At 53.3% G+C, this 57,671-nt stretch carries 45 protein-coding genes (2 of these 45 running past the window's edge); 25 read left to right on the forward strand and 20 right to left on the reverse strand.

What is annotated here, in order from left to right:
* From J2I46_RS27555 to J2I46_RS27575, 5 genes are all read left to right on the forward strand, one after another.
* Positions 1 to 58, forward strand: the final stretch of a protein-coding gene (locus J2I46_RS27555) for a carboxypeptidase regulatory-like domain-containing protein (protein ID WP_207332323.1). It extends 3,497 nt beyond the left edge of the window; the window shows 58 of its 3,555 coding nt (coding positions 3,498-3,555); its start codon lies beyond the left edge, outside the window; the stop codon is at positions 56 to 58.
* 30 nt (positions 59 to 88) lie between these two features.
* Positions 89 to 625: an ABC transporter permease gene (locus tag J2I46_RS27560; protein ID WP_207332324.1), complete on the forward strand. Its 537-nt coding sequence runs from the start codon at positions 89 to 91 to the stop codon at positions 623 to 625.
* 74 nt (positions 626 to 699) lie between these two features.
* Complete coding sequence (locus J2I46_RS27565; RefSeq protein ID WP_207332325.1) at positions 700 to 1,893, forward strand: PQQ-binding-like beta-propeller repeat protein; 1,194 nt, start codon at positions 700 to 702, stop codon at positions 1,891 to 1,893.
* Between the two features lie 106 nt (positions 1,894 to 1,999).
* The gene (locus J2I46_RS27570) at positions 2,000 to 3,175 is read left to right on the forward strand and encodes a DUF4249 domain-containing protein (protein WP_207332326.1); all 1,176 of its coding nucleotides are present in this window, start codon (positions 2,000 to 2,002) and stop codon (positions 3,173 to 3,175) included.
* Positions 3,176 to 3,201: 26 nt separating this feature from the next.
* Positions 3,202 to 6,531 carry a carboxypeptidase regulatory-like domain-containing protein gene (locus J2I46_RS27575; RefSeq protein ID WP_229379981.1) on the forward strand — a complete coding sequence of 1,110 codons (3,330 nt, stop codon included), beginning with the start codon at positions 3,202 to 3,204 and terminating at the stop codon, positions 6,529 to 6,531.
* 31 nt (positions 6,532 to 6,562) lie between these two features.
* On the opposite strand, the gene J2I46_RS27580 is transcribed toward J2I46_RS27575, so the two are convergent.
* From J2I46_RS27580 to J2I46_RS27590, 3 genes are all read right to left on the reverse strand, one after another.
* On the reverse strand, positions 6,563 to 6,997 hold the full coding sequence (locus J2I46_RS27580; RefSeq protein ID WP_207332327.1) for a GNAT family N-acetyltransferase: 435 nt from the start codon (positions 6,995 to 6,997) through the stop codon (positions 6,563 to 6,565).
* 94 nt (positions 6,998 to 7,091) lie between these two features.
* On the reverse strand, positions 7,092 to 8,372 hold the full coding sequence (locus tag J2I46_RS27585; protein ID WP_207332328.1) for an alkaline phosphatase family protein: 1,281 nt from the start codon (positions 8,370 to 8,372) through the stop codon (positions 7,092 to 7,094).
* Between the two features lie 24 nt (positions 8,373 to 8,396).
* The gene (locus J2I46_RS27590; protein ID WP_207332329.1) at positions 8,397 to 10,916 is read right to left on the reverse strand and encodes a phosphocholine-specific phospholipase C; all 2,520 of its coding nucleotides are present in this window, start codon (positions 10,914 to 10,916) and stop codon (positions 8,397 to 8,399) included.
* Positions 10,917 to 11,407: 491 nt separating this feature from the next.
* Here J2I46_RS27590 and J2I46_RS27595 point away from each other — a divergent pair, with 491 nt between their 5' ends.
* The gene (locus J2I46_RS27595) at positions 11,408 to 13,780 is read left to right on the forward strand and encodes a TonB-dependent receptor (RefSeq protein WP_229379982.1); all 2,373 of its coding nucleotides are present in this window, start codon (positions 11,408 to 11,410) and stop codon (positions 13,778 to 13,780) included.
* A gap of 9 nt (positions 13,781 to 13,789) precedes the next feature.
* Positions 13,790 to 14,992, forward strand: coding sequence for a PepSY-associated TM helix domain-containing protein (locus tag J2I46_RS27600; protein WP_207332331.1), 1,203 nt, complete (start codon positions 13,790 to 13,792; stop codon positions 14,990 to 14,992).
* Positions 14,993 to 15,231: 239 nt separating this feature from the next.
* On the opposite strand, the gene J2I46_RS27605 is transcribed toward J2I46_RS27600, so the two are convergent.
* Positions 15,232 to 16,152 (reverse strand): RraA family protein, encoded by a 921-nt coding sequence (locus tag J2I46_RS27605; protein ID WP_207332332.1) that lies wholly within the window; start codon positions 16,150 to 16,152, stop codon positions 15,232 to 15,234.
* Between the two features lie 222 nt (positions 16,153 to 16,374).
* On the opposite strand from J2I46_RS27605, the gene J2I46_RS27610 reads away from it, so the two are divergent.
* Positions 16,375 to 17,754 carry a mandelate racemase/muconate lactonizing enzyme family protein gene (locus J2I46_RS27610; protein ID WP_229379991.1) on the forward strand — a complete coding sequence of 460 codons (1,380 nt, stop codon included), beginning with the start codon at positions 16,375 to 16,377 and terminating at the stop codon, positions 17,752 to 17,754.
* Between the two features lie 104 nt (positions 17,755 to 17,858).
* Here J2I46_RS27610 and J2I46_RS27615 read toward each other — a convergent pair whose 3' ends face one another.
* Positions 17,859 to 20,327, reverse strand: coding sequence for a zinc-dependent metalloprotease (locus tag J2I46_RS27615; RefSeq protein ID WP_207332334.1), 2,469 nt, complete (start codon positions 20,325 to 20,327; stop codon positions 17,859 to 17,861).
* Between the two features lie 255 nt (positions 20,328 to 20,582).
* Here J2I46_RS27615 and J2I46_RS27620 point away from each other — a divergent pair, with 255 nt between their 5' ends.
* Together J2I46_RS27620 and J2I46_RS27625 are read left to right on the forward strand one after the other, a co-directional pair.
* Positions 20,583 to 21,857 carry a glycosyltransferase family 87 protein gene (locus tag J2I46_RS27620; RefSeq protein ID WP_207332335.1) on the forward strand — a complete coding sequence of 425 codons (1,275 nt, stop codon included), beginning with the start codon at positions 20,583 to 20,585 and terminating at the stop codon, positions 21,855 to 21,857.
* Positions 21,858 to 22,015: 158 nt separating this feature from the next.
* Positions 22,016 to 22,885 carry a sugar phosphate isomerase/epimerase family protein gene (locus J2I46_RS27625; RefSeq protein ID WP_207332336.1) on the forward strand — a complete coding sequence of 290 codons (870 nt, stop codon included), beginning with the start codon at positions 22,016 to 22,018 and terminating at the stop codon, positions 22,883 to 22,885.
* Positions 22,886 to 23,023: 138 nt separating this feature from the next.
* On the opposite strand, the gene rny is transcribed toward J2I46_RS27625, so the two are convergent.
* From rny to pheT, 4 genes are all read right to left on the reverse strand, one after another.
* Entirely contained in the window at positions 23,024 to 24,658 is a 1,635-nt protein-coding gene (gene rny, locus J2I46_RS27630; protein WP_207332337.1) for a ribonuclease Y, read from the reverse strand.
* 87 nt (positions 24,659 to 24,745) lie between these two features.
* Entirely contained in the window at positions 24,746 to 25,033 is a 288-nt protein-coding gene (locus tag J2I46_RS27635; protein ID WP_207332338.1) for a cell division protein ZapA, read from the reverse strand.
* 63 nt (positions 25,034 to 25,096) lie between these two features.
* Positions 25,097 to 25,435 (reverse strand): hypothetical protein, encoded by a 339-nt coding sequence (locus tag J2I46_RS27640; protein WP_207332339.1) that lies wholly within the window; start codon positions 25,433 to 25,435, stop codon positions 25,097 to 25,099.
* Between the two features lie 111 nt (positions 25,436 to 25,546).
* Positions 25,547 to 27,991: a phenylalanine--tRNA ligase subunit beta gene (gene pheT / locus J2I46_RS27645; RefSeq protein ID WP_207332340.1), complete on the reverse strand. Its 2,445-nt coding sequence runs from the start codon at positions 27,989 to 27,991 to the stop codon at positions 25,547 to 25,549.
* Positions 27,992 to 28,223: 232 nt separating this feature from the next.
* Between pheT and J2I46_RS27650 the strand changes: the two genes are divergently transcribed.
* Positions 28,224 to 29,639: an alpha-amylase family glycosyl hydrolase gene (locus J2I46_RS27650; RefSeq protein WP_207332341.1), complete on the forward strand. Its 1,416-nt coding sequence runs from the start codon at positions 28,224 to 28,226 to the stop codon at positions 29,637 to 29,639.
* Between the two features lie 3 nt (positions 29,640 to 29,642).
* On the opposite strand, the gene J2I46_RS27655 is transcribed toward J2I46_RS27650, so the two are convergent.
* A complete protein-coding gene (locus J2I46_RS27655) occupies positions 29,643 to 30,284 on the reverse strand; it encodes a DUF1684 domain-containing protein (RefSeq protein WP_207332342.1) in 642 nt (213 codons plus the stop codon).
* Positions 30,285 to 30,473: 189 nt separating this feature from the next.
* Between J2I46_RS27655 and J2I46_RS27660 the strand changes: the two genes are divergently transcribed.
* The 5 genes from J2I46_RS27660 (at position 30,474) to J2I46_RS27680 (ending at position 35,189) form a co-directional block, all read left to right on the forward strand.
* Positions 30,474 to 31,565, forward strand: coding sequence for a DegT/DnrJ/EryC1/StrS family aminotransferase (locus tag J2I46_RS27660; protein ID WP_207332343.1), 1,092 nt, complete (start codon positions 30,474 to 30,476; stop codon positions 31,563 to 31,565).
* Between the two features lie 81 nt (positions 31,566 to 31,646).
* On the forward strand, positions 31,647 to 32,237 hold the full coding sequence (locus tag J2I46_RS27665) for a riboflavin synthase (RefSeq protein ID WP_207332344.1): 591 nt from the start codon (positions 31,647 to 31,649) through the stop codon (positions 32,235 to 32,237).
* A 115-nt stretch (positions 32,238 to 32,352) separates the two neighbouring features.
* Positions 32,353 to 33,135, forward strand: a complete 783-nt coding sequence (locus tag J2I46_RS27670) for a PASTA domain-containing protein (protein WP_207332345.1) — start codon at positions 32,353 to 32,355, stop codon at positions 33,133 to 33,135.
* Positions 33,122 to 34,879, forward strand: a complete 1,758-nt coding sequence (locus J2I46_RS27675; RefSeq protein ID WP_207332346.1) for a T9SS type A sorting domain-containing protein — start codon at positions 33,122 to 33,124, stop codon at positions 34,877 to 34,879. The genes J2I46_RS27670 and J2I46_RS27675 overlap by 14 nt, the downstream gene beginning before the upstream one ends.
* Before the next feature lie 19 nt (positions 34,880 to 34,898).
* On the forward strand, positions 34,899 to 35,189 hold the full coding sequence (locus J2I46_RS27680) for a rhodanese-like domain-containing protein (protein ID WP_207332347.1): 291 nt from the start codon (positions 34,899 to 34,901) through the stop codon (positions 35,187 to 35,189).
* A 28-nt stretch (positions 35,190 to 35,217) separates the two neighbouring features.
* Here J2I46_RS27680 and miaA read toward each other — a convergent pair whose 3' ends face one another.
* The gene (gene miaA / locus J2I46_RS27685) at positions 35,218 to 36,141 is read right to left on the reverse strand and encodes a tRNA (adenosine(37)-N6)-dimethylallyltransferase MiaA (RefSeq protein ID WP_207332348.1); all 924 of its coding nucleotides are present in this window, start codon (positions 36,139 to 36,141) and stop codon (positions 35,218 to 35,220) included.
* Positions 36,142 to 36,498: 357 nt separating this feature from the next.
* Between miaA and J2I46_RS27690 the strand changes: the two genes are divergently transcribed.
* Complete coding sequence (locus tag J2I46_RS27690; protein ID WP_207332349.1) at positions 36,499 to 36,840, forward strand: winged helix-turn-helix transcriptional regulator; 342 nt, start codon at positions 36,499 to 36,501, stop codon at positions 36,838 to 36,840.
* Between the two features lie 69 nt (positions 36,841 to 36,909).
* Here the strand turns inward: J2I46_RS27690 and J2I46_RS27695 are convergent, their stop codons facing one another.
* Entirely contained in the window at positions 36,910 to 38,403 is a 1,494-nt protein-coding gene (locus tag J2I46_RS27695; protein WP_207332350.1) for a peptide MFS transporter, read from the reverse strand.
* 81 nt (positions 38,404 to 38,484) lie between these two features.
* A complete protein-coding gene (locus J2I46_RS27700) occupies positions 38,485 to 40,191 on the reverse strand; it encodes an ArnT family glycosyltransferase (RefSeq protein ID WP_207332351.1) in 1,707 nt (568 codons plus the stop codon).
* A gap of 138 nt (positions 40,192 to 40,329) precedes the next feature.
* On the opposite strand from J2I46_RS27700, the gene J2I46_RS27705 reads away from it, so the two are divergent.
* From J2I46_RS27705 to J2I46_RS27715, 3 genes are all read left to right on the forward strand, one after another.
* Positions 40,330 to 41,703, forward strand: coding sequence for a sigma-54-dependent transcriptional regulator (locus J2I46_RS27705; protein WP_207332352.1), 1,374 nt, complete (start codon positions 40,330 to 40,332; stop codon positions 41,701 to 41,703).
* Between the two features lie 98 nt (positions 41,704 to 41,801).
* Positions 41,802 to 43,184, forward strand: coding sequence for a sensor histidine kinase (locus tag J2I46_RS27710; RefSeq protein ID WP_207332353.1), 1,383 nt, complete (start codon positions 41,802 to 41,804; stop codon positions 43,182 to 43,184).
* Positions 43,185 to 43,522: 338 nt separating this feature from the next.
* Positions 43,523 to 44,230, forward strand: coding sequence for a GNAT family N-acetyltransferase (locus J2I46_RS27715; protein ID WP_207332354.1), 708 nt, complete (start codon positions 43,523 to 43,525; stop codon positions 44,228 to 44,230).
* A gap of 38 nt (positions 44,231 to 44,268) precedes the next feature.
* On the opposite strand, the gene J2I46_RS27720 is transcribed toward J2I46_RS27715, so the two are convergent.
* The gene (locus J2I46_RS27720) at positions 44,269 to 45,195 is read right to left on the reverse strand and encodes a DUF389 domain-containing protein (protein WP_207332355.1); all 927 of its coding nucleotides are present in this window, start codon (positions 45,193 to 45,195) and stop codon (positions 44,269 to 44,271) included.
* A gap of 160 nt (positions 45,196 to 45,355) precedes the next feature.
* On the opposite strand from J2I46_RS27720, the gene J2I46_RS27725 reads away from it, so the two are divergent.
* From J2I46_RS27725 to J2I46_RS27745, 5 genes are all read left to right on the forward strand, one after another.
* Positions 45,356 to 46,570, forward strand: coding sequence for an argininosuccinate synthase (locus J2I46_RS27725; RefSeq protein ID WP_207332356.1), 1,215 nt, complete (start codon positions 45,356 to 45,358; stop codon positions 46,568 to 46,570).
* A 110-nt stretch (positions 46,571 to 46,680) separates the two neighbouring features.
* Positions 46,681 to 47,940 (forward strand): glycosyltransferase family 4 protein, encoded by a 1,260-nt coding sequence (locus J2I46_RS27730; RefSeq protein WP_207332357.1) that lies wholly within the window; start codon positions 46,681 to 46,683, stop codon positions 47,938 to 47,940.
* Positions 47,937 to 48,917 (forward strand): N-acetyl-gamma-glutamyl-phosphate reductase, encoded by a 981-nt coding sequence (argC, locus tag J2I46_RS27735; protein WP_207332358.1) that lies wholly within the window; start codon positions 47,937 to 47,939, stop codon positions 48,915 to 48,917. Before J2I46_RS27730 ends, argC begins: the two co-directional genes overlap by 4 nt.
* Before the next feature lie 29 nt (positions 48,918 to 48,946).
* A complete protein-coding gene (locus J2I46_RS27740; protein WP_207332359.1) occupies positions 48,947 to 49,414 on the forward strand; it encodes a DUF2628 domain-containing protein in 468 nt (155 codons plus the stop codon).
* 101 nt (positions 49,415 to 49,515) lie between these two features.
* A complete protein-coding gene (locus J2I46_RS27745; RefSeq protein ID WP_207332360.1) occupies positions 49,516 to 51,027 on the forward strand; it encodes a hypothetical protein in 1,512 nt (503 codons plus the stop codon).
* A 7-nt stretch (positions 51,028 to 51,034) separates the two neighbouring features.
* Here the strand turns inward: J2I46_RS27745 and J2I46_RS27750 are convergent, their stop codons facing one another.
* The 6 genes from J2I46_RS27750 to J2I46_RS27775 all read right to left on the reverse strand — a co-directional run.
* Positions 51,035 to 52,210 (reverse strand): glycosyltransferase, encoded by a 1,176-nt coding sequence (locus J2I46_RS27750; RefSeq protein WP_207332361.1) that lies wholly within the window; start codon positions 52,208 to 52,210, stop codon positions 51,035 to 51,037.
* Positions 52,211 to 52,229: 19 nt separating this feature from the next.
* On the reverse strand, positions 52,230 to 53,387 hold the full coding sequence (locus J2I46_RS27755; RefSeq protein WP_207332362.1) for a glycosyltransferase family 4 protein: 1,158 nt from the start codon (positions 53,385 to 53,387) through the stop codon (positions 52,230 to 52,232).
* Between the two features lie 13 nt (positions 53,388 to 53,400).
* The gene (locus J2I46_RS27760; protein WP_207332363.1) at positions 53,401 to 54,756 is read right to left on the reverse strand and encodes a hypothetical protein; all 1,356 of its coding nucleotides are present in this window, start codon (positions 54,754 to 54,756) and stop codon (positions 53,401 to 53,403) included.
* Positions 54,749 to 55,708, reverse strand: a complete 960-nt coding sequence (locus tag J2I46_RS27765; protein ID WP_310589091.1) for a glycosyltransferase family 2 protein — start codon at positions 55,706 to 55,708, stop codon at positions 54,749 to 54,751. The genes J2I46_RS27760 and J2I46_RS27765 overlap by 8 nt, the downstream gene beginning before the upstream one ends.
* A 36-nt stretch (positions 55,709 to 55,744) precedes the next feature.
* A complete protein-coding gene (locus tag J2I46_RS27770; protein WP_207332364.1) occupies positions 55,745 to 56,845 on the reverse strand; it encodes a glycosyltransferase family 4 protein in 1,101 nt (366 codons plus the stop codon).
* Between the two features lie 123 nt (positions 56,846 to 56,968).
* Positions 56,969 to 57,671 carry the 3' portion of a hypothetical protein gene (locus tag J2I46_RS27775; protein ID WP_207332365.1) on the reverse strand. Its footprint extends 299 nt past the window's final position, so 703 of the gene's 1,002 nt are visible here — the last part of the coding sequence; its start codon lies off the right edge, out of view; it ends in the stop codon at positions 56,969 to 56,971.

The raw sequence follows: 57,671 nt of genomic DNA on the forward strand, positions 1-57,671 counted from the left end.
GGGCGTAACGACCTACGGGCGCCCGGTGTCGATCAGCCGTTTGATAAACGTCCGTTGACCGAAAAGGCTGTTTACCTAATTTGACCGCATGAAAAAAACAATTACCTGCCTCTTTACACTCTGTTTAGGTTTCTCTCTGTATACTGCCCACGCCCAGCAGTCGGCCGATGTACCACCCGATCAGCCGGTGGTTATGAACGGCATCGAATACGGTTATACCGTCCGCAATGAAAGCAAAAAGGAAGTGGGTAGCAAGGGCATGTTCGGGCGCTACGAAGTAACCCTCTACGTGACCAACCGGAGCGGATGCAGCAAGATCATGATGCCCCGCCAAACGTTTACGGGCCTTCAATATCAGGAGTTACTGGCCGATTTCGACTGCCTCAACGCCACCGGTATGCGGCTGACATCGAAGAGCGGAAGCCTGAAAGCCAAGGAATTTTACGTTCCCTACAGCACCAGCACCAAAGGCCCCGATGGAAAAGTGGTGACCACCTCGGTGCAGGTACGTGTGGGTAATATGCTGCGCAATGGTGAATCGGTTACCAATGACGTTATCTTCATTGTGCCTGAAGGCGAGAAGCCCACGCTGCGGGTTCGTATGCAGGAACTCGGCGATTTCTGATCAACCGTTTACAGCCAAGTAGATCAATCAACTTGGTCTGCTTTTCCGGCCAATAAGCCAACCGGTTTCGGCTCATGCATCAACGTTCTGAGAATTTTTGCTGGCTAGTTTGGTCCCGGCTTCGGCTTGCTGGTTATATGTTGCTGCTCGTTCTTGGTTTGTGGAATTGCACAGGGTCGGCGCTCATTACCCCCGTAACCCAACAGCCAACGGCTCCGGCAGTTACGCCGCCTGTAGCAGCCACCGTTACACTGCCCGTTGTGTATGTGGGTAGCTACGACGGTAATCTCTACGCACTGGATACCACAACGGGCCAACCGCGCTGGACGTTTAAAGCCGACACGTCTATTCGGTCGAGCCCGGCCCTGGCGTATGGGTTGTTGTTTGTGGGTAGCCTGAATAATTCGCTTTACGCTATCAACGCTACAACCGGACAACTACGGTGGCAATTCAAAACGGGTGGTATCGTGTATTCCAGTCCAACTGTAGTCGACGGGCGCGTGCTGGTTGGATGTAATGACGGTAAGCTATACGCGATCGATGCCATGACGGGGCGGCAGCTATGGGCCTACCAGTCAGACTATGGTTTCTTTTCCAGCCCAACTGTGGCGGGCAGCATGGCCTATATTGGCGGCCTCGACGGGAACGTATACGGACTGGATGTGGGTACCGGCCTGCTACGCTGGCGGTCTAAAACCAACAATTTTATTTTGTCGAGCCCGACGGTGGTGAATGGTACCGTTTACATCGGCAGCAATGACATGTCGCTCTATGCGCTCGATGCCACCAACGGGAACCTGCGCTGGTCATTTCCGGGCGGTGCTCCGTTTGAGGCCAGCCCGGTAGTGGCTAATGGGCTGGTCTACGCCGCCACCGCCTTCGGCACCCTTTACGCACTGGATGCCGCCACAGGGACACGCCGATGGTCATTCACTACATCAACTGGTGGCCTGGTTGCCAGTCCGGTGGTGGCCAATGGTCGTGTGTACATGGGTTGCCGCGACTATTCACTCTATACGTTTGATGCCGTGACTGGTGCGCAGCAGTGGGCTTTTTCAACGGCGTATTCCATTTATTCCACGCCCATTGCTACGCGTAAAACGATTTACCTGGGCAGTAATGACGGCCGATTTTATGCGCTCAATACCAACTCTGGCGCGCAAAAGTGGGTCTTTCAAACGGGTGGTGTCGTATTGTCAAGTCCGGTGCTGGCGCAGAAATCGGTTGTGACGGGAACGTACCCAACCATCAGCGGCGGCGGGAAATAAGTAGTATACATTGTGTGGCTTCTGCTTCGCGAGCAACGCCCATCGCGAGCAGAGCATTACTTGCCCGACCAACCGCTGCGTATGCAGCATCATTAACCCTCAACGTATGTCACTTCGGCGTGTTCTTTTATCCAGTCTGATGGCGCTTCTGCTGGGTTGTGTCAGCAGTTACGACCCGGATCTAGTGTTGAATTCCAGTCTGGTCGTCGTCAGCGGAATGATTACTGATTTGCCCGAAACGCAGGTGATTACGCTGAACCGATCACGGTCGAATCGGGATAGTGCCAACGTCAGTACGGCTATCACGAATGCACGGGTTGAAGTGATCGTGAACGGTGGCGAAACGGTGCTGCTGTCTGAAACGGTGCCGGGTACGTATCACTTTCCAGATACGTTCAGGGGGCAGGTCGGTAGCCGGTACAGGCTTCGTTTCCGCACAGCCGAGGGCGCTCAGTACGAATCGTCGGAAGAAACGATGGCGGCTGTGCCTGCCGTGTCGAAAGCATACGATCAGTTCACGCTGCGTGGGCCCCGCCAAACGGCAGACGGCACGCCTATCCCGGCCAACGACGTATATATCGATTTCACCGATCCCGGCAATACCCGCAATTTTTACCTCTGGCGCTGGCGACTTTATGAACTCCAGAACTGGTGCGCCACCTGCAAACAGGGCCGGTACATTGTTCGGGATATTGGACCAATTGGATCGGGTCCAATCGAAGTAATTGGCTGTGTGCCAGATCCGTCACTGGCGGTAAGCAACCTCTTCGACTACACCTGCCGGAGCACCTGCTGGGATATTTTCTACAGCAGCGACATCAATGTGTTCTCTGATATTTACGCCAACGGGCAAAATCAGGTAGGCCGTAAGATCGCGAGCATTCCTATCTACCAGCGCGACCCCGCCCTGATCGTTATCGAACAGCTATCCATTTCGGCCGATGCCTATCGCTACTACAAACTCTTCGCCGATCAGGTGCAGAACACAGGTACGCTGGCCGACGCACCACCAGCTCCGATTGCCGGTAATGTGAAGAACCTGGCCGATCCGACCGAGAATGTCGTGGGCTACTTTTCGGTGTCATCCGTGGCCGTAAACCGCTACAAAATGGACCGTAAAAATGCCACAACGGGTAATTATCGGGGACTTTTCTTCGCACAAAACGGCCGTAATCCTAACGTGGAAGTACTGTCCGGGCAATTCGGTGCGGGCGTGCCGTCGGCTATCTGCGTGCCTGGCCGCTACCGTACCGACCAGCTTCCGCCCGGCTGGAACCAATAGGTGCTTCCGATCTCCCTCCTCAACCTATGAACCGACTTTTTCTGCTTTATTTCCTGATGGCTGTTTCGGCGGCCATGGCCCAACCAATACTGGGTGCTCATCCCGTGCTGTCAGGAACGGCCACACCGGGTAGTTCCGTCACCATCGTGGGTGGGCAACACTCAACGGGTAGCCCTGTTATAGTAGCTGCCAGTACCAGTATGGGAGCTTGGTCAACATCGGCGTTGGGGTTTGCCAATGGCCCTCAAACGGTGACTATTGTTGCTGGTAATAACGGCGGCGATAGTCGGCCAGTCACCATGCAGTTTTCCGTTTCGGCGCCGCTGGCTGTCAGGCCGTATGCTGCCAGGCAGATTATGACCTTCAACACCGCCCTGTCTGGTCGCGTATCGTCGTTACTGATGCCGGGTGGTGGTTCGTGGCCTTATTCCTTTAGCACATTTAACCCCCAATCGGGCCCTATAAACGCGGCTAGTACGGCTAATACGTCGCACGGCACTGTTCGTATTGATGCGGCAACAGGCCAGTTTACGTACATGCCTATGCAAGGCTACAGTGGCACGGATACGCTGGGCATGCAAGTCCGCGAAAGCGGCCTCGGCGCTGGTCGTGTTTCAGGTTTTATGCCTGTCAGCATACTCCCGCCGGCCATTGCCATCAGTACGCCTCAGCCCGGTGCGTCTGTGCCGTTGACCACGCTCATCAGCGGTTCGGCCATTTCGGGTAGTGTCGTGACAATCCTTGGGCAAGGTTCCGCAACGCTTTGCACTACAACGGCCCTGTCAGGTACGTTTGCCTGCGCTGTTACCCTGGCTACCGGGCCGCAAACGGTAACGGTGGTGGCGAATGATGGCAGTCAACCCGTCACTATCAATCTTACCGCCATTGCGCCGCCAACCTTGTCTATTTTCCCATTTCCGGTACAGGCTGCGCCAGCTAGTACGAATACGCCTATGCCCGTGAATGATAGTCCGGTTAATACGCCCCGGCCTGTGCCGGTACAAAAGGCTGAAAAGGCTGTGGAAAGTACTCTCAGCGGTACCGTTCGCGATTCGCTGACAGGGCGACCATTAGCGGGCGTGGCTATCGTGGTTGATTACCGTCGTTCATTGATGGGTACTACTTCTGACAACGACGGGCACTACAGCATCCGGCTTGCCCCCGGTGAGCACATTGTTGTGTTGCGGCTGGTAGGCTATTCGCCAGGTCGGAGGGTGGTTAATATGACCAATGATGGCGTGGTTCTCGATGTGAATATGGTCAGCGTGGCGAGTATGCTCGAAGAAGTAGTTGTGACGACCAAAGGATTCGACGAGACGGTTCGACAGCCGCTGTTGGGCGTTAATCAGCTTAATGTCAACGTGCTGAAGAAAATGCCAGCGGCGATGGGCGAGGTCGATCTGTTGCGTGGGTTGCAAATGTTGCCGGGCGTAACGAGCGTGGGCGAAGCGGCAAACGGGGTCAACATCCGGGGTGGAACGACCGATCAGAACCTGGTGCTGCTCGACGATACGCCCATTTTTAACCCGACACACATGTTTGGCCTGTTCTCCGTGTTTCCGCCCGACGTGTTGGGGACCATCGATCTTTATAAAGGCAACGTACCTGCGCGGTTTGGCGGGCGAACGGCGGCGGTGCTCGACGTAACCCTGCGTAATCCGGGGCTCGACAAGGCGCAATTGTCGGGCGGGGTCAGTTTCGTATCCGATAAGCTCACCGCCGATATTCCGATCATCAAGGGAAAGCTGGGAATTCTGGTAGCGGCCAGGGGGGCGTTCAACGATTTCCTACTGCCTAAGATCTCGGATAACCTGTCTGATATCAGGGCGAAATTTGGCGATGGGGCTGTGAAAGCGTTCTGGCGAATAAATAATAGCAATACGCTGACTGCCACGGCCTATTACAGCAAAGATCTGTTCCAGACGGCGCTGCTGGCCAACCTGCCCAATGTGAACGGTACGGCCACCCGCTACGACCATCAGACGCTGAATCTGATGGCCCGCTGGTTTCGCCGCCTGTCGTCAACAATTGATATGCAAACTACCGTATCGTCGGTCGATTATACCCCGAAAATCCTGTCGCCCGAACTCAATTCAACCAACGTGGTCACGCTGGAATCGTCGGTGTTGCAGCGGCAGGTGAAATCGAATCTGAACTACCTGCTGACCAATCAGAAGCTGGAAATAGGTATCAGCGGTACGCAGTATCAGATCAGGCCAGGTACGTTGTTGCCGGGCCAGAGCGATCGTGTGAATTACGTGACCACGCCCACCGAAAACGCGTTGGAGATCGCCCTTCATGCTGATTATGAGCGGAGTATCGGCCCGCAACTGGCTATTTCGGTGGGGCTTCGGTATGCGCAGTTTCTCGCATTGGGGCCTTCGCTGGTTCGGCAATACCGCGCCGGTGAACCCCGCGACGAGCTCTCTGCCGTTGATAGCGTTCAATATGGCTTCGGGCAGGTTAGCAAAACCTACGGTGGTTTTGAGCCTCGGTTGGGGGTGCGCTACTCGCTGGGGCCAAACGCGTCGCTTAAGTTCGGCTATAACCTGATGCGGCAGTACTTGCAGGTCGTTACCAACACCACAACGCCGCTGCCCACCTCGCGCTGGAAAACGTCTGATGCCAACATCAAACCCCAGATCAGTCAGCTCGTTACGGCGGGGTATTTCCTGACCTTTCACAAGAACGTGTACGAACTAACCGTAGAAGGTTACTACCGGCATACGCAGAACATCATCGATTATCGACCCGGGGCTGATTTTCTGCTACAGGCCTATCCTGAAACGCAGCTATTGCAGGGCCAAAGCCGCGCGTATGGGTTGGAAACGATGATTTCTAAGAAAAAAGGGGAGCTGACAGGCTGGCTGAACTATACGTATGCCCGCACCATGAACCAAGTGTATGAAGGGTCGGCGGTGTCGCAAAATGTGAACGGTGGTGCCTGGTATAGAGCCAATTACGACCGGCCGCATACGATCAATGCCGCAGTGACCATCGATGTGGACAGGCATAATAGTTTCGGCTTTACGTTCGCCTACAGTACCGGCCGACCATACACCGCCCCTACTGGCTACGTTACCATCGATGACCTACAATATCCGTATTATGGTGAACGAAATCAGGCGCGTTTACCCGATTATCACCGCCTCGATTTTGTCTGGAATGTTTTCAGCCCCAGTATGAAACAGCGGCGATGGGAGGGGCGTTGGGCCTTCACGGTCTATAACCTGTATGGCCGTAAGAATGCGTACTCGGTCTTCTTTAAAACAGAAAATGGCAAAACGAACGCGTATCAGCTTCAGATCTTCGCCGCGCCCATCGCGTCGCTGGCCTATAATTTCGTATTTAAGTAGAAGCTGGTTAATTGGTTAACTAGTTGACGAATCAACCAGCCAACCAATTAACCAGCTTCACATGCGTGTTGGCAAACCCCATGCGTTCGTAGAAAGCGTGGGTACGTTCGCGGCGGCGGTTGGAGGTAACTTCCAGATTGATCCAGCCTTCATGACGGGCAATGCTTACAATAGTTTCGACCAGTTGCTGGCCTACTCCCTGACTGCGCCAATCGGGCAGAACGTACATTTCCTGAATTTCGCCCACCGGTCCGGCGTGGTGCAGTAGCTGCTGTACGTGGCAGTTCAGAAAGCCCACGGGTACGTTGTTTGCTTCGGCCATAACGTACCTGACAGCCGGATCGGCGATGTTGTGCAGGAAAATACGCTCGAAGGCCTCCCGGTCCAGTACCGTTTCTTCCAGATCGCAGAGGCACTCGTAGACGAACGACAGATCGGTTGATCGGGTAGGGCGGAGCGTGATCATAGCTGTATAACCGGGCAGCAGCTTAAGTGGCTTACAAATTTTTGTCTTTTGTAGACGCAGCCAGTTCGTTGTGGCGTATTGTCGTGGCGCTTTCCTACTCGATCAGCCACTTGTTGAGGCTGTTATAACGTCCTTCCAGTACGATCTTGTAGAAACCGGTGGGCGACCTGGCAACGTCGATAACCGCCCGGCCCGCCTTAACAGGTACGTCGGCCAGAAGCAGATACTGATCCTTCTGACCCTCTTCGAACAGATTCGTCGTCGATACCCAGACTTTCACGTTTCCCGCCGGGTTCATCGGTGTCCAGCTCAGGGTTATACGACTTCCTTCTTTGCTAATCGTCGGCTGGGTGAGCGACAGGTTGCCCGTTAAAGGTATGCCATCGACCTCAAACGCCTGTTCCTTCGGAATGGACATGTTCAGGTGCCGGGCCAGGGTTGGCATAATGTCTACGATGCCGGGTACGTCTTTTCGGAAGTGATCATTCAACTTGCCGGCGTTGGTTACCATCCAGGTATTCCGCTCCCGATCTGACTGGCCACCGTGGTTTTTACCGGTGTCGGCACTCCGGCCATGGTCGGTGGTGACAAAAACCTGCCAGTCTTCACCGAATGTTTTCTGGCGGTAGTCGACCGCCTTCCAAATGCGGCCAATCTGATCGTCCATCAGGCGGATTGCCCGGTAAAATGGCTCGCTATCGCCGTATCGGTGACCCATATCATCGGTATATTCCAGGTAGATCCATGATAGGTCCGGGCCTGCGTTCTGGATGTACAAAGCCGCCTCGTTGGTCACCTTTTCGTCGATCTGATGAATATAACCGGATTCTTTATCGTGCGGAAAACGGATAGTATCCAGTTCCAGACCGTCTATTGCGTAATCCAGATGCAGGTTATTCGTGGCCGCCAGCCCCTCGCCGAGTAATTTGGTGCGGTTGTCGAGCCAGGTTGAGAAAACAGCAGTTTTCTTATCGGGGTATTGCTCCTCGAAAAAACGGAACAGAGTCCAGTATTGGTAGTTAGGGGCTTTGATGGTGTTGTCCCAGACGTTGTGTTTGTTGACCCACGTACCTGTCAACAGGCTATTATAGCCGACCGCCGAAATGGTTGGCGTTTGCGAATAAGTTCCTTTCTGTCCCCCCACGTAGGCCCGCGTGTAACCACCTTTCCGGGCAATGGCGTCCAGATTTGGTTTGGTTATCTTTTCAATAACATCTGCCGGAATGCCGTCTACAATGATGAACAGGGCCTTTTTCTTGTCTGCTTGCCCTAAACAGAATGGCAGGTTCGCCACAAACAGGAGCAGTAGCAAGAGCGACTTGCCGGCAGATCGTAACGGGTGTAGTGGTGGGGAATACTGGGTCTGGTAATGCATTTTCCTGATTCGTAATAAGTAACGTTAGCTTAACCGGGCCATTACGGGATCACTGAAACTATCAGCTCCGGTTTCAACCCTGCCCGCGTAGCGTTGGCCGAAGGAAGGGTTCCCTGCCAGCTGAACGCTGACATCGTACCAGCCAAAACTAGCTGCTAACTCAAAGCGGGCCGTTGCTCCGTTCGTTTTAGAGCCACCGGCGCCCAGCACCATCCGCTTCGCGGGTTGCTTGTAAGCCTGCGGAAGCAATTCGATGGTTACTGGCTGCTGGGAGGCATTCGTTACGCGAATAACCAGTTCGCCTGCGTTGGTCCTGGTGTTGACAGAATCGCTGCACTCGACCACCACAGCCGGGTTGATCATGCTGCCCCGGAACTCCCGGAAAAAACCGTTGGGGCCATATACCCGAAGATGATAGGTGCCTCCCGCCGGCACGGTCCACGAATCGCTCAATTGATCGCCGGGCGATACTGCGTAGTTTCGCACCGAATAATCGGCCATGTTGTAGACCATAAACGGAGCACCAGCCGAAGCCGGGCCGAACCGATCCTTCCGGGCCGCAAAGGTGATCGAAAACTGACGGGCGGCCGAATCGAACTGACCATCGACGCGCAGTTGGTAGGGCAATGCGCAGGCGGGACGAAGGCCAGGTTCCTGTTGAGCCATCAGAGCCGACGACGCTGTTTGCTGATTGAGGAGCGCAATTTCGTCTGGGTCTAGCGGGCGGAAATTGGCAGGTACGTCCTTGAATTTAGCCTGGTGGATTCCCGCAATAAAGGGGGCTTTAGGTACGAAGGCTGGTAGATCGATGGCTTCGCCTCCGTAAGGCCGAAACACCGATGTCAGGTCGCCGCATACTGTTCTGCGCCAGGAACTGATGTTGGTTTCCTGAATGGGCTTGCCGGTTTTGTGGCTGACAAACCGCTCCAGAAACTGTAAAATCGACGTATGATCAAATACTTCGGAGTTGACGTACCCACCCCGGCTCCAGGGCGAGGCAATGACCAACGGCACCCGGAAGCCCAACCCGATGGCGCTGGCTCTGGCTCCCTGTTTAGGATCTTTCACCGGCCGGGCCAGTTCTTGCTCAAGGCTAACGTGCTCATCCTGCGTATCAATGCCCGGCGAGGTTTTGCCTGTCTGCGGCTGATGCGGGTGGGGAGGTACAAACGGCGGAACATGGTCGAAATACCCGTCGTTTTCGTCGTAGGCCAGCATGAAAATGGTCTTTTGCCATACCGCCGGGTTCTGGGTCAGAATATCCAGCATTTCCGAGATATACCAGGCTCCATACCAGGGTGCACCCGGGTGATCCGAAAAATTCTCGGGCGCAACAACCCATGATACCGTTGGTAGCTGATCCGTTTGCACGTCTGTCCGGAACTGGTGCAACACATCCCCTTTAGGAATGGCCACGTCGCGTTCTACCTCGCCATCCTGATAGGCCAGCCGGGTCAACGTTCGGTGATGCGGGTCGGCGGCATTGGTCGTGAAGGCTTTGTGATGTAGTGCTTTTTCCCGTTCCGACAGACTGCTGAACTTATCCGGATGCCACTGTACAGTATCCTGCGTGATCGTCTGGAGCAGTTCTTTCTTCTGATTGAGCGTTTTTCGAAGCGATTTGCCTTCGGGCGTTGTGTCGGCCAGTATGGGTAACTGGTGCTCCAACGAAGCAATTTCGCCGGGCAGGGTGATCAACTGGGCGGCGCAGAAGCGTTGGTAGCCAGGCGAGAACTTGACGTTGTACTGGGCGAACCATTCCAGTGGGTTGTCGCTGAAATTGGCCAGCCAGGCTTCTTCGTCGCCCGTCAGGCCGGTAGGCAGGTTAATTTCGTTCTGGTATACCCGCCAGGAAACACCGTTGTCTTCCAGCCGCTCGGGAAAGGTTGTCCACTTGGCGAGTTTGTCATAATCCAGCTCTTCGTTACGCACGCGGGCCGGGGCGGTGCGGTTTTCCCGAATGGTACCGCTCCAGAGGTAAGACCGGTTGGGTGTTGTGCCTGTAAGCGAGGAGCAGAAGTTCTGATCACAGACCGTGAAGGCATCAGCGAGGTCATAATAGAAGGGAATATCCTGACGATCATAGTACCCCATAGTGAGGGGCATGCCGGCGTAGGCTGCATTGCCGGATTGTTTCACATCCAGCCAGCGATCAAATTTGCCTTCGTTGCGCGCATCGACCTGATTGGCCCAGGAATGAGGTAACGAACTCATCCAGGTGGCCTTCGTGCCGTGTAGGTTCAGCCTGAATGGGGCGAAGGTTTCACCAGCCTTGTTGGTTTGCAGCCAAACCTGGTTTTGGTTGGGTAGCCTGATGGCGCGTGGATCATTGAACCCCCGAACACCGCGTAAGGCTCCGTAGCAGTGATCGAACGAGCGGTTTTCCTGCATGAGAATAACCACATGTTCGGCATCGAGATAAGTGCTGCCCGGCGCGGGTGTTATGGCCAGAGCCTTCTGAATGGAAGCTGACAAGCCATCTGGCAAACCAGCGCTGCCCATCAGCAGGGCCGCCTTTTTTAGAAAATCGCGTCTCGTATCCATGGTTCAGTTTGTCTGACTGCTACTCGCAAAACTACTGAGCCGGCGATGTAATTATTCGGTAGACTGCCTGTCTGTCGCCGGGTTTAACAATTTCATCATGTTCAGGCAATTATCACTCATAAACGCATCAATTTAACTCCTTTAACGCGGGTTATCAGCTGACCCGGCATCGTGAGGCAGATGACGTTGCTTCTTGCTGGCACTGTCATACTGTTCTGAGTTGGCCAGATAAAAGCTTGTCATCCATTTAAGCTACCCCCTATCTCGAGTTGCTAGCCGATGGACTCATGCTACTGACATAAATGTGTGTGGAATATTGGACAATCGACATATGTAAGTTGTTTTTATTTAGAATTCATACAAATAATTTTTTGAGAAGCGAATCCTGTCGTTTCTTTGTGCTCTTTAGAATTAATCTAAATTGTTTTGTGCACATGAAGCTTGTCAGATCGCTACACATATTTTTATGCTTATTGAGTGCTTTTTCCACAATGGCTCAACAGGGAGCTACTATTCGTGGCACTGTAAAAACATCAGACGGGAATCCTGCCGAGGCAGTAACCGTCAGCCTGAAAGGCAGCGGGCAGGGGACTGTCACTAATGAGCAGGGTATTTTTGCTATAAACCGCCTGAAGTCGGGTACTTACCGACTTCAGGTTTCTTCGGTCGGGCTGCAACCAACGGAGAAAGAAGTTACCGTAGCGGGAACGGAAACGCTGACGGTCGATTTTGTGCTGTCGGAGAGCACATCGCAGCTCAATGAGGTGATCGTTAACGCCAGCCGTACCAACCGGTTTGCCCGGACGTCAAGTGATTACGTGTCGAAAATGCCTCTGGCCAACATCGAAAACCCGCAGGTTTACAACACGATCGGTAAAGAGTTACTCACCGAACAACTCATCTTCACGGTCGATGATGCGGTACGGAATGCGCCCGGTATCCAGAAAATGTGGAATGCAACGGGCCGCGCCGGCGACGGAGGTGCCTACTATAACACACGGGGTTTCTACGTTCAGAGTCAGCTTCGTAATGGACTGGCGGGCAACGTTACCAGTACCATTGATGCGGTTAATCTGGAGAAGCTGGAGGTCATCAAAGGGCCATCGGCCACCTTGTTCGGCAGTGCGCTTACGTCGTATGGCGGGCTGGTGAACAGGGTAACCAAAAAGCCGTATGAAACCGTTGGCGGCAATGTGGCCGTATCGGCGGGTAGTTATGATTTTCAGCGGGTTAGTGTCGATGTAAATACGCCCCTCAACAAAAGTCGCAATCTGCTGTTACGCGTCAATGCGGCCGCTACTCACTCAGGTACGTTCCAGACAGAGGGCTACAGCCGGAGCCTGGCGCTGACCCCCAGCCTGCTGTATAAACCAACCGAACGCCTGTCTATTCTGCTCGACGCTGAACTCTACCGAAACCAGGGCGTGGGCGAGCAACTCTTCTTTTTCTACGTACCTGGCTACACGCTCGGTGCTACCCGGGCCGATCAACTGGCGGTCGATTATCGCAATTCGTACATGGGGAAAGGGCTGTCACAGACCTCAAACAGCACCAATCTCTTTGGTCAGGTCAATTACCGAATCTCTTCATCGTTTACGTCGTCGACCAACTTTAGCTCAACGCATAGCTACTCCAACGGAATTGGTCCCTACTTCTACATAATTCCTGATGGAAAAACGCCAGGTACCAACCTGCTTGTTCGGGCCGATCAGTCGACGCGCAACAGCACCAACGATGTGGTTGAAGTGCAGCAGCTTGTCAACGGTGATTTTCGGTTAGGTAATTTGCGTAACCGCCTGGTGTTGGGACTGGACTTTACACACATCAATTCGAAACAGCTATTCTTTGGCTCAACCTTCGATACAGTTCCGCTCACGCCAGGGTACGATTACAGCCAGTTTAACGGGTCGGCTCTGACCGCCCTGTATGGTTCTAAAGTTCCCGATTTCACGTATCCCCTCACCGGCATCAGGAATACCTACAGCGCCTTCGCTTCAGATGTACTGAACCTGACCGATAAATTAAGTGTACTGGCAGCGTTGCGGGTCGATGATTTCCACAATCAGGGCGGTCAGGTTGGCTCTGAAGTAGCTGGCTTTAACCAGATGGCCTTCTCGCCCAAATTTGGCCTGGTGTATCAGCCGCTCAAAGACAAGGTGTCGCTCTTCACCAACTACCAGAATAGTTTCACCAACCGGGGTATCTACAACGCTTATGACGTAACCGCCGCCGATAGTCTGGTGCAACGATTTGCCAAACTTGAACAGGCCAACCAGTTTGAGGCGGGCATAAAGCTGAACGTATTCGGTGGCCGGTTAACCACTACACTCAGCTACTACGATATTCAGGTGAAAAACCTGTTGCGTACCGATCCGAATCCGCTGGCTGCTGCCCGTTTTGCCCAGACCCAGGACGGCACGCAGGTAAGCCGGGGTGTTGAAGTAGATGTGGTTGCCAATCCGTTTACGGGCTTCAACGTGGTGGCGGGCTTCTCATACAACGATTCCAGGCTGACCAATGCCGATGCCGATGTGAACGGACGGCGTCCTGCCACGGCTTCGTCGCCGGTGCTGGCAAACCTGTGGCTCAGCTACCGATTCAACGTACCTGCATTGCGCGGGTTGGGCGTTGGCTTCGGGGGTAACTATGCCAGCGACAACAAGATCCAGAACAGTATCAGCCAGGGCGTGTTTATTTTACCGGCCTACACGGTACTGAACGCAGCGGCTTTTTACGACTGGCGTAAGTTTCGGGTTTCTGCCAAGGTCGATAACCTGACCAATCAGCGTTACTGGATTGGCTACACTACCATGAATGCGCAACGGCTGCGGAGTGTAACGGGAAGCGTAGCCTTCAACTTCTAAACGTGGTTTATGAGCACCACTAAACAAATCAAAACCTGGTTTCTGATTCATAAATGGACCAGTCTTATCTGCACGGTTTTTCTGCTCATGCTCTGCCTGACGGGCTTACCGCTCATCTTTCATGAGGAAATCGAAGCACTTGAGGGAAGGCCGCCGCTGGCACCCCCGATGCCAGCGGGAACGCCTACGGTTGCGCTGGAGCGGCTGGCCGGAACGGTCAGGCAGCAATACCCGACCAAGGTCATTCGCTTTGTCTACTGGGACGAACATGAACCCAACACAACCACCTTCACGCTGTCTGATTCGATGACGGCACCGGCGGATAACTATAAGCTGGTGATTTTCGACAACCGTACAGCCCGTGTGCTGGAGGAACCGAAAGTGCAGGAGGGCTTCATGTATGTGATGTTACAGTTACACGTTGATATGTTCATGGGCATCGGCGGCAAGTTGTTTCTGGGACTGATGGGGCTCCTGTTTGTGGTGGCCATTGGGTCAGGGCTGATGCTGTACAGCCCGATCATGCGTCGGTTCAACTTCGGGATGATTCGCACCGAGAAAGCGACCCGGCTGAAGTGGCTCGATCTCCACAATCTGCTTGGCGTTGTCACGGTTGTCTGGGCCACCGTAGTTGGTTTTACGGGCGTTGTTAACACGCTTGCCGAAGTGGTGCAGGGCATGTGGCAGCAGGGGCAGTTGGCCGAGATGATTGCTCCCTACAAAGGGGCCGCTCCGGTACGGGGTACCCTTAGCCCGCTCGATCAGGCCTTGAAAGTGGCCAGGCAGGCCGCCCCGACAATGGAACCGTCCTTTGTGGCTTATCCAGGTACGTTGTACTCTAGTCAGCACCATTATGCGGTGTTCATGAAAGGGAATACGCCACTAACCAGCCGGATGGCCAAACCAGCTTTGATTGACGCGAAAACGGGTCAGCTAACCGATATGCGTAGTATGCCCTGGTACGTGAACGCCGTGTTTATTTCGCAGCCGCTTCATTTCGGCGATTATGGCGGGCTACCCCTCAAAATAATCTGGGCGTTGTTCGATCTGATCACGATCGTTGTCCTGATCAGCGGGTTGTATCTATGGTTTGCCCGGAACAGGGCCGTTAACGCTCAGGCGAAGCGGTTGACATTAGCAGCGGGTCAGTCGCTGGAAGATTCTGGAATTTTAACGTTAACTCTACGAAAAGGTGCCGCACAGGACGTCTGATTTCTGGCCAGTTTGGCGTTGGCCACTTGCTCTGGGTGGGTTAAGTCTGCTCGGCTTATTGGCAGCGCTGCTTGGCGACGGCCTCTGGGATCTGGCATCCTGGCTTAGCCTGTCAATCCCGCTTTTAATTATTGGGCGTTTTGTGCTGAAGCCTCAGTCTGGCAAGCTCCGGAAGAGGGGAACGTGAGTTCGGAGGCCATTTACGGCATAAAAAAGCCAGCTAGATGCTGGCTTTACACTTACAGGTTTTTGTCTTTCATGTACTTATCCAGATCGGCGCGGGGCATTGGCACTTTGTCAGGGTTCGCGTTTATCCAACTCTGGAAAGCCTGCTTAATATCGGCGGTCCAGGCCTGATCGATCTGGCCGGGCGTAAATTTGCCTTCGCGCAACATCTGGTGGCCGAAATTATCTTTCAAGGCAATGAATTCGGCACTTAAGATGACTTTTTCGGCTAAGTGAGCAGGAATGAACACTACCCCCTCTTTCTTGGCCAGCACCAGATCGCCGGGCACTACCACGGCGCGGCCGATCCGTATGGGGCAATTTATGCAGGTCATGGTCATGTCCATGATGTAGCTGGGGTCATAACCACGTACCCAGCCGTTAAAACCGGAAATGTCTTCCAGCCCTTCCAGGTCGCGTACGCTACCGTCGAAGATGACGCCCGTTTTTGACTTGGCATAGATCGAATTGCCCAGATTGTCGCCAATCAGCGTGCCGCCCACAATCTTCCCCATGCCATCGGCTACGTAAACGTCGCCGTTCTGAAGCATATCAATGGGCCATGAGTTGGTGTTCCCTGAGCGCCCCTGCGTTTTGCCGAGTTCTTTAATGGGTTTTTCCATGTCGGGGCGGCTTGGCATATACTGGGCTGTCAGTACGCGGCCAACCATGGCATCGCCCGGCCGGATGATCTGCCAGTTGCCGTCGAACTGGTTGTTGTAGCCTTCGTTGCGCAATACGCCCCACGCCTCTTCCAGCGACACTTTTTTTAGCCGCGTCAGTAACGCATCAGACACGCGTGGCCGGCCATCTGCCGATCGTTCACCTTTCCAGTCGGCGGTGTAGAATTGTAGCTGTTCTTTCGATAACTGGATCTGGGCGAGCGCAGGCAGGCTAAACGCCGCCAGCAGGAGAGGTAAAATGACTGTCTTCATGTAAGTAGGTTGGCAGTTAGGAATTTGCTCATAGAAGGGCTGATTGTAAGTAAATTACTTAAAGTCGATAGTTTTAGTCCTAATAAATCCTGCTTAATAACCAATTTCATGAAAAAGTCCCTACTTGATTTTTTGCGTCAGCCTGCACCGCCGGATCGCCCGGCACTGACCACCTCGCCTCCACCGCTGATTGTGCCCAAAACGCCGTCAAGGCGTGATTTTATGCAAAAATCAGTGCTGGGCGGCCTTTCTGTCGGGTTAGCGTTTGACAACGTGAAAGGCCCGCACCGGGTCGATCAGGAACTGGAGTTCACGACCCAGCGAGTGAGCCGTGACTCGAAACCGTCGGACCTGAAAATCACGGACCTGCGCATTGCTCACTTGGACAAGGTGCCGTTTGGCAGCCCGATCATTAAGATCGAGACCAATCAGGGCCTTGTGGGCTGGGGAGAAGTGCGTGACGGAGCCAGCCCCAACTACGCGCTGATGCTGAAGTCGCGGTTGCTGGGCAAAAACCCCTGTAATGTGGAGCAGCTATTTAAGCTCATCAAACCGTTTGGCGGTCATGGCCGGGCGGCGGGTGGGGTCTGCGGCGTAGAAATGGCGTTGTGGGATCTGGCCGGAAAAGCGTTTAACGTACCTGTGTATCAGATGTTGGGCGGAAAATACCGCGATCAGGTACGTCTGTATGCCGATACACCCGAAGGCAAGACGTATGACGATTTCGCTGTGAATATGAAAAAGCGGAAAGGGCAGGGCTACACGTTCCTGAAAATGGATTTCGGTATCGGGATGCTGGCAGGCCAGAAAGATATGCTGGTTGGGGCCGACGTGTGGGATGTGGCTAACCAGTATGGCAACAGTAAACAGTCAAAGGTCGGCAACTATGGCATGACGAAACACCCGTTCACGCGCATTCAGGTAACAAAGAAAGGAATTGACAAACTGGTTGAACACGTTGGCAAAGTGCGCGAGATCGTGGGATACGATACGCCGCTTGCCGCCGACCATTTCGGCCATTTCGATGTGAACACGGCCATACAGATTGGCAAAGCGATGGAGCCGTTCCGGCTGGCGTGGCTTGAAGACCTGGTGCCCTGGTTCTATACCGACCAATGGAAGCAAATTTCAGACGCTATTGACACCCCCACGCTAACGGGCGAAGATATTTTCCTGAAAGAAGAATTTATTAAACTGATTGATAAGCGTGCCGTTGACATGATCCACCCCGATCTAGCGTCGTCGGGCGGAATTCTGGAAACCAAGAAAATTGGCGATTATGCCGAAGATGCGGGTATTCCGATGGCGATGCACTTTGCCGGCTCGCCAATTTCGATGATGGCGAACGTGCATTGTGCCGCCGCTACCGAAAATTTTGTGGCGCTGGAGCACCACGGCGTTGATGTGGAAGGGTGGGAAGATATCGTAACCGGCCTGAAACCTATTGTCGACAGCGGCTTCGTGAACGTACCTGATAAACCCGGCCTGGGTGTAGAATTGAACGAGGAGGCTGCTAAAAAATTCCTCAAAAAAGGCAGTACCTGGTTTGCCCCAACCGATGTCTGGAACACGAAAGACTCCTGGGATCGGGAGTGGAGCTAATATTTTAAGTTTACAGTTTTCTGTTTGTCGTTTACTGTTGCGCTGCTAGTTAACAGTTCGAGAATTAGCAGTGCAACAGTAAACGGCATACAGAAAACTGTAAACTAATTTTCTTCGCAGTCAAGCCAATCCTGACCGGGGTCGATCGGGGCTCCGTCGGGGGCGGCCAGAACGTTGTTGGCCATTGGCTGCTGCGGGTTGCTTTCGTACTGGTGAATCAGCCACAACAGTTGATTTGGGTAGCTTTCAGTTACCGTATAGTTGAGCGGAGCGGTTGGTTTATTCACCAGATAGTGCTGCCGGATACGCTGGATAGCGTCGTGGGCGGTGGCACGTACCCGGCTATCGGCGTCGCGGTTAGCCGCCAATTCGATCAGGCTTTCCAGCAGGCGCCGACTCGTTAGCTGGCGGATGGCTTCCGGGTACGTTGGCGCTTCGCCGAAGGTGCGACGCATCGGTTCGAAGGTAATCCCGATAAGCCCCGTCAGCAGGTCAGACAGGCCGGGCATGGCGGGGTTCAGTGCTTTCTGGTTTAGCAAACGCGCACATCGTTCGGGGTTCAGCAGCAAACGCAACGTCAGGTTGGCAGCCGCCTCGGGCGGGCCCATTGGGTCGAAAGTCAGGCCGGTGTGTCGTTTGAACACTTCGCGCGGGTTAGCGTCGATGCCGAACGCGCGCGGGGGGATCAGGCTCAAAATACCAGTTGGTACGGCCAGTACGGTGGGGTCCAGCGTGTTTAGCAGGGCACTCATGGCCCGGCGTTGCTGGTCGGGAGCGACCGTTTGGGTGACCAACTGGCCATCGCCCCGCAGCGCGTAGCTATACGTAACCCCACCCAGTACTTTACTGGCGGCTTCAATCTGATAGCGATGGAACATGTACATTGGCACCAGCACTTCTTCCAGATTGGCCATCGGCATACCCACCGGAATTTTTGATTCACTAAACTGGTTCAGAGCGATCTTGCGGATAGCCATAGTCCGTATCAGTTCACTGGTGGCGTCGGCGTTGCTGTCCCAGAGGTGGGTTTGGGGGTGAGCGCTGCCTTCGGGCCGGGCGTCCTGGTCGCTGAGGAATTTCAGGCCCCGCTTCAGGTAATTATCAATAATGGCTTTCAGGCCGGCTTTTTCGTCGGTACCCTTCGGAAAATCCTGGTAGCCGTAGGTAATTGCTACTTTATCCCATTCGCCAATGCCAACGGCATATACGCTATCGAGTTTCAGCGTATTATTTGGCCCAATGTCAACCTGCGGATGTGGGTAATCCATCACCGACGACCGGCTGATGGTGCTGGCAATGTAGTTGTGCGGCAGGCCCAGCGTGTGCCCAACTTCGTGAGCGGCCAGTTGACGGAGGCGGGCCAGCGCCATGGGCATGAGTGCTGCCGTGTCGGCGCTGTTGTTCTCGTAGCGAGCGGTTAGCCCCTGTGCAATGAGGTAGTCCTGGCGTACCCGCAGTGAGCCGAGGGTCACTTTCCCTTTCAGAATTTCGCCCGTCCGCGGGTCAACAATGCTGGCTCCGTAACTCCAGCCCCGAGTCGACCGGTGTACCCACTGAACCAGATTGTAGCGAACGTCCATCGGGTCGGCATCGGCCGGCAACAGTTTCACCTGGAAGGCGTCGCGGTACCCCGCTGCCTCAAACGCCTGATTCCACCACCTGATTCCATCCATCAGGGCTGAGCGGATTGGCTCGGGCGCGCCGGGGTCCATGTAGTAAATGATGGGCTTCACCGGATCGCTGAGGGCGGCGGTCGGGTCTTTCTTTGCCAGTCGGTGCCGAACCGTGTAGCGCGTGGTGATAGGCTGGCTAACGGGCGAAGCATAATCGTAAAAGTCGATGCTGTTCATGCCCGAGCGTGGGTCGAACAGGCGGGGTTTATACGTACCATCGAGCGGAGGGAGTTCAACAAATGAATGGTGCTGGCGCATACTCACGGCCGTAGGCGTGGGCACCACCTGCCGCAGATACGCGCCGGGTGCATCGCCGGTGAGTGTGATGGTCGCTTCGAATTCAGTATTCTTCGGAAATGCCTTTGTGCGGGGCAGATACATGGCGCAGCGGCTGGCATCGACCCGGAAAGAGCCCTGCCGAGTTTGCGTGATGGCCTGAATAGCCCCCACGGCGTCCTGAAGCAGGAATGGCGTCAAATCGACCAGCGCGTGCCCACCCTCTTCAGCCACAATCTCGAAGCCGGCGTGAACCGACTGGGCAAATGACTCGGCCACCGCCCGCCGTTCCAGTGAATCGGGGCTTAACGCCCGGTAGCCGTAGTTGGGCTCGATCAGTAAGATCTTGTTGCCGCTCCGCTCGAAGCGAACAACGTGTTCGGCCCCAAGTCGGCCCCGATCCAGGCCAATGTCGTTGGAACCCACGCCCTGTGCAAGGGTAGGGTAGTAGAGGAGTTCCTGCCCGAATTTGTCGATCTCGAGCCAGATCTTGCCTTTTTTGGCGTCCCAGTAATAGGTCAGAAAGCCCGGATGTTTCTCCATGCCCGTGGTAAACGTAGCAATAGTCTGAGCAACTAAGGGCTTGATCGCTAAAGCGAACAGTAGTGTAAACAGTAGGCGCATAGGTTGTATAATGAGTGTACTGGAAAAATAACCCGCGGGCGCTGTAATAGCAAAAAGGAACCTAAATGAGGAATTATTCGGCCTGAATATGGCCCTATTGTGCGCATTGGCTAATTAAATCCCGAAAACCAGCCCATTCCGGAAGTTCTGCTACGATGCAGAGCCCTGCGTTTCGTTATCTCAGTCAGTATGCCTTTGTTGTGTCATGTAGCCTGAAAGAGGTTTACCGTTATGAAATCTAAGTCTATCGATTAAATGAATGAAATTCTTGCTTTTGCCCGTCGCCGCTGGTATTTACTGGCTGCCTTTTTGGTCTTAGCCATTGCCATTGCTATCCGGCAGTATTCGTATCAGGGGCCGAATGGCGATGTATATATCTACTGGGCTGTTGGCGGGAAGTTTTTGGCCGACAAACCCCTTTATGAACCTGTACCCGGTTCGCAGGAGTTTCTGTATCCACCTGTGGCCGTGCTCTTTTGTCAGATTCTGGCCCTGATGCCGTTTCCGGTAGCCGTAGTTGCGTTTACCCTGTTCAACTTTGCAGCCTGGCTGGTCATTATCGCGCTGGTATATAAACTCCTGCGCTTTTACTTCCCCAACGCCAATCTACAGCTCGCCCTGATCATTGGTATCGTAGCCAGTATTCGTTATTTCTGGCACAATATCCTGTGGGTGAATGTAAACGAAGTGATTGCCCTGCTCTGCTTTGGCGGGTTGTATACGTACCTGAAAGGCCACCGTCTGGCTGCTCTGGGTCTGTTGACGCTGGCTATGTGGATCAAAGTGATGGCCCTGCTCATCGTGCTGACGCTGGTTTTTCGGAAGCCAAAGCAAACCATTATTCCGGTGCTGGGCTTTACGGTTCTCTTCGCTGTTATTCTGATTGGCTTCAGGGGGGTGAATCAGGGCATTCAGGATTATTTTGATTACTGGAACATCACCTTCAAACCGTTTCTGACCGGTAAGGTCTTCACCGACTGGATCGCGTTCGGGATCTCACCGTTGCTGTCAAAACTGCTGACGTCCCACGATGCCATCAACGGAATTGTTTACAATGTGGTTAGCTGGCCCCCGGCCGTAGTAGGCAAAATCAGTCTGGTTATTCGGCTAATTATTATGGGTGTAACTTACAGGTACGTCTGGCTAACCCGGAATCAACGTCAGTTACCTTTTTTGGCCATACTACTCACCTTCCTGACCATGCTGCTAGTATCCGGAGTAGCCTGGGAAGGACACCATGTTACGTTACTGCTTATCGTTGCCGGACTCTATCACCTGCTGACGGTCCAGCAGGCAACCAGCCTGCGCCGCTGGATGTGCGTCGTTGCCATTATGGTAGGGTTTATGACCAGCGACCTGCTCGGAAATCGCCTCTCCGATTACACCCAGGCTTATACGCTGATCACCTATAACGTCATTTTCCTGTACATCATCGCGGCGTGGTTGAGTGAGCGTAGTCTGTATGTGCTGAACGGGTCGGCTATGCGAAATCAGGTAGAAAGCCGATATGCTGATCAGCACGAACGGTAGCTTCGTTTTGTGTGGCGTAGTTAGTAGGTAATTCAGTTGTTTATCTTCTGAAAGAAACAGAGCGGCCATGACCCGGATAAACCTTATCGGTTAGTCATTGTCAAACTGCCAGATTTGCTTCCTGTTTCTTGTCTTACCCAATTAACTAACCTCTGATAATGGCACAATCGCCTAATATGTCGCGCGCTGACTTTCTGAAAACCAGTGCGCTAGCGTTATCGCTACCCCTATTGACCCGCTTCGACGCGCAGGCTAAACCCATTAAAAACGTAGGGCTGCAGTTATACACATTACGGAACGAACTGAGCAAAGACCCCGATTCTACGCTGAAGCGGGTAGCCGAAATTGGCTACAAGGAAGTTGAAACGTTCGGGTACAACGACGGTAAATTCTTCGGTAAAACGCCTCAGGCCTTTAAAGAACAATTAAAAAGTTTGGGGATGACATCGCCCAGCGGCCACTACATGCCCAATCAGTTGAAGAGCGGCTGGGAGAAAATTGTGGAAGATGCCAACACGATCGGTCAGAAATACATGGCCTGTGCGTATATCATGCCCGCCGATCGTAAGAAAGCTGACGACTACAAAGGCTTTGTTGATCTCTTCAACAAGGCGGCCGAAACGTGTCAAAAAGCAGGTATCCAGTTCGTGTATCACAACCACGATTTCGAATTCCAACCCCTCGACGGGCAGCTTGGCTACGATATCATTCTGAAGGGCACTGACCCGAAGATGGTGAAGATGGAGCTTGACCTGTACTGGACAACCATCGCCGGAAAAGACCCTGTTGAACTGTTCAAGCAGAACCCGGGCCGTTTCCCGCTGGTCCATATGAAAGATATTGCCAAGACTGAGAAGCGCGAATTTGCCGAAGTAGGTACTGGCTCTATTGATTTTCAGCGCATTCTCGATGCCGCTAAAACCGGTGGCGTTAAGCACTATTTTGTCGAGCAGGATGCCGTCACAAAAGGCACTCCGCTGGAGGCCATCGCGGTAAGCTTCAAAAACATGCAGAAGCTGAGCGTATAGCAGTAACGCATCGCCATTTTAATCAGAAAAAGCCAGGTAGATCACCTGGCTTTTTCTGATTCCGGGTACGTTGGCCGGAGACGACACAAAAAAAAGAGTCGGGCGAACCCAACTCCTTTCTTCACGGAAAAAGGCCTGTTACTTGGCGTAAGCCACCGACCGCATCTCGCGGATGACGGTCACTTTGATCTGACCCGGATACTGCATCTCTTTCTCGATCTTCTGCGAAATCTCGAACGACAACGTACCTGCGCGCTCGTCGGTGACGTGATCGGCATCGACCATCACGCGCAGTTCGCGACCGGCCTGAATGGCGTAGCATTTGACCACGCCCTGGAAATTCGTAGCTAATTCTTCGAGTTCTTTCAGGCGTTTAATATACGATTCCATCATCTCGCGGCGCGCTCCGGGGCGTGAGCCTGAAACGGCGTCACATACCTGAACGATCGGCGAAATCATGCTGGTCATTTCTATCTCGTCGTGGTGAGCACCGATGGCGTTGATCACCTCGGGGTTTTCCTTGTACTTCTTGGCTAACTCCATACCCAGCAGGGCGTGGGGTAGTTCAGCTTCTTCTGGCCATACTTTGCCAATATCGTGCAGCAATCCAGCCCGTTTAGCCAGTTTGGCGTTCAGACCAAGCTCGGCGGCCATCGTAGCGCAAAGTTTTGCCACTTCACGCGAGTGCTGCAGCAGGTTTTGCCCGTAGCTTGACCGGAAACGCATCCGGCCAATCATCTTGATCAGTTCGGGATGCAGGCCGTGAATGCCAAGGTCAATCACCGTCCGTTCGCCGATTTCGACGATCTCATCTTCGATGTTCTTACGGGTTTTCGCTACGATCTCTTCAATACGCGCCGGGTGAATGCGTCCATCCTGCACTAGCCGGTGCAACGATAACCGGGCCACTTCGCGCCGAACGGGATCGAATCCGGAAATGATGATCGCTTCGGGGGTATCGTCAACGATAATCTCAACGCCGGTAGCGGCTTCCAGCGCCCGGATGTTACGCCCTTCGCGGCCGATGATTTTACCCTTGATATCGTCTGATTCAATGTTGAAGATCGATACGCAGTTTTCAATGGCGTGCTCGGTGGCGGTACGCTGAATGGTATCGATAACCACCTTTTTCGCTTCTTTCGTAGCGGTCAGCTTCGCTTCTTCCAGCATGTTTTTCACGTAGGCTGAGGCCCGCGTATCGGCTTCGCCCTTCAAGGTATCGACCATACGTTCCAGCGCCTGTTCGGCTGAAAGGCCAGCGATTTTTTCGAGTTGCGACACCTGCTCGGCAAGCATCTTATCCGCTTCGGCCTGGCGGCGCTCTACATCTTCATTACGCTTATTTAGGGCTTCGACTTGCTGAGCCAAGGCATTTTTCTGCTGACCAACTTCGTTTTTGATCAGGTTGATTTCGTTCTTCAACTGATTCAGTTCGCCTTCGCGGGTACGTTGCTGGTCGGCCTGTTGAGCTAGTTGCTGTTCGCGCTGTTTCAGTTTGGCTTCGTTCTGTTGCAGGAGGCCGCGCTTCTCATTGGTTTGTTCTTCAAATTCAGATTTCAGGCGAAGAAATTTTTCTTTTGCCTCCAGCATACGGTCTTTCTTGATCGTTTCAGCCTGTAGCTCGGCAGTTTTCAGGATGTCGGCAGCTTTGGCCTCTGCTTCCTGCTGTTTATCGGCGATCGCGCCCTGGAGCGATTTTCGCCCCATAAAAACACCGATACCTGCGGCAATTACGCTACACAGGATGATCAGTATTATACTGGTCGTTGTCATTAATTGGTATCGTTTGGGTTGAACATAGTTCATTATGCACCCGCTGCAACACCGGTTCCCGTGTGGAGAAGAGGACCAACCTGCCGCCTAAACGAGGCTGGGCGTGATGGTCTGATTCAATTGGGCAATCCTGTCATAGATGCGATTCTGCATCTGTCGGGCCTGATCCTCCGATTTCAGGCTCGATACCAAACAATCAAGGGCCACCAGGGCCAGAATGTCTTGCGTGTCGCGCACGCCCCGGCTACGGTGTACCTCCATGCGTTCGCGAATAAGCTTACCAGCGTCGCGGAGGAAGACTTCCTCTTCCGGCAACGATTTAAAGCGGTAATCGCGGTCTGCAATTTTGATATGTATCGCTAGCCGTTCTTCCATTGTGTGTGTGTGGCACTGGCTGACCGGCCCAAACTGCTCGGGTCGGGGTACGCTATTGGTGTGTTATGACAAGGTACTCAGATGGGCAATGCACCGGTCAATATCCCGGATATACTCATCGAGTTTCTGCTTTACTTCTTCACGGGCAACCGCGTCGGGCAGGTTGCTGCTTACAAGTTTACTTAAATCTTTCGACTTTGTAAACGCCGGTGGAGCCTCCACCACTTTTTTCTGTTGCCGCTTCGACAGGTCCTGCTGCTCCCGAATCGTTTTTTGCTGGTCGGCGATTTCGCGTTCCAACTGCTCAATGCGTTGCTTCTGCTGCGCAACGCGCTCAGTCAGATCAAAGACTTTGTGTTCAAAATCTTCCAGCAATACAAAAAGTCTCGATTCAGAAACCATGTTTTTCTTGAGTCGTAAGTCGGCAAATCGATAGTCGTAAGTCGCGCTGCTATACTACGCAGAGGTGCATTTGCAGCGCGACTTACGACTATCGACTTGCCGACTTACGACTTATTTTCTAATTACTGCTCCTAATTCTTTTTCAAACTGGCTCATGAGCCGTTGCATTGTTTTGTCGATTACGGCGTCTGTAAGGGTTTGCGTGGCATCCTGAAGCGTAAAGCTCACGGCGTAGGCCTTCTTGCCGTTGCCCAGATTACTGCCCTCATACACGTCGAATACGTTGATACTCCGTAATAACTTCCGTTCCGTTTGGGTCGCCAGCTTCTGAATCTGCTCGAAGGAGACAGACTTGTCGATGACAAGCGACAAATCACGGCGTACCTCCGGGAACCGCGGAACGTCTACGTAACTGGTTTTGCCGCTGTATCGTTTGATTAACAAGGCCCAATCGAAGTCGGCGTAATAAACAGCCTGTTTCGCGTCGGCTAATTTAGCCAGCTTTGGCTGTACTAACCCGAACGTAACCACCGGTTTTTTATTAACTGTGTACGTAAGGCCGTACTGAAACTGCGCCGGATCGGCCGGTTGCTGGTCGGTTGGCTGAATACGAAGCGACGCGAGCACTATGTGGACAGCCGCTTTCAAATCATGAAAAGCTATTGACTGGCCTTTCTCCAGCCAGTTCTCAGCAGCCCTATCACCCACCATCGCTAAGGCTAACCGGGGCGACTCGTGGTATTTCTTTGATGACGTACCTGACTCGTTTTCGACCTGGCTGCTGCCATAGACCTTGCCAAATTCAAACAGCTTCAAATCGCGCTGACGGCGGTTGAGGTTGTACACCAGCGCTTCCAAAACCGAGAACAGCATGGTCTGCCGCATCACCGACAGTTCATCGCTCAAGGGGTTCAACAGCCGTACGTCGGTCAGTGGCAGGCTGGCACGGATGGCGTCGTGATACGCTGGACGGGTCATCGACAAGGACATGGCCTCAACGAATCCGTTGGCGGCCAGTACCTGACCTATTCGGCTCTGCAACTGGTTAACATCGGTGGTTGGGAATTCAGACAGCGTATTGGCCGACAGACTTGGCGACAACGGCACGTTATCGAGCCCGTAAATACGAAGAATCTCTTCAACCACATCGGCCTCACGCGTTACGTCGACACGGTAAGGCGGAACCAGCGCCACGAAACCTGATTCCGTCAGGTCAGCTGTCTGAATGTCGAGCGCGTTCAGGATTTGGATGATGCGCTCCCGGTCAATCTGAATGCCGATCAGCCGGTCGATGTTGCGATAGGTGATGGGAACGCGGAAATCGGCAATAGGCTGCGGGTAGATGTCGACTATGTCCGACGTCACGCTGCCACCCGCTACTTCCTGAATGAGCAGGGCCGCGTATTTCAGCGCAAATGGGGGCATGTTAGGATCCGTTCCGCGCTCGTACCGGAAGGAGGCGTCGGTTTTAAGGCCATGATGCTGGGCTGTTTTCCGAATGGAAGCGGGGGAGAAATAAGCGCATTCCAGGAAAATCCGGGTCGTTTTCTCGGATACGCCCGACGTTTTTCCGCCGAACACCCCGCCAATACACATACCGTCCGATTCGCCGTTGCAGATCATCAGATCAGTAGCCGACAGTTTCCGTTCCACGCCATCGAGGGTCGTGAACAACGTACCTGCAGGCAAGGTTTTTACCACCACTTCGCCGGTCGTAATGGCGGCGGCATCGAACGCGTGCATGGGTTGCCCCAGGCCGTGACACACAAAATTGGTAACATCGACGATGTTGTTGATCGGTGTGAGGCCAATGCTAAGCAGGCGTTGCTTCAACCACTTTGGCGATTCACTAACCGTGAGGCCGCTCATCGTCAGGCCCGTGTAACGCGGGCAGGCTTCCGCGTCTTCAACACGTACCTGAAGCGTGAAATCGGTAGAGGCTACGGCAAACGCATCGACAGATGGCCATTTCACCGGGATATCCAGCACGGCGCGCAGATCGCGGGCTACGCCGAGGTGCGAAGCAGCATCAGCGCGGTTAGGCGTCAGACCGATTTCGATGCGCGAATCGGCTTCAAGATCAAAGAATGTAGCGGCAGGTGTTCCGTTGGGTACGTCGGTCGTGAGCACCATAATGCCCGCGTGCGATTCACCCAGGCCGATTTCATCTTCAGCGCAGAGCATGCCTTCCGAAGCAGCTCCCCGGATTTTGGCCTTTTTAATGGCAAACGGCTCTCCGTTTTTTGGATGAAGCGTAGCGCCCACGGTGGCTACTACAACACGCTGACCCGCCGCTACGTTGGGCGCGCCGCAGACGATGTTCAGGGGTTGTTCGCCGCCCACGTCGACGGTAGTGATGCTCAGCTTGTCGGCATCGGGGTGGCGCTCGCAGGTCAGAACGGTGCCGATAACAACGCCCGAGAGGCCACCGGGAATCAGATCGACTCGTTCGATACCATCAACTTCAAGACCGGTACTGGTGAGAATATGATCCAGTTCGTCTGGTGTTTTATCCACATCGATAAACTGGGTAAGCCAACTATATGAAATGTTCATGTGTCTATCAAAAAGCCCGACTGGCAGGAGTCGGGCGAAACCAATTGATGACAAAAATAAGCAAGCTTACACGGTTTCGTGTGAATCAGGCTAAAGGAAATCAGTAGGTAATGGCAGATAACATGCGCTGGTGCAGGTACGTTACCCTGTAGGCGTGCGCGACCAGAATGGTGGCAGCAGTGCAAAATCACGTTATTTTTGGCAGTTAGCAAACGCCTTAACCGTCTGTGATATGCCAATTCCAACCTGCCTGCGCATTGCCTGCTTCCTGCTGTTGCTGACCGTCAGCGGCTGCGATAAATCAGCCAAGAAAGCCGATCAGACGGCCGAGACAGTGACTGCCTCCGTGTATCAGCCGCATCCGTATGTGGAGGTGAAACATCCCGACTGGAGCAAAAACGCGACGATCTACCAGGTCAACCTGCGTCAATACACGCCGGAAGGCACGTTTAAGGCCTTTGCTGCCCATCTGCCCCGGCTAAAAGACATGGGCGTTGATATTATCTGGCTGATGCCCATTCAACCGATTGGCGTGAAAAATCGGAAGGGTACGATGGGTAGCCCCTATTCGGTAAAAGACTATTACGGCGTAAACCCGGAACTGGGTACGATGGCTGATTTCAAGGCATTGGTAGCTCAAATTCACAGTATGGGCATGCACGTCATTCTCGACTGGGTGGCTAACCATTCGGCCTGGGATAACGCCCTGACAACCGAGCACCCGGACTGGTACACTAAGACCACCGACGGTAATTTTCAGCCAACGCCCTGGTACGATTGGGAAGACATCATCGATTTCGATTACAACAAACCCGGTATCCGGCAATACATGACCAACGCCCTGACCCATTGGGTACGTGAAACGGATATTGATGGCTACCGCTGTGATGTGGCCGGGTTCATGCCGGTCGATTTCTGGGAAAATGCCCGCAAAGAGCTGGACGCCATCAAGCCCGTATTCATGCTGGCCGAATGGGAATCGCGCGACCTTCACAAGCGGGCCTTCGATATGACCTATTCGTGGAGCCTGTATGACCAGATGCACAACACCACGATGGATAAAAAAGGAATTGGCGGGCTGGTCGAATACATGGCGCACGATGTCAGTACGTTTCCGCAGGATGGATACCGGATGTTGTTTACCGACAACCACGACAAGAATTCGTGGACGGGTACGCCTTTTTCGCAGTTCGGCAAAGGGTTGGATGCCTGCATCGTGCTAACGGGAACCGTTAATGGCATGCCGTTGGTCTATAGCGGCCAGGAAGCGGGCAACCCGAAGCAGTTGAAATTCTTTGAGAAAGACGTCATCGAATGGAAGAAGCATCCAAACTTCGATCTGTACAAAAAACTGTTTGCCCTGAAGCATAAAAACCACGCCCTCTGGAACGGGGCAGAGGGTGGTGAGATGGTGCGGATTTTTAATGACAAACCAGATCAGGTCGTTTCGTTTTCCCGCGAAAAAGCAGGTGATCGCGTGGTGGTGATCGTGAACATGAGCGACAAGCAGACCATCGTAGCGCTCCAATCAAAAAATCAGGCGGGTACGTATCAGAACCTGTTCAAGCCCATCCAGAATGTACTGACCGGAAAAGACCGGTTCGCCATGACGCCCTGGGGATACACGGTGCTGGTGCAGGGGAAATGAGGTTCAGTCATGCACATACCGTTCGCCCGCTTTCACGGCAACCGGAAGTTTATTCTCGGGTGGTGGGAGGGGGCAGGCATAAGAGGGGTTATAGGCACAATATGGATTATACGCCGCGTTGAAGTCGATCACGAGCTGGTTGTTGGAGACGGCGTTTAGGTCAATATCGATATAGCGGCCGCCGCCATAGGTTTCCTGCCCCGAGGTAGCATCCTGAAACAACACGCTTAACGAATTCTGAAATTTTAGCACCAGTAACCGGCATTCTTTGCCATCCAGTGTGAAGGTGGCGTGAGCGTATTTCTCGTAGATTTCGTCGGAACCGTCCGTTAGTTTAATAACCAGTTTTTCGGCTTTGCTTTCCGGGAATGGCTCGAGCTTCGCTGATACCCGAAAACTAGGGTTAGCCTCGAAATACGAGAGCCCCTTAAATGTCGCTTTGTCGGGAATGGGCGACTCGGCGTTGGTACGCATATAGGTGTCTTTTTTCTCGCGCTCGACCTGTAATTCTGCCCGATAGATCGTCGGGTCGACCTGAACAGCAGTAGTACTTGGCTGGTCGGGGAGGGTCAACAGCCAGACGATACCGCCAAGAAGCGGAAGGACGATTAGCCAGAAGATGGGTTTTTTCAGAAATGCGGGCATAGGGCGTTCAGGAATTATGAGGCAAAAGTAAAGCGAAAAAATCCTGTTCCCGGTGTAGCCCCCCGCCCGAAAGGAGGTCTGCTGGTGCAAAAATAGTGCTCACGCCAAGGTACTGATGCGTTAGCAGGCCTTCTTCAGGTGGTTGGGCAGTATACCGGGAACAGGGGTTTTTCACTTTACTTTTGCCTCATGATTCCTTTTCTAGATCTTGGTCGCATCAACGCGCCGCATCAGGTACGGATCCGGGCGGCGGTTGAACGCGTGTTATCGTCGGGCTGGTATGTATTGGGGCCGGAAGTTAAGGCGTTTGAAACGGCTTTTGCCAGGTACGTTGGCGTTGATCACTGCATTGGCGTGGCCAATGGGCTTGAGGCGTTGACGCTGGTGCTGAAAGCCTGGTCATTTCCGGCTGGTAGTGAGGTTATTGTGCCATCGAATGCGTACATCGCGTCGGTGCTGGCTATTACGCAGGCTGGACTGACGCCGGTCTTGGTCGAGCCTGACCAACGTACCTACACCCTAGACCCAACCCGGCTGGCAGCAGCGCTGACACCCAGCACAAAGGCGATTTTGCCCGTGCACCTGTATGGTCGGGTTACCGCTATGGAACCACTGATGGCATTTGCCACGCAGCATGGTTTGCTGGTGCTGGAGGATGCCGCACAGGCACACGGAGCAACGTACCTGAACAGGCAGGCCGGAGCCTGGGGACATGCGGCGGGCTTTAGCTTCTACCCAACTAAAAACCTCGGCGCGCTGGGTGATGCCGGAGCCATCACCACCAACGATGCCGATCTGGCGGCTCAACTCCGCATGTGGCGTAACTACGGTTCGGCGCAGAAATACTACAATAACGTACCTGGCCACAACAGCCGCCTCGATGAACTACAGGCCGCAATTTTAGCCGAAAAGCTTCCGTTCCTGACCGAAGAAAATGAACGTCGTCGGCAGATAGCCCGCAGGTACGTTGCCGAACTGGCACTCCCCTCGCTGATACTGCCGCCAGCCGATGCCATTGATCAGGATGTTTGGCATCTGTTTGTGGTCCGCCATCCAGACCGTGATGCCTTTCTCGAGCACCTCCGCCAGCATGGAGTTGGTACCGACGTTCATTACCCCGTTTCGCCGCATCGGCAGGTTGCCTACGCCCATCAGTGGCCAGCCGATGCGTTCCCGATTGCCGATCAGTTGCACCGTGAGGTAGTTAGCCTGCCGTTGAATCCGACATTGACAGCGGAAGAGGTCAGCCGGGTGATTGAGGTGGTGAACGGGTTTAGATAAGGCGATCTGGTATACCGTCGAATCAATCGCGGGCTAGTCTTGTTGCCAAATCGTATATCACGCTTACTTATTCATCTTCCCATGTTTACGGGCATTGTAGAAACTACCGGCCGGGTAACCGCCATTGACGCAGAAGGTACCAATCTGACCTTTCATATTGATTCACCGCTCACCAACGAACTTAAAATTGATCAGAGTGTCAGCCACAACGGCGTTTGTCTGACGGTGGTAGGCCTCTCGGGCGATACCTACAGCGTAACGGCGGTTGATGAGACGCTGAAAAAGACTAATCTGGGCCATCTTGCTGTGGGCGATATGGTGAACCTGGAACGGTGCATGCCCGCCAACGGCCGTTTCGATGGCCACATTGTGCAGGGTCATGTTGACCAGACAGGTACGTGTGTGAGCGTGCAGGACCTGAACGGTAGCTGGCTGTATGATTTTCAGTATGATCCGGCGGTTGGGAATATTACCGTCGAGAAAGGGTCAATCTGTATTAATGGCGTGAGTCTCACCGTATTCGATTCACACGACGACGGTTTCCGCGTCACGATCATTCCGTATACCTATGAACACACGACCTTCCGCAATTTGCAACCCGGCGACGTCGTTAATCTGGAGTTCGACGTAGTGGGCAAATACATCAAAAAGATGCTGGCAACTTACAGATAGTTTACAGTTTTCTGTCTTCTGTTTTCAGTGGCGCTGCTCAGATACGAATCGTAGTGTTTGCAGCGCCACTGAAAACAGAAGACAGAAAACTGTAAACTCCTTTTAATTTTACCGCATGACGAAACTGAGTACCCGTTCCCGCACCGATCTCTACATTCATATTGGCCTTGTTGTTGCCTTCACAGTGGTGTTGGTGCTGACCTTCTTTTTTGTTTATCTGCCTTTCTCGACCAATCACGGCCAGACCATTACAGTGCCCGACCTGAAGCACATGAGTCTCGACGAACTCGAAAACTACCTTGAAGATCGCGATCTACGCTACGAGGTGAGTGACTGTACGTTCGTTGCGGGTGGTGTACCGCTAACCGTTTTCGCTCAGTATCCAACGCCGGGTTCCAATGTGAAAGAAGGGCGTAAAATATACCTCACTATCATTAAGCGTATGGCGCCAACGGTGGTCATGCCTAATCTGGTCGATCAGACTTCGCGCACCGCCGAACTGCTGTTGGGGTCGATGGGCCTGGTGATGGGCGAGCTTACCTATGAGCCGGATTTAGGCAAAAACAAGGTATTGCGGCAGTATGCCAACGGACAGGAGATTAAAGCCGGTTCGCCAATTGCCAAAGGCACGAAAGTTGATCTGGTTGTTGGCGATGGTGAAGGGAAGGTATTTTTCGCGGCTCCCGATGTAGTTGGCCTGCCGTTCGACGAAGCCGCCACCCTCATTCAGGGGTCGGGTCTGCGCGTGGGTGTGCGCGTTCCTGTTGATGATCCTGAGCAGGAGGTAGGTACAGTGACTAAACAAAAACCTAAAGCCGGTGAACGTATCCGCGTTGGGCAGACTGTAGATGTGTGGGTAGTGGGTCCAGTATCAAGCGATGTCGATGAAAGTCAGTAAGGTAGTTTTTGTAATGGTCGGCTTGCTGTGGGGGCAAATCACGCTGGGGCAGTCGTTGAAACTGCCTTTCTTCGATGACTTTTCAACATCCCGGCAGATCGCTTCACCAACACGCTGGGCGGCGGGTAGCAGTGTCTATATCAATAATACGCTGACGGTTAATCACCCGTCGGTTAACGTAGCCACTTTCGATGGCCTACGGCTGAATGGCCTTCCGTACGCGCTCAACGACGAAAATGCCGAAGGAGGCACTGATACTCTTACCTCATTGCCTATTGATCTTGGCGGGCTAACGATCAGCAATGGCGTTTACCTGAGTTTTTACTGGCAACGGCGGGGCCTGGGTGAACTGCCCGATGCTACGGACTCACTAAGCCTCGAATTTTTGGGAAGTGATCGGGTCTGGCGGAAAGTCTGGACGCAGGGCGGCGGCGTAATTGATAATAACTTCGCTTTTCAGCTGCTGCAGGTCGATAACCAGGTGTACTTTCACCCCGCTTTTCAGTTTCGTTTTCGGAGCCGGGGCCGCCAGTCAGGCATGTTCGATTCGTGGCATATCGACTACGTGTACCTGAACCGCGACCGTACTGCCACCAACCGACCGCTCCGCGACCGGGCCATGCGGCAGCCCGTGACGCCACTGCTCCGCCGATACACGGCTATGCCGCTACGGCAGTTCCTGGCTAAACCGGCGGCTGAATTGGTCGATACAGTAAGAAGTGATTTCACGAACCTGTTCACGGAGTTTATTCCGATCAACAGCGGATTCAGCATCCGTGATCGAGTCTCCGGACGCTTGTTTCAATATGATACGTTACGGAACCCCATCAATGCGTTAGGGTTATCGCGAAATCCGCTCGCATTCCGGCCAGTGCTGCCCACCGGACTATCGGACCGGGCCGTATTGCAGACCACCTTCAACCTGATCACAAAAGATCAAAGCAGTCCCGACACGCCTGGCCTGGACCTGACACTGAACGACACGCTGTCGGCCACGACGGTGCTCGATGATTATTACGCATATGACGATGGAACTGCCGAAACTGTAAAACAGGTCAATCAGCGGCTGGCGCGGGTGGCGGTGAAGTTTTCGCTCAACCAGCCCGATGCGGTGAAAGGCGTACGGATTAATATTGCGCCAACGCGCCGCGATCAGCGCGGGCAAACCATTCTGCTGGGCATATATGGCAATAATAATGGCCAGCCAACCGATCAGCCCATTTTGCAGCAGCCTTTTTCGGTGTCGTATGCTGCTCAGCGCAACGGCTTCACTGAATTCATGTTTGCTATACCGGTCAACGTACCTGACACAGTATTTTACGTGGCTTTTTCGCAACTAGACGATCCGGCTATTCCCGTTGGATTCGACCGCAACAGCCCATTCCGCGACAAACTGTTTGTGAACCTGGGTACCCGCTGGGACCGTGTAACCGATCAGGATGGCGCCTTGTTGCTGCGGCCCGTAATGAACGGCAGAACCGTAATTATCACGGCCACTGAACCGACCGTAGCCGCTCAGGTGTTTCCTAACCCAACGTCGGGGCGACTCAACTGGGCAGGTTCGCTGGCAGGGTCAGTGCAACTTGATGTGCTTGACCTGAGTGGCCGAATGGTGCAGACCATGCCCCTCTCGCCCAACCAGACCAGCACTGATCTGGGAAGCTTGCCCGACGGGTTCTACCTGCTTCGTTTCATAGACGAACAGGCCCGGCCCAGAACCACAAAATTGATTATCAGACACTAACCGCAATCCGCGCAACACTATGGATATTACCGTTCAGGAACTCCGCGAACGCCTCGAAAAAGGCGAAAAACTCAACCTTATCGACGTCCGGGAACCCAACGAATATGAAGCCGACAACATCGGCGCTACGCTCATTCCCCTCGGCGAACTCCCATACCGTATCGACGACCTCGACGGCCTGCAGGATGAAGAAGTGATCGTTCATTGCCGGTCTGGTGCCCGTTCGGCCCGCGCTCAGCAGTTTCTGGAAGAGAACGGATTCAACAACGTTCGGAACCTGGTTGGCGGCATGCTCGCCTATCGGGCGTAGTAGATACGGTCAATCGGTGTCAGGCCGTTTAAGAACGGTTCGATACCGATTGACTGATTGATGCCAAAATGCCCGCCTCGTCGTCTGGATTGATCCATTCGAACTGGTTCTGGTGACGGAACCAGGTAAGCTGCCGTTTGGCATACCGCCGTGAGTTGCGTTTGAGCACCTCAACCATCGTCTCGTAGTCATAATCGCCGTCCAGGTAAGGAAACACCTCCTTGTAACCCACCGTTTGCAGCGCAGACGTATGCCGGTAATGGGCCAGACTCTGTACTTCGTCAACCAATCCACGGGCTAGCATGGTCTCTACTCGCTGGTCGATGCGGGCGTAGAGTTCTTCCCGTGGCCGTTGCAGGGCAATCAGTTTGGTGCTGAATGGGCGCTCAATGGCGGTGCGGTGCCGAAACGAGGAATATGGTTTGCCGGTTGTGATGCTCACCTCGAGTGCCCGCATAACGCGTTGCGTGTTATTCAGGTCGGCCAGCGCCGCATAGGCAGGGTCGAGCTGGAGCAGCCGGTTCTGAAGCGGCGTAATACCTTCCAGTTCAAATTGCTGTTGTAATGCCTGGCGGAGCGCCATGTCGCCTTCCGGCATATCGTCTAATCCTTTCAGGACAGCGTTGATATACAGCCCGGTGCCGCCCGTCAGAATAACAGTATCATAGGTTGTAAACAGCGTGTTGAGCAGGGCCAGTGCCTCCCGTTCGTACTGACCGGCACTAATTGGGGCCGCCACGCTGTGCGAATCGATGAAGTAATGCGGAACGTTATCGAGATCGGCTGGCGATGGTTTGGCCGTTCCGATAGACATTTCCCGGTAGAGTTGCCGGGAGTCGGCCGAGATCACAACCGTCTGGAGCTTCTTCGCCAGTTGAACGCATAGGGTCGTTTTACCAACCGCTGTGGGGCCGGCAATAACAATGACTGTTTTACTTGCGGAGAAATTCATCAGGAAATCAAATCAACTGCTAAGCTACCGGCTTCACGCGGAAATTCAGAGGCCATTCGTTTTTTTGATTAGGCACATTTATAATGTAGATTTAATAGACTGTGAATTACTACTTGTTCTTAAGGGTTAATAGCTTGATTTTCAGTAGTATAAAGTCGATTTTGCCGCTAGTCGTACCAGGTTGATACGGTACAATTGAAAATATTAACTATTATTGATGTGAAATCAGCTTTTAGCTAATGGTTTTTTAATTAATGAATGCGTAATTTTGGAAACAACCGTTAGCTTTGCAATATCCTCTAATTACTTACTAATCAGTTGTTTGCTAACATTCAAGTTAGCAGCTGTGCAACCAAAATGAACGAGAGAATTCAACCGGAGTTGATGGCCGAAGAAGAGCGCCTTATTGTGAAGAAAGCATTGGAGGTTGTATGCGGGAAGTGGCGATTATTCATTCTGTTACACTTAGGCCAGAAGGTACGCCGCTATAGCGAGCTACGACGTTTACTCCCTGACGTTAGCGAAAAAGTACTTATTCAGGAATTAAAGACCCTGGTGCAACTGGGTGTTCTGCAGAAACAATCATACAACGAAGTTCCCCCTCGCGTTGAGTATCGCCTATCTGAGAAGGGGTTGGCTGTATTGCCTATTCTGTTGCAGATTAAAGATATAGGTCGGCATTTTCTGCCTGCCGAGTAACGTCTCTATTGACGCAAAAGACCCGCCGACATACATGTCGGCGGGTCTTTTGCGTTTAACGGTTGCTGGCTAGGCTATACCGCCCATCCAGCGCTTGAGTGGTCTGGTGAAGAGTAACATCAGTAAGCCGGCTCCTACGCCAAAATAGGCCACACTCTGAAACAGGGCGGGCATCTGTGATACGTTCTTTTCGTCGAACCCGCCGGCAAAGAGGCCGGCAATCAGGTTTCCGAGCGACGTTCCTACAAACCAGATGCCCATCAACTGACTGGCATACCGCTTAGGGGCTAGCTTCGAGAAAGCACTCAGCCCAACCGGGCTAAGGAAGAGCTCGCCCAGGGTGAAGAAGAGGTACGTGAACGTCAGGTACAGGGCTGACGTTCGCACGCCGGTAAGGGCAATTTTGGCAGCTACAACCATGATGAAATAGGCCAGACCTAATAGAACGAGACCGGTTGCCAGTTTGGCCGGGGCCGGGTAATCGATCTTCCGGTTGGCCAGAAAGACCCACAACATGGCCAGCAGCGGCGAAAAGCTCAGAATAAAGGCCGGGTTGAAGTTCTGAAACCAGCTTGATGGCAACTCCCAGCCGAAGAAGTTCAGGTTGGTGTATCGCTCGGCAAAGATTTGCAATGATGAGCCCTGCTGCTCATTACCAGCCCAGTATAAAGCCGCTGCGATGAAAAAGACAAACAGTACGGCCACCCGCTTTTTCTCTGCCGTAGTTAATCCACCAGCCAGCAGAATAAAAATAAAGTAGCCAACCGCGACCATCGAAATGATGGTGCCCATAGCCTGAGCCAGGCCAGTTGCGGTTGTCAGGTCAAGTACGCCAGTCAGTTGTAACGTACCCAGCAGGCTAACCAGAACAAAAAGAAAGGCAATCAGAGGACGGTTACCGCCCGATTTTGACACCACTTTCTCTGTCCGTTCAGGTACGTTGCCCAAATGCCCCAGGTGTTTCTGCCCCAGCGTACGGAAGGTGATCAGCCCCAGCCCCATACCAACGGCCGCCGCGCCAAATCCGTAGTGCCAGCCAACTTTCTGCCCCAGATAACCCACTGTGGTAATGCCCAGCAGCGAACCCAGGTTAATGCCCATATAGAAGATGGAGAATGCTGCATCGCGCCGGGCACCGCCTTCAGGGTATAATTCACCTACGATGGAGCTGATGTTTGGCTTAAGCAATCCGGTACCCATGGCCACGGTAGCCAGGCCAGCATAGAACAGGGCGGTACCGGCCGGAAACGCCAGAATAATATGCCCGGCCATGATGATAATACCGCCATACCAGATCGATTTTCGTTGCCCCAGAATATTGTCGGCTATCCAGCCGCCGGGCAGAGAGAGCAGGTAAACAGATGACGTATAGATACCATAGATCGCTGCGCCTTCCACTTCACTGAGGCCCATGCCCCCCCGAACATTGTCGATCAGAAACAGCAGCAGGATGGCCCGCATGCCATAATAACTGAAGCGTTCCCACATTTCGGTGAAAAAAAGAACGTAAAGGCCGGTAGAGTGGCCGGTTTTAGCAGGTGGGGCAGGGGTTGTAACGTTCATTCAGGAGAAAAAGCAGGCTATTGACCTACCGCTAACTAGATGTTTGTTGATTTTAACCCTTAAATATAACAAAGAAGCCCGTTACTGAACCTCAGCCAGGATGTAGGCCTTTAACGTACCGGGGCGAGTAGCCGGATTCAGGAACGTACCTGTCAGCTGGCTAACATGGTAATACGGGAACGTGGCCAGCCGACGTACCTGGAAGCCCTGTTTAGTCAGTGAGTCGGCGTAAACGGGCGTGGTCAGAACCTGAACGGGGCCTTGCCGGGTTACGCGCTTCAGCGTCGAGTCAGCGTATACATAGTGGGTGGGCTGTTTCGTATAATACTCGTACGACCAGGTGCTCTCGCCGTAGGTATCGCCCCCATAGAACCAGGTTGTGCGTTGCAGGTTGGGGCGGGTATTGGCATAATCGGCCGCCACCATACCCGCCTGATACTGCATAATCGACGGATACAGGAACAGATTGATCAGTCCGCCTACAATTACCATAAGCCCAACCATGCGGCCAGTCAGCGTAGCCACCGGATTGCCAAAGTGTGGCTTATAATGCCAGAACACAACGATCGTAGTGAGACCAATCAGGCAGATCCAGATCAGGCCGGAAACAAGGCGCTCGGGTTGGTAGAGCACCAGCACGCCCGTAACCAACGTACCTGCCAGCAGGGCAATTATAGTCTGGGCGATGGTCCAGCGACGTAGGCTGGTCACGGATAGTTGGCTGAGGAAATGCGCCGCCAGAACGGCATAAAACGGGAAAACGATATTGAGGTAATGCGGTAGCTGAAACCGGGATGCCGAAAACAGGATGAATAGCGAAATGCCAGCTCCCAGCGATAGGTACTCGGGCAGGGGCGGCGTGGCCGTCAGGTGCTGACGGCGAAACAACTGACTAACGGCCCTCCCGGTGGCAGCATAGACGATGAGCGCCCAGGGAAGCAAGGCCCAGAGAAGCGTATGTGTAAAGAACAACGGGTCACCACTGCCCCGAAGTGGACCGTTGTTCAGGAAACGGCCCATCTGGCTATCCCAAAAGAAAAACCGTAATCCCGACGTACCTCGTTGCCCATACACGATTTTCTCCGGGTGGGCATCGAATTGCTGGTAGAGCGCGTAGAGTTCGGGCGATACAAACAGGGCTGTGAGCACCCCCGCCACTAGCCAACGCGGATGCCAAAGTTGCTTCCACTGGCCCGTAAACGCGCAATGGGCCACCAGACCAGCGCCTACCGAGGCAACCGGCACAACCGGCCCCTTAGTCATCATGGCGCAAGCGGTCAGTAATGACCCGAGTACCAGGTGATACCACGTTCCGCCCTGCACGACCCGCATGAAGTGATAAGCCGGCCCAATAATGAATAGGGTCAGAAAGGGCTCAGCCCGCACGTCGGTGTTCGATAGAATAACATGATAGGCTGTTCCGAAAATCAGCGTAGCCACCTGCGCCACCACGATCGGGTAGTTGAGCCGGGCAAAACGGTAGGTATAGAAAAGGCTCCCGCCGAAACACAGCAAGGCGGGTAACTTGTAGGCTGCCGTTGTAACGCCCAGCATCTTCATGAACAGGACATTGAGCAGAAAGGGCAGGCGAGGCTTATCGAGCCATTCCACTTCGCAGGAATACAGGTTAATATAATCGCCGGTGAGAAACATGCGCTTAGCTACCGTGGCATACAGCCCGTTGTCGGGTTCCATGATGGGTAGGCATAGCGCGGTGAAATTTATCGCTACCACAGCCGTTAGCAGGGTGTAAAACAGGCGATTTGAAAGCGGAGCAGGGGAAATCATGCTGCAAAATTAGTCGTAGAAGTCATCAAAGTCGTTGCTGGTTGACCGTACATAATCCGGATCGCCGTTTCATACAGTTTTAACGACTATCCGGGGCTGCTCTTCTTACCTTACAACGATCCAGACTATTTTTACTCCATGCAAACTGTTAAACTCCTTATTGTCGATGACGATCCCGATGTGCTGCTGGCCGCCAAACTGCTGCTGAAGCGCCACATTGGTCAGGTCGACATCGAGAAGAACCCCGATAAGCTGCCCTTTTTACTCGGGAACACACGGTATGACGCGATACTGCTCGACATGAATTTTACCCGCGACGTAAGCTCGGGTAAGGAAGGCTTCGATTGGCTCGATCGGATTCTGGATGCCGATCCAACGGCCCGAGTGGTGCTCTTTACAGCCTATGGCGACGTGGAAATGGCCGTACGGGCTATCAAGGCCGGTGCCGTTGATTTTGTGTTGAAACCCTGGGAAAACGACAAACTCGTTGATGTTATCAAGACGGCTATTGCCGGGAAACAGGATGGCGCCGACGGGAACAACGTACCCAGAAGAGGCACGTCGGGCAGTACCGCACCAGCAGACCGGTTTATTGCACAAAGTGCCGCCATGCGCCAAATTGCCGAAACGGTTGAACGGGTAGCGCCTACCGACGCTAATATTCTGATTCTGGGTGAAAACGGAACGGGTAAAGACGTGCTGGCCCGCGAAATTCACCGGCTGTCGAACCGGCGCGAAAAACCGTTCGTCTGCGCTGACCTGGGTGCCTTGCCCGACAGCCTGTTTGAAAGCGAACTGTTTGGCCACGTACGCGGAGCCTTCACCGACGCCCGCGACGATCGGGCCGGCCGGTTTGAAGAAGCACAGGGTGGCACCATTTTTCTGGACGAAATCGGTAACGTAGGGCTGGCTCAGCAGGCTCGTTTGTTAACTGTGCTGCAACAACGACAGGTGACGCGGGTGGGCAGCAACAAACCCCGGAATGTGGATGTACGGCTGGTTTGCGCTACGAACGCCGACCTGAATGCCCGCGTTATGGATCGCTCCTTCCGGCAGGATTTGTTGTACCGCATCAACACCATCGAGCTGCACATTCCGCCGTTGCGCCAGCGCCCCGACGATATTGGCCCGTTGGCCGAGCATTTCCTGCGCATTTACCGGAAGCAGTATAACCGGCCGGTGGGGCAGATCAGCCCGGAATTGCTGAAACACCTGAAGCAGTATGCATGGCCCGGTAATGTTCGTGAACTTCAGCACGCCATTGAACGGGCCGTGATTCTGGCGCGGGGCAATAGCCTGACGCCCGACGACTTCTTCTTTGGCTCGTCGCCTTCAGCCATGCAAAACGGGAGCGGGCTACCCGGCAACGATACGTTGCAGATCGAAGATATGGAACGGCGCATGATTCAGCAGGCCATGCAAAAACACGGCGGCAACATCACCGACGTAGCCCGTGAACTGGGCCTCTCCCGCCAGGCGCTTTATCGGCGAATGGAAAAGTATGGACTTTAACAAAGTCAGTAGTCGGTAGTCGGTAGTCATAAGTCGCGCTGCAACAGCACGAGTTTATCACTATCGACTTATGACTACCGACTACCGACTTAACTAAAATGAATCGTTTTGCATGGGGTATTGGTTGGCGCATGGCATTGCTGGGAATCCTGGCGGGCACAATGGTCTATATAGGGCCAGCCAGCCGGTTCATGCCGTTACTGATCGTTACCAGTCTGCTGCTGCTTATGGCAGCGGTGAACCTGTACCAGTATGTAACGGGCATTAACCGCAAGCTGACCTACTTTCTGGAGTCGGTGCGCTATTCTGATTTTGCTATCAGTTTCAACGCTGACAGCAAGCTGGGGCCATCGTTTGCGCAACTGAACCAGCAGTTTAACGAAGTGTTGGAAGCGTTCAGGCAGGCAAGGGCCGAGAAAGAAGCCAACCTGCAATACCTGAACACTATTGTGCAGCACGTGAGCGTGGGGTTGCTCGCGTTCGACGCCGCCGGGCAGGTTGAACTGGTAAACCAGGCAGCCCTGAGGTTGCTGGACACGTACCGGCTACGCCTGCTCACTGACCTCGCCGACCAATATCCTGACCTCCCGGCCCGACTTACTGGCCCCGACCGGCAGGCGGCGTTTGCCTATACAACGGCCAGTGGTAATGATCTGGCTATTCGCACCACTGATGTTCGCCTGCGTGGGCGGCTGGTTACACTGGTTTCGTTACAAAACATTCGGTCTGAACTCCAGCAGAAAGAGGTAGATGCCTGGCAGAATTTGACCAAGGTGTTGCGCCACGAGATTATGAACTCGGTAACGCCGCTTGTGTCACTCACGGGCACGATGCAGGCCATTCTGGAACACGATATTGCAGCCAATCTGCCGCCGCTCGACAATACGCCGGGAATCGCTCCGCCAGTGTTGCCCAACGCCGCCATTGTGCATGAGGCCGTCAATGATCTGGGCGATGCGCTCAGCACCATAGCCCAGCGTGGCGAAGGGATTATGCGGTTTGTGGATGCCTACCGAAACTTCACGACCATCCCGGCCCCGCGCATGACTACGCTATCTGTACAGGCCCTGATGCAGCGCGTAGCCGGTCTGGTTCGATCCGAATTTGACAGCCGACACATTATCATGACCCTGATGCAGCCTGCCGACCAACTGGTTATTCACGCCGACGAAGCGCAGGTAGAAATGATCTTGCTGAATCTGCTGAAGAATGCTGGCGAAGCGCTGGATAAAACAAACAACCCTGCGATCCGTTTTGAGGCACTGCTGGATGGTAACCGAACAATGATTGAGGTAACAGACAATGGCCCCGGTATCGAACCCGAGGCATTGGATCAGATATTCATCCCGTTTTTTACCACCAAAAAAACAGGTTCAGGTATTGGGCTGAGCCTGTCCAGGCAGATGATGCAGCAGATGGGCGGCCAGCTTACCGTCAGCACTGAAGTGGGCCGGGGAAGCACATTTCGACTTTTATTTTAAACCTCCTGGTCCCGTATTTGTCTATACAGTAAGTAAGATGGAAACCCCCGCCGAACCATTCCATTAAAATTCTGTTATGGATTGCACAGATGGGGTAATTTGTCGAATATTGCCCTCGTTTTAAACAAGACATGAACCAGCTCGTCTACATACAGGCCACTTGCCATACGACGCCCTATCGGTTCAGGTCCGTGAGGACCCTATAACGATGTCCTGCCTACGTAGCAGGCCAATTTCGCCCCCTTTTTCTTAATTACACTTTTCACATCCATCCGGATAAAAACGTCTCCGTTTGAGGCCGCCGCCGATCGTTGAGGTCGGGCGTTCAATAAATGACGATGATCACGCAAGAAGTAGTCAACGACCAGTATATTATTCAGGTAGCCAGTGAGGTTCACCTTAATTTAGCTGACACCATCTGTAAGGAGATGGAAAACAGTGCGAAGGCCCGGGGAACCGGCATCGCCAAACGTTCACCGCTTTACCTGATGCAGAAGATGCTGGAAGGGAAAGCCATCGTTGCGCAGACACTGGGCGGCGAATGGGTCGGGTTCTGTTACATAGAAACCTGGGAGCACGGCAAGTTTGTGGCCAACTCAGGCCTGATCGTTCACCCCGACCATCGCAAGAGTGGCGTTGCTACGCACATCAAGCACAAAGCATTCGAGTTGTCACGATCACGCTATCCGGATGCCAAGATCATCGGCCTCACCACCAGCCTCCCTGTGATGAAAATCAACAGTGATCTGGGATATCAGCCCGTGACACTCAGTCAGTTGCCCGCCGACGATGCTTTCTGGAAAGGGTGCCAAACCTGCGTTAACTACGATATTCTGACTCGTACGCAACGGAAACACTGCCTATGTACCGGTATGCTGTATGACCCTGAGGAAAAGAAGGACGAAAAGAAAGCGCCCTGGAATTTCATCAAGGAATCAAAATTATATGAACGCTGGCAGCGGCTGAAAGAGCGCGTGCTGCTCCGCTTCCAGGATCGCCCTGCGCCTGCTACGAAAAAGGTAGAGCGCGAATTAGAAGCTGCTTAACAACAGATGCGCTGGTAATGCCAGCGCATTTTTTTTGCCTATACAATGGGTTGGCGACGATGAACGAACCGTTGCTTCAGGCCGAAAACGGCGTAACAGCTGATCAGAACAACCAGCACATCCACCCCGAAGCGTTCCGTTCCCTGCCAGGCATTGCCCCAGTCGCTGGCCGCTATACTTACCCCGATCATGGCAGCTGAGTGAATACTGGCCAGAGCCATCATGGCGCCCGCAATGAAACTATCCCGGTACGAAGCCACAATGATGGCACCCGCCAGCGCGCCGCCCAGCGACAGCATATATTGTTTTGTGCCCGGATTAGACAGACTTTCGATTTCGGGGTTACTAGTGAATTCGTGAACGGTAGTTGCGCCCGTTAATTGCATGAGCCAGAACGACAGGCCGGCAACGATGATCAGGGTGAGGTAGCCGAGCAGCGAATTTCGGATGCCATACAGCACCAGGTGAGCACGGCGATTGGTTATGCCCAGCGACACTTTTGCCAGCGGATCGAACCCCGGAGCGAGAACGGCCGCTGCCACAAAGCTTACTGCCTGCGGAGCTGGTTCTGAAACAAGGCCAACGGCGGCAATCATACCGCCAATACCCATAAGCGCTATATAATTGGGCGTTAGCCGCCCGTTATGGCGCAGGCCTGCCTCCATTTCTTCCCAAATAGCCTCGTCGTAATCTTTCTCAATACGATAATGATTGGACGGATCAATCAGGGACGCCAGTTCGGAGGTAGCAATAGAAAAAGGCTGGCCCTGGCAACGGGTTGCTATACACTGCAGAACGTCGTCTGTTCCCCGATTAAGTACTTGCAGGATAAGTACATCGCCCGCAGGTTTCAGCGAGGTTCCCCGTTCTACACTCAGCCCGATTACGTCGGGCATAGCCTGAAGTTGATCGATAAGTGGGCCTGTACAGCTAGGCGGAATGGAAACGTTGAAGGTTCTATGCATCGTGTTGCAAGATGAATTCGTGCATTTTCAACCTTGCCCGATGGGCAATTGTTGGTAATAGAGGCTGATAATCCGTATAAGTAGCCGATATTTGCAGGCTGATTGGCGAGTGTATTCTGTGATGGCCCATCGAAAAGGGCTGGATTAAAGTTTTTTATAAATGGCTGACAAACAAAAAGTTGTATTGGCATTTAGCGGAGGGTTAGACACCTCCTTCTGTGTAAAATACTTGACTGAAGACCGGGGCATGGACGTGTACTCGGTACTGGTTGATACAGGCGGTTTTTCGGCCGACGAACTTGCCGCTATTGAAGCGCGGGCTTACTCGCTGGGCGTTGTATCGCATGCCGTTGTATCGAAAACAGACGACTATTATCAGGAATGCCTGAAGTTTCTGGTTTTCGGTAACGTATTGAAAAACAACACGTACCCGCTCTGTGTATCGGCTGAACGCATTTTCCAGGCTATTGCAGCGGCTGAGTATGCCCGTGAAATTGGCGCATCGGCCATTGCCCACGGATCAACCGGGGCGGGGAATGATCAGGTACGTTTCGATATGGCTTTCCGGATAATTATTCCTGAAGCCGAGATCATTACGCCCATCCGTGATCTGCGATTGTCGCGCGATGCCGAGATCGAGTACCTGAAAAGCAAAGGTGTCAATCAAGAATGGCACAAAGCGGCTTATTCAATCAATAAAGGCCTGTGGGGTACGTCGGTTGGGGGCAAAGAAACGCTGACATCCAACGGGTATTTGCCTGAATCAGCCTGGCCAACGCCGGTAACTAAATCGGGTGAAGAAGTGATTACTCTCACGTTCACGCATGGCGAACTGAAAGGAATAAAGAGCGATGCGTACGGCAGCGAAACATTTGCCAATCCGGTAGGGGCTATCCAACGCCTGACCGAGCTGGCCAGCCCCTATGGTGTTGGGCGGGATATACACGTGGGCGACACGATCATTGGCATCAAAGGACGGGTTGGCTTTGAAGCACCGGCTCCGCTGATCATCATCAAGGCGCACCACACGCTGGAGAAACACGTGCTGACCAAGCATCAGTTAACGTGGAAAGAACAGCTGGGTAACTTCTACGGCACCATGCTGCACGAAGGCCAGTTTATGGACCCCGTCATGCGCAACATCGAAACGTTCCTGGCCGACACCCAGGGGCACGTAACGGGTGAGGTGCACGTGCAACTGGCTCCTTACCGGTTCACGGTACTTGGTATCGAGTCAGGCTACGATCTGATGTCGTCGACGTTTGGTTCATACGGCGAAATGAATAATGCCTGGACGGGTGATGACGTTCGTGGCTTCTCGAAAGTGGCCTCGAACCAGGTAATGATTTACGAAAAAGTTAAAGCGGGCAACTAAGTGCAAAAAGCAGTAGAATATCAGGTGCCGGGTAGCAGCCGTCGCGTATGACCAGGGTCTAGCATCCGGCATCCTATATCCTACTTTTCCATCCACTATCCATTACTAATTTGGACATCGTTTTTGATGCCAGCCTGTTAGGCATCGGCCATTTCCACCCGCAGGCCCGGACAGGCGTTAACCGAGTGGCCGAGCATCTGGTGCGTGGCCTTGCTGATTCACCCGACGTGGCGTTGTCGCTCGCTGCTCCTACGCATCTGAGCGAGACACTGCGTTGGGTTGAAGATGTCATGCCTGAATATCACCTGCCCTTTGCCAATCGCGGCGGTGAACTCCAACTGGCTGAGTGGGAGAAAAACCTGCTTCGAGGCATGAACACGCGCAGCCTGCTGTCTAAATCGCTGCGTCATGTCTTTTATAAAGGGCGGCGGGCTATCGGTCTGGATTCATCGCGCATTATGCTGGATCGGTACCCCACGAAAACCATCTATCATTCGCCATTCTTTGCCATTCCAAACTACGTTGGCAGCGACCGCAGGATACAGAAGCTTCTGACGGTCAACGACCTGATTCCAATTCACCACCCCGAATGGTTCATCTCGGGCGAGCAGGCGGTGCAACAGGCAATCCGGACGCTGTCGAGTGATGCACATGTGATAACCGTTTCAGAGGCAACCAAAGACGATTTTTGTCAATATACCGGTTTTGACCCCGGGCGCGTTACACCGATCTACCTGGCGGCTTCGCGGCGGCTGTTCTACCCGGTAACAGACAGCGACCGGCTACAGCTAACCCAGCAGCGTTATGGACTCAAAGACGAACCCTACCTGTTGAGTATCGCCACGCTCGAGCCTCGTAAAAACATTCGGCACCTGGTTCAGTGTTTTGCCATGCTGGTGGCTGAAAATGCCATTCCTGCTGAGTTTAAATTAGTGCTGGTGGGCACAAAAGGCTGGAAAATGGACGAGTGGCTCAAAGAAATAAGAGCCAGTGAACAGCTGCTTTCCCGAATCATTTTTACCGGGTACGTTCCCGACGAAGACCTGGCGGCTCTCTACAGTGGTGCAACAGCATTCTTGTTTCCATCGCTATACGAAGGGTTTGGTTTACCCCCGCTTGAGGCGATGCAGTGTGGATTACCCGTGATTACATCCAACGTATCGTCGCTGCCCGAAGTGGTAGGTGATGCGGCCATCATGGTGTCGCCTACTGATGCTGATGCCCTCTGCCAGGCGATGATCGATGTGGTTAGTTCCGACGATTTGCAGCACCAGCTTCGCGTAAAGGCACTTCAGCGGTCAAAATTATTTTCCTGGGAAAAATTTACGCGTCAGCATATCGACGTGTATCGTAATCTATCAAACTCATGACAATTCAGGCAGGCATCATTGGTGGCGCAGGCTACACAGGGGGCGAACTTCTTCGTATTCTTATCAACCATCCGTTTGTATCTATTGCCTTCATACACAGTCAGAGCCAGGCCGGAAAGCCCGTTTGGTCTACGCACACAGACCTGCTGGGCGATACCGACCTGATTTTTAGTGGCGGCGATACTCAGCCGTTTGTAGAACAGGCCGATCTGGATGTGCTGTTTCTGTGCTCGGGGCATGGGCAATCGGCGAAGTTTCTGGCCGATAACGACGTACCTGAACATGTTACGATCATTGACCTGAGCACTGATTTTCGCGACGAAACCAATGAGTTTATTTACGGTTTGCCCGAGCTACAGCGCGAACGAATTCAACAGGCCGACCGGATCGCCAACCCCGGCTGTTTTGCCACGGCCATTCAACTGACCCTGTTGCCGTTAGCCAGTGAAGGCCGGTTGCTCGATGCCATTCATGTAAGTGCCGTAACCGGCAGCACCGGAGCCGGGCAAGCCCTGGTACCCACAACCGGGTTTACCTGGCGCAACAATAACCTCTCTGTTTATAAGGCATTTACCCACCAGCACCTGGCCGAGATCAGGCAGAGCTTAACGTACCTGCAACCAGGTTTTGGCGATGCCATCCAGTTTATTCCCTACCGGGGCGATTTCACGCGGGGTATCATTGCCAATGTGTACACGCCCTTCTCAGGTACGTTGTCGGAGGCCATTCAGTTGTATCGTGACTACTATGCTGCACATCCCTTCACGCACGTAAGCGACACGCCCGTTGACCTGAAGCAGGTGGTGAATACCAACAAGGCGCTGTTGAGCCTCGAAGTTCATGATGGCCAGTTACTTATTACCAGTGTGATCGACAACCTGACGAAAGGGGCTTCAGGCCAGGCCGTACAAAATATGAACCTCGTCTTCGGCCTGCCTGAAGATGCGGGCCTGCGGCTCAAACCCGTTGCGTTTTAAAGCCGCCTTTTCAGCGTATCCGTAGCACCATGAATGATTCCCTGCGGTTTTTCTTTGGTCCACAAGCCGATTATTATACGGGTGTTGCCGAAGATCTGGATGAGGGCAAAACCCGCTTCAACGAAGGGGCTTTCTTTTTTGGTATGTTCTGGATGGCTTACCGGAAAATGTATGCCAATGCGGCCATTACGTTCACCTTTATTATGACCGAAAGCGTGCTGGAAGACTGGTTGATACCGGAGGTGAGTAAAACGTTTGTCTATTCTCTCGTATCGAACATATTGATTGCCAGTGTGATTGGTTTTGCGGGAAACCGGCTCTATATCAATTTTGCCCGTAAGCGCGTGGCGGCAATCGCTCCGAATGTTGATGTGCCTACTGACTCTGAGGTGATTGCCCGGCTACGGAAACAGGGAGGGGTTAGCTGGCGGGGTCCGCTGGTGGTGCTGGTGGCATTTCTTGTTCTGGTCACTGGCATGTTCTACCTGACAATGTGATGCTGGAAAGCGCCGCTGAAGTTGGCTATTGGCTGGCGGCTTAGTCGCGGAAACGGGCACCCGGGCCTGGTGATGGTATATTTGCTTTAAAATCAGATTGAATGAAACGTATTGTTGGTGGCTTTTTATTGATGGCAATAAGCCTGTTGGTCTACTGGGCGTTCAGGCTATTTAACTGGCAACTTTCGCCGTTGGTTATTTGGGTATGGCTGGCTGGCGCTTTGTTGGTTAGCCTGGTCTATATGGCGTTGCAGGCCAGTTATCGGTGGGGTAAATGGGGCGAACTGGCCCGGAAGGTGTTCCTGATTGCCCTGGTGGTACGAGTAGCCGTGGTGGTGGCCTCACCACTAGCCGATAAGTTTGTGGATGTCTGCGTGTATATGGACGCCGGGCAATTAACCTCGCATGGCATCAACCCGTATGATTACTCCGATGCGCCTGAACTACGTCACAACTGGCGAACCGACGACTACGGATTCACGTACCTGACCGTTTCGACCCAGAAAGACTGGGACTTTTACGCTGGTTCAAACCTTCCGCTGGCAGAATTGCTTTTCGGGCTATGGGAAACAACAGTCCATCATGTGTGGGCGTATCGGTTTGGTTTTGCCTTCCTGGATGCCCTGCTGAGTGCCTTCGTCTTTCTGTTTGTTGTCAAATTATGGCAAGGCACAAAACCGGATGTGCCGACCTGGAAAGAACTGGTCTGGTGTGTGGTGAAACCCAGCCAGCCGTTGTTCTACGCGATCTGGTTAGGAGCGCTCTCACCCGTATTGCTTAAGTCAGGTACGTTAATCAGCGAGCCGAAGGGCACTTGCCTGTTGCTGCTTGTGGCGGCTTTTCTGGCTTTATATAGTGCCTCGCGTTGGTGGGCGGCCATACTTGTTGGTCTGTCTGTAGCGTTCATGGGCCTTGGCGCTTTTTTCGCGCCTATACTCGGCTGGCGAACACTCACCGGCTCCGCTTATTTTCCGGCCAGCTTATCCCGTTTTACCAACTGGACCTATTTTCGGGAAACGATCCTGATCGTTGCTGTTGTGGTCGGTTCAGCCCTGGTCTGGTTTGTTCCTTACCTGCCCGAAGTAATCAATATGGGTGCAGAGCGTACCGCACGTAGCACAGGTATGATCAATCATGCCTCTATGTGGCGTAGTTTAAACGATCTGATCCCGGGCCAGATACATACCGTCCGATTAGTGTATGGCGGCTTTTTTGCGCTGACAGTGCTGGCCGGGTTTCTGTTGAAGCGGTTGAGTATTGAAACCGTGTGTGCAGGCGGTGCGCTGTTCTTCCTGAACATCATCGTTACAGAAGGCAGCCTCGACCGGGTTAACGTCAGCTTGCTGATGGCCCTGTTGCTGATCGGGCGCGAAGACGTCAGAGCGGCACGGCACCTGGCAATTATCTACCTGTTCACCGGTATTCTGGCCTTATTGGCCTCTGTTCTTTTCTGGGTGCTGCTGCATGCGGGTATAATGACCGAGAAGTATTCATTTGCCTACGTAGATGGCATGTTATGCTTCCTGTTTGTCAACTACTACCTCTACTGGATGGTAAAGCAACTTATAGTTGTTCATCCCCATCCGGTAGGTATGCCGGGCGCGGTTGGTTAACAGGCAGTTATACCCCGGTGCTACTCACTCGCTGACGGCGCATCAAGGCCGATTCGTAGGCGCTGAGTAATTGATCGGCCAGTATGGGTAAGTCGTATCGTTGCCGAACCAGCGCCTGTCCGATAGTTCGGATCTGTTCCCGATAAGCTGCCTCATTGAGCACCTGTTCGAGGCTGTTCAGTACGCTCTCAACTGTGAGTTCCGTAAGGCAGGCAGCGCCCGTTTCCCGAATAACATCACCAAACCCAACCCGGTCTGATACGATGGTGGCGACTCCTGAGGCCATGGCTTCTAAAACCGCTATCGAAAAACCTTCAGAGTAGGAGGGGAGTATAAAGGCAGTGGCATCGGCAAGAGCGGCTTTTTTATCGTTGCCCGTTAACATACCAACAAGCTTAATGCGATCGGCCAGGTTATGCTCCCGAATAAACGCTTCTGCTGTTGCCTGGTACCCATCATCGGGGCCAGCCAGTACCAACAGGCCATCGGCATGGCGTTGGGTATATTGCTGAAAGGCAGGTAGGAGCAGATCGAGCCCCTTCTTGATGTTCAGCCGACTCATGAACAGAATCAGCGGTTGCGTAGGCGAAATGCCATGCTGGTTGCGGAACGTACCTGGCGCCGGCAACGTCTCAAAATCAGCCATCGGTATTCCATTAGGGATAATCACGACGTTCGGATGCTGACGCCCCAGGTAGCGCAGCAAATCGTCGCGCTCATCGGCGTTGTAGAGATGGATCAGGTCGGCCCGGTTTAGCAGGCGTTTCTGCATCACGATCGACAGCAGTTTCTTTTTCCAGTAACTGTGCCTGACCGCCCATTTATCAAGCAACCCATGCAGGGTAACCACCTTGGTAACGGATTTATCGAGCAGGAAAGGGGCCAGACTGCCGAAATGCCAGATGCCGTGACAGTGGATAATGTCGTATTCGTGAATGTGCGCTTTCAGATACTGGTAAAGGGGGACCGAATATTCCCGGAAAACACGGCTTATCGGGGGCGTACGTAACACCGGAATAACCCGCACACCGTCGGGAGCCGGATACAGTGCATCGCCAGGCGACATTGGGCTGAGAATGTCGACCTGATGGCCGCGCTCAACCGCTGCACCCGCATGATCATAAATGACACGGGCAGGGCCGCCAATAGACCAGGTATATGCACAGATATTCAGGATTCTCATGGTGGTGGGGCAACTACTTTTACGATTGCGATAAGTGAGTTAGCGCGTCATACATGGCTTTTCCGACGGCATCGGGGTTAAACACGTCGACGAGTTGGGCAGACCGAAGCCCCATCGCGGCTCGTTCGGCCCCAGACATGGCAAAGAAACGACCAATTTTATCGGAAAGCTGCCGGGGCTGATTCGGATCGAACCGATAGCCGTTCTGCCCTTCCTGCACCAGGTCTGCAACGCAGCCGCAGCGGTCTGATACCAGCACGGGCAACCCGCAGGCCATCGCCTCATTAACCACCAGCCCCCACGGTTCTAATTGGCTGGGCAACACAAATACATCGGCCAGGGTCAGAAAGCGCGGTACTTCCTGCCAGTTACAGCCGGGTAAAAAAGAAATCCGGTTGGCGATACCCAACGTACCTGCCTGTTGCTGAAGGGCGGTTTTCTGGTCGCCCTCCCCCAACAGAATCAGCCCCCAGTTGGCCGACGGGTTTGCCCGGCATGCTTCAGCAAATGCATCAATCAGGGCTGCCAGGTTTTTTATAGCCAGTAACCGCCCCACATACATCAGGTTGTTTGGGGGCAACTGAAGCGTTTGCTGCACAGCCTGCCGGGTAGGCAAGGCTTCGTCATATACTTCTCGCAGGAATGCGTTGTCTACCACTGCATTGTTCCGTACCAGAATCTGTTCGGGCATGGCGCCCAGTTGAACCAGGTAATCGGCGGCACGGGTGCCAAAACAGAAAAAACCGTCGCACATACGGACGAAAGCCCGCTTTATCTGCTCGCGCCAGCCTGTGCGCGGGCTGTCAAGCGCCGTTGATTCGTTTTGCAGGATAACCCGGCAACCCCTGATCTTCAATACGATACCAAGCAAGAGTTGAGCCGGGTCATAATAGCCCGTTAGCAGCAGCACATCCGGCTTGAACGCCAGCCCGTGTGTCAGTAATCCGCTGATACGACGAGGCAACGATACGGATTCGAGCGCCCCGTTGTGCAGCAACCTGAACGGATACCCTACGGTTGATGCGTCAGGTACGCCAAGCCCCTCCCGGTGGCTTTCTGTGAGCGCAATCTGGAGAACGAGCAGGTCATCATCCGCCGTAAGTTGATCGGCTATCTTCTTGAACAGTAAGGACTTGTAGTGGGCCCATAACGTATTATGCACAATCAGCAACCGCATAGCTCTCTGGTCATTAAGCCGGTACGGCGGCTTCTACGGGTAGTGGGGTTGGTTGAGCAACGTACCCACGGCTCAACTCGGGTGCGTAGTAAACGCCCAGGAATCGCAGGTAAAAGCAGAGCGGGTGTAGCACTGCCATCTCGTAGGGTCGCCCCCCGGTAAATTGGCCAACCAGCCCAAACAGAAATAAATAAGCGGCAAATGTTTCAATGTCAGTGTGCCCTCCTTTATAAGCCACCTTCAGTGATTCTTTCCCGAGTTGATAAATGACATGGCCGTACATTAAAAAGCCGAACAGTCCCTGATTGATAAGCGCCTCCAGCACGGGAATATCCAGGAAGAAGAATTTATAACCGTAGCCCATAATTAACCCCAGCGGATTACCAATAACCGCGTAAGTCGTGTAGGTCCAGCTCATAACCCGGTTGACAGACGAACCATCCAGCTCGGCCAGGTCGCCTTTGGCTGTTTCTGCGCCCAATAAAGCCAGAATATTCTCGCTGAACCGCCCAAAAATCATATCACCGTAGAGGTAGATAATATCCCAGATTTCGGGCTTCAGGATGATCAGCACAAAGAAGCCTACGAACGGCATGGCCGCTACAATCAGCGAAAGTGGGCTAAAGATTATTCTGAACACCTGCTTGGGCGTCATAGTCCGTGCCTGAATGACCAGGTGCATGACAGCCAGCAAGGTAGTAGACAGGATCGCCGATTTACTGAACGTCAACATCAAAATGATAATGTTGAAGATGGCCAGCGAGATACCAATAATTTTGATGATGAACGATTGCTTTGCGCGGTTGGCCCACATCAGGCAGGCCAATAAACCGATCTGGGCATTACGCGAAAAAACGTGCGGATTTCCTGATTTTTCGCCCGGCATACCGAATTGAATAGCTGCCCGCTGGCCCAAATGCCAGTCTGGATCGGTGATCAGCGAGTACACTAACCCTATGTTTGAGACCAATGTGAAAAGCACGGCCACAATGACAATCTGCTCCGTGATCTCGTTGGGTACGTTGACCAGCAGGAACAGGAAAAGAAGCACGAAGAAGTAAAAGATCAGATCTCGTCCCCGGTCGCCAATGGCCACTTCATTGAACATGAACGAGTAAATTATACTCATGACAATAAAGCCTACCAGTGCATTGAGAACAGGCATGTTAGGCGTGTAGTACTTCTTGAGAGCCGTACTCGGAATCATAAGTGCCATTCCCAGCAGTAGAAAACCGGCGGTGAAGTTGGCACTACCGGGCGCCACCTGAAGTGTCTCCTTTATAAAGAAAATGAGAGGATAGCCATCCAGCACCATCATAATCCCAACACACAGCCGAATCATGGCCCACTTGTGCATGAACTTACCCATTGAATTTACGTAGAGTTAATCGGTGATACATGTAACTAAATTGACCGCGAACTAAAAACCAGAGGAGTTTACGCATCCGACTGTAGCGCCGCCAGAGGTTGCCGCTAAATTGGCTGTTGAGCTGTGGTTCATACCGTTCACTAACCTGTTTATGCTCAATGAGCCCTACAGAGGTAGCGATCTGCGACGATTTAGCGTCGGGCTGAATCCGGAACCCTCCCCAGAAGCCGGGTACCTGTTTGAACCGTACACCTGACCGAACGCCGAGCCGCGTCACTATCTCGTAGTCCATGACAAATCGGAGTGACTCATCAAGCCAGCCGGTTTCGGCCAGCAATGACCGGCGGATAAACAGCGACTGATTGAATATCTGCATGCCTTCGTGGATCTGGCAACCCGCGCTAAACGAAGGTACGCGCAGTTCTTCCAGAATAACGTCCTGTTCGTTGATGATGTACATATCACCATAAAAAACATCGGTTTCGGGTGCTTTTTGCCAGGCTTCGGCAACGCGCCAGAGGGCATCGGGGGCAAAGATGTCGTCGGAGTTCTGATAGGCAACGTAGTCGCCGGTGGCGCGGCGGAATCCTTTGTTAATGGCGTCAGTCTGGCCGTTGTCTTTCTCCATTACCCAGCCCGTCAGGTAGTCGGTGTACTTTTCCAGTATCGCCCGTGTTCCATCTGTTGAGCCACCATCAATCACAAAATACTCCAGGTTTGGGTATTGCTGGTTTATAACGCTGAGGATAGTGCGTTCAAGAAAATCTGCCTGATTGTAGGAAGGCGTAACGATCGTCAATTTAGGCAACTTACCCGGTTCCAATGTGCTTTCCAGGGAATTGCCTGATGCCAACGTACCCGACAGCTTACCGGAGTTGGCAGACTGCGGTGCTTCGGTTACAAACTCATGGAGCGATTGGCGATGTCTCTCGCTGGACGATGGAATAGGCACAGGATTACAGTAAATCGGTCAAGTGTGTTGAGTGGTTCAGCTTAATTGTTTGTATAAAGCCTGCGTTTTAGCGGCGGTCTTCTCCCACGAAAAATGCGTAAGGCGCTGGGCACCTTTTTGTCGCATGTTCTGCCGCAAGAGGCTGTCGGTCAGTACTTTGTCAACGGACGATGCAATGGAATCAGCTTGTTCGGGATCGAAATAAACGGCCGCGTCGGCGCCCACTTCGGGCAATGAACTGCGGTTGCTCAGAATTGCCGGACAACCTGCGCTGAATGCTTCGAGCACAGGAATGCCGAACCCTTCGTTCAGCGACGGAAACACAAACGCTTCGGCCTGGTGGTAGAGTTCGTAGAGCGATAGATCAGTAATGGACCGGTAATGTACCCGCCGATCGAAACCCGACGACTGGATCATTTCTTTTTCGCTATTGGTGAATACTCCCCCGCCAGCACAGATCAGGTGAAGGTCGGAATGTTGCCGCAGCACGGGCTGAATGGCCTGAAAAAAACCGTCGAAATTTTTGTACAGGCCCCGTTTTCCCACGTAAAGCAGATACGGATGGGCACCCGGCACTACAGGTACGTGCGCCCGCTGCCGGCTGAAGGCCGTGCCAAGGTGAATGACCTCTATTTTCTGTTCGTCGACGGGAAAGAATCGTAAAATCTCCTGTTTCGAGAACTCCGATACGGCAATGATCTTATCGGCGCGGGCAAGCTGAATTTTTTTCGCTGCAGACAAGTGTTCACCTACATCGGGATACTGCTTGCCGTAGCGTTCGCTGGTGGCGTCGTGAAACGTAACAACCAGCGGCCTGTTGCCAAGATTACGCAGGAAATAATTGTGGTAGTAAGTGGGGTGAAACACAGAGTAGTCGCCGATACGTACCCGCTGATTACTGTACAACCGGTTAACGGCCGATGCCAGCCTGGATACGTTCCGCCAGTGTGATAACCCGTAACGCCGGTGACTGCTGAACGAGGCTTTGTCGAGGTATTCGTTGTTTGAAAACTGAAGCGACAGTTCAAAGTCGATATCGTCTCGATTGGCATACGCCTGCATTAGTTCGTAAAAGTACCGGGTAACTCCCCCGTAGGTCATGCCCGTGAATGCCTGATGGTCATACAGTACTTTCATCCTTTACTAACGCGTGTTTGTATTTTTCTGTGAAATCAGGCGCAAATTAGCCAAAAACACTCGGTTTTTCCTAGAATATCTATCTACCCGCCCTGCATCGGCGATCAGTTTCAAGGCTGCTTGTCAGCGATGGATGGGTCGTACAGGTACGTTGCTGATCCAGGTGCTCAGGCGATGCAGCTTCGTTACGATTGAGAATCGCCAGCCGCGCAGTAGCACAGGCTCCGGCTGCTGGCCGTAGGCGGGACGAACGGCACCTAGTTCAGGAAGCAACCGGGATTTGAGGGCGGTCTGATACATGCTTACCAATGTGCTCACATCAGGTCGTTTGGCAATGTTAAGCCGGTTCTGGCGTTGAAAGAGCCCTTCCGTTGACGATAGCAAGCCTGCGAAATCAGCCGTAAGCAGCGGAACGGGCGTCGCTTTCTGGATGACCTGCCAGCCCGCCTGACCAAGTGCCAGGTGCCGTTCCTGTACATTCCACAGGGCCACTTGCAGGCCGACGTGTTTCAGTATGCCCACCTGCTCGAAAAGGGCAGGTACGTGCATAAGCCAGAGTTGATCCAGGCATTGACCGGCGCAAAAATCGATGTGGGCCCGATCTGCGGTGCGGCTTTTCCACCAGGTTAACATCTTGCTCGTATCCGGGTGTGGCCCGAAACCAATCAGGCCGCTGCTGTATAGGCCAACGTTCTGCAGGTGCTTTTCGTCGGGCAGTCGGTTGTCGGCGGGGGGCTGCAACCAGTGTGGGCACAGCAGAATGCTGTGCCGGGCCACCTGGTCGAATACCTCGTTGAGTGAGTGGTAAACAAACGCAGACGGATCG

The organism is Fibrella forsythiae (genome assembly GCF_017353175.1).
GTDB lineage: Bacteria > Bacteroidota > Bacteroidia > Cytophagales > Spirosomataceae > Fibrella > Fibrella forsythiae.

Excerpts from the sequence above, each read along its gene's own strand:
- J2I46_RS27580 (WP_207332327.1), bottom strand. The coding sequence starts at position 6,997 with ATGATCACGCTCCGCCCTACCCGATCAACCGATCTGTCGTTCGTCTAC.
- J2I46_RS27570 (WP_207332326.1), top strand. The coding sequence starts at position 2,000 with ATGTCACTTCGGCGTGTTCTTTTATCCAGTCTGATGGCGCTTCTGCTG.
- J2I46_RS27560 (WP_207332324.1), top strand. The coding sequence starts at position 89 with ATGAAAAAAACAATTACCTGCCTCTTTACACTCTGTTTAGGTTTCTCT.
- J2I46_RS27650 (WP_207332341.1), top strand. The coding sequence starts at position 28,224 with ATGCCAATTCCAACCTGCCTGCGCATTGCCTGCTTCCTGCTGTTGCTG.
- J2I46_RS27675 (WP_207332346.1), top strand. The coding sequence starts at position 33,122 with ATGAAAGTCAGTAAGGTAGTTTTTGTAATGGTCGGCTTGCTGTGGGGG.
- J2I46_RS27740 (WP_207332359.1), top strand. The coding sequence starts at position 48,947 with ATGAATGATTCCCTGCGGTTTTTCTTTGGTCCACAAGCCGATTATTAT.
- J2I46_RS27750 (WP_207332361.1), bottom strand. The coding sequence starts at position 52,210 with ATGAGAATCCTGAATATCTGTGCATATACCTGGTCTATTGGCGGCCCT.
- pheT (WP_207332340.1), bottom strand. The coding sequence starts at position 27,991 with ATGAACATTTCATATAGTTGGCTTACCCAGTTTATCGATGTGGATAAA.
- J2I46_RS27590 (WP_207332329.1), bottom strand. The coding sequence starts at position 10,916 with ATGGATACGAGACGCGATTTTCTAAAAAAGGCGGCCCTGCTGATGGGC.
- argC (WP_207332358.1), top strand. The coding sequence starts at position 47,937 with ATGACAATTCAGGCAGGCATCATTGGTGGCGCAGGCTACACAGGGGGC.
- J2I46_RS27635 (WP_207332338.1), bottom strand. The coding sequence starts at position 25,033 with ATGGAAGAACGGCTAGCGATACATATCAAAATTGCAGACCGCGATTAC.
- J2I46_RS27615 (WP_207332334.1), bottom strand. The coding sequence starts at position 20,327 with ATGCGCCTACTGTTTACACTACTGTTCGCTTTAGCGATCAAGCCCTTA.
- miaA (WP_207332348.1), bottom strand. The coding sequence starts at position 36,141 with ATGAATTTCTCCGCAAGTAAAACAGTCATTGTTATTGCCGGCCCCACA.
- J2I46_RS27670 (WP_207332345.1), top strand. The coding sequence starts at position 32,353 with ATGACGAAACTGAGTACCCGTTCCCGCACCGATCTCTACATTCATATT.
- J2I46_RS27565 (WP_207332325.1), top strand. The coding sequence starts at position 700 with ATGCATCAACGTTCTGAGAATTTTTGCTGGCTAGTTTGGTCCCGGCTT.
- J2I46_RS27625 (WP_207332336.1), top strand. The coding sequence starts at position 22,016 with ATGGCACAATCGCCTAATATGTCGCGCGCTGACTTTCTGAAAACCAGT.
- J2I46_RS27690 (WP_207332349.1), top strand. The coding sequence starts at position 36,499 with ATGAACGAGAGAATTCAACCGGAGTTGATGGCCGAAGAAGAGCGCCTT.
- J2I46_RS27725 (WP_207332356.1), top strand. The coding sequence starts at position 45,356 with ATGGCTGACAAACAAAAAGTTGTATTGGCATTTAGCGGAGGGTTAGAC.
- J2I46_RS27600 (WP_207332331.1), top strand. The coding sequence starts at position 13,790 with ATGAGCACCACTAAACAAATCAAAACCTGGTTTCTGATTCATAAATGG.
- J2I46_RS27605 (WP_207332332.1), bottom strand. The coding sequence starts at position 16,152 with ATGAAGACAGTCATTTTACCTCTCCTGCTGGCGGCGTTTAGCCTGCCT.
- J2I46_RS27575 (WP_229379981.1), top strand. The coding sequence starts at position 3,202 with ATGAACCGACTTTTTCTGCTTTATTTCCTGATGGCTGTTTCGGCGGCC.
- J2I46_RS27660 (WP_207332343.1), top strand. The coding sequence starts at position 30,474 with ATGATTCCTTTTCTAGATCTTGGTCGCATCAACGCGCCGCATCAGGTA.
- J2I46_RS27710 (WP_207332353.1), top strand. The coding sequence starts at position 41,802 with ATGAATCGTTTTGCATGGGGTATTGGTTGGCGCATGGCATTGCTGGGA.
- J2I46_RS27760 (WP_207332363.1), bottom strand. The coding sequence starts at position 54,756 with ATGGGTAAGTTCATGCACAAGTGGGCCATGATTCGGCTGTGTGTTGGG.
- J2I46_RS27640 (WP_207332339.1), bottom strand. The coding sequence starts at position 25,435 with ATGGTTTCTGAATCGAGACTTTTTGTATTGCTGGAAGATTTTGAACAC.
- J2I46_RS27595 (WP_229379982.1), top strand. The coding sequence starts at position 11,408 with ATGGCTCAACAGGGAGCTACTATTCGTGGCACTGTAAAAACATCAGAC.
- J2I46_RS27720 (WP_207332355.1), bottom strand. The coding sequence starts at position 45,195 with ATGCATAGAACCTTCAACGTTTCCATTCCGCCTAGCTGTACAGGCCCA.
- J2I46_RS27700 (WP_207332351.1), bottom strand. The coding sequence starts at position 40,191 with ATGATTTCCCCTGCTCCGCTTTCAAATCGCCTGTTTTACACCCTGCTA.
- J2I46_RS27620 (WP_207332335.1), top strand. The coding sequence starts at position 20,583 with ATGAATGAAATTCTTGCTTTTGCCCGTCGCCGCTGGTATTTACTGGCT.
- J2I46_RS27680 (WP_207332347.1), top strand. The coding sequence starts at position 34,899 with ATGGATATTACCGTTCAGGAACTCCGCGAACGCCTCGAAAAAGGCGAA.
- J2I46_RS27665 (WP_207332344.1), top strand. The coding sequence starts at position 31,647 with ATGTTTACGGGCATTGTAGAAACTACCGGCCGGGTAACCGCCATTGAC.
- J2I46_RS27695 (WP_207332350.1), bottom strand. The coding sequence starts at position 38,403 with ATGAACGTTACAACCCCTGCCCCACCTGCTAAAACCGGCCACTCTACC.
- J2I46_RS27755 (WP_207332362.1), bottom strand. The coding sequence starts at position 53,387 with ATGCGGTTGCTGATTGTGCATAATACGTTATGGGCCCACTACAAGTCC.
- J2I46_RS27610 (WP_229379991.1), top strand. The coding sequence starts at position 16,375 with ATGCAAAAATCAGTGCTGGGCGGCCTTTCTGTCGGGTTAGCGTTTGAC.
- J2I46_RS27745 (WP_207332360.1), top strand. The coding sequence starts at position 49,516 with ATGAAACGTATTGTTGGTGGCTTTTTATTGATGGCAATAAGCCTGTTG.
- J2I46_RS27715 (WP_207332354.1), top strand. The coding sequence starts at position 43,523 with ATGATCACGCAAGAAGTAGTCAACGACCAGTATATTATTCAGGTAGCC.
- J2I46_RS27655 (WP_207332342.1), bottom strand. The coding sequence starts at position 30,284 with ATGCCCGCATTTCTGAAAAAACCCATCTTCTGGCTAATCGTCCTTCCG.
- J2I46_RS27585 (WP_207332328.1), bottom strand. The coding sequence starts at position 8,372 with ATGCATTACCAGACCCAGTATTCCCCACCACTACACCCGTTACGATCT.
- J2I46_RS27705 (WP_207332352.1), top strand. The coding sequence starts at position 40,330 with ATGCAAACTGTTAAACTCCTTATTGTCGATGACGATCCCGATGTGCTG.
- rny (WP_207332337.1), bottom strand. The coding sequence starts at position 24,658 with ATGACAACGACCAGTATAATACTGATCATCCTGTGTAGCGTAATTGCC.
- J2I46_RS27770 (WP_207332364.1), bottom strand. The coding sequence starts at position 56,845 with ATGAAAGTACTGTATGACCATCAGGCATTCACGGGCATGACCTACGGG.